This window comes from Cysteiniphilum sp., assembly GCF_057495195.1.
Genome location: NZ_JBXTEF010000088.1, coordinates 1 through 57,671, shown reverse-complemented (window position 1 = coordinate 57,671; position 57,671 = coordinate 1). Strand labels below are relative to the sequence as shown.

The following is a 57,671-nucleotide window of genomic DNA, read 5'->3' as shown; positions in this document are numbered from 1 at the left end:
AAGGCTTTGAGGTTTTATGGAAAGTTGTGCGGCAAAGGGTGTGCCATGTGATTTCTGGCAAATGCTACAATGGCAGAAAGCTGCTATTTTGCTAGCGTCACAGCTAAAACGGATTCGTTGACAAAGGCAACTACAGTTGATTTTTTGTGGCATGTTAAAATTTCGCTATAAATCCACCCCAAACTAGACCAGCACCAAAGGCTTCAGTCAGTATTGTTTGTCCTGGCTTTATTTGGTTGTTACGTACAGCATGATCAAGTGCCAAAGGAATGGAAGCGGCAGACGTATTGCCATGGTTTTCAAGAGTAAGGATCACTTGTGACATCGGCATATTAAGCTTCTTGGCAGTAGCTTCAAGAATACGGTAGTTGGCTTGGTGAGGTACTAGCCAGTCAATATCTGAATCTTGCATATTGGCTTTAGTTAATAAATCAGATACCAGATCACTAAGCTTAGAAACAGCCTTTTTAAAGACCTTATTGCCTTCCATGTGTAACATCGCATGATATTGAGCCTGGGTAAATGGTGTTTTACTTAAAAGTCCTGGGATATTTAGCATATCTTTGCCTTCACCATCACAATAAAGCGTTGAGGCAATAATGCCCGCTTCATTACTTTGGCTTAGGATAATTGCACCAGCACCATCACCAAATAGCACACAGGTTGAGCGATCTTGCCAGTCCAGTGTGCGTGACATGCGCTCAGAAGCAATGACTAAGGCATTTTTAGCACTACCATTTTCAATATATTGTTTAGCAATATCAACAGCGTAAACAAAACCACTGCATGCCGCACTAATGTCAAAGGCAGGGCAACAAGGTGCACCTATTTGTCTTTGCACAATGCTTGCAGTCGATGGCATGATGTAATCTGCGGTTCCTGTGGCAACAATAATAAGGTCGATATCTTGAGCTTGAATGTTGGCCATACTCATGGCGTTTTTGGCAGCTTCAATTGCCATGTATGCTGTGGTTTCTGATTCATTAGCAATATGGCGCTGTTTGATACCAACGCGTTGCGTGATCCATTCATCAGAGGTATCAACCATTTTGGCAATATCGGTGTTATGTAATACTTTGGCGGGTAAGTAACTGCCTGTGCCCGTGATCTTTGCAAACATTATTCTAGCCTTAAGATTGCATAATGCGCTCAATTTGCGCCTGTGTTTTTTGCGGGATATTGTATTTAATTTCTTTGATTGCTTCGTAAATGGCAGTTTCAAAAGCTTCAGCTGAAGCACTACCATGGCTTTTAATCACAATACCTCTTAAACCAAGTAAAGACGCACCATTATATTGGTTGGTGTCAAGTTTGCGTTTAAGCCCTGTCAGTACGGGCGCGCTGATCAGCATTGCAAGCTTAGAGAAAATGCTGTTGTTAAAGCTATCTTTTAACATGTCAGCAATAAGTTTAGCCGTACCTTCCATTGTTTTAAGGGCGATATTGCCGGCAAAGCCATCACAAACGATCACGTCAGCTTTGGCTGAAAAAATATCATTGCCTTCGACATAACCGATGTAGTTGATATGGTCACAGTTTTGTAGCATCTTGGCAGCTTGTTTGATGCTGTCTAAGCCTTTCATTTCTTCCTCACCAATATTAAGTAAGGCAACGCGAGGGCGCTCAGTGCCCTTAAGATTTGCTGCCAATACAGAGCCCATAATGCCAAACTGGAACAGCTGCTCAGATGAGCAGTTGACATTTGCACCCAGATCAAGCATGTAGACAGGATTCATCTTCTTGGTTTTGCGATCTAACGAAGGAATCGCATAAACGATTGCTGGGCGATCAATTTCGTTAAGTGTTTTTAATACGAACTTTGAAGTTGCCATCAAAGCCCCCGTGTTGCCTGCGCTTACACAAGCATCAACATCGCCGCTTTTAACAAGATTAATGGCAACGCGCATTGATGAGTCTTTTTTATTGCGAAGTGCTAATGCAGGAGATTCGTCCATCTCGACAATTTCATTGGCATTAACAATTGATAAACGTGCCTTATCATATGGCGTTTTGTGTGCGGTTAAAGATTGCTCGATATCTTTGGCAATGCCAACGAGACAAATATGTAGATCAGGGAAGTTTTTCAGCGCAGATAGGCAGGCCGGAACGGTGGTTTTTAATCCATGGTCACCACCCATGGCATCAATAGATATTTTATAAGATATTGAACTGGTCACAGTAATACAGAATAATTGCCTTATCGTGCAGTTATTCTATTCATCATCAGAAGCAACAGCAACTACTTTCTTGCCTTTGTAGTAACCGTTTGCAGACACGTGGTGGCGTAAATGCATTTCGCCTGTTGTTTTATCAGTTGAAAGCGCTGAAGTAGTTAACGCATCATGTGAACGACGCATGTCTCTTCTTGAACGACTCTTTTTGTTTTGCTGTACAGCCATTATTGATTCTCCTATTTCACTACTTTAATATTAATCTTTCTTTGTAAGTTTTAGCTCTTTTAAAGCAGAAAACGGGTTCGGTTTGTCCTGCTTTTCGGGGTCGCTAGTTTCAAAAACGCCATAGTATGACGTATTTTGTTCAGCTTGACAATCATTAAGTGATTTTTTTGGGATCATCGGAATTGAAAGCAAGATTTCCTCTTCTAATAGCTCAACAAGGTTGATTTGATTATCTTTATAAATGTATGGATCATAGGTGTCTGGGAAGTTTTTAAAAAAACGATCATCTGTCACAAAGCCAAGTTTAACTGGGTCATCAAAGCTAAACTCAAAAGGTTCAAGCGATCTTTGGCAAATGAGTGTTACCTTACCAGCAAGTTGCCCATCAAGTAATGGTTTATGGTTTTCAAAATGAAACTTAAGATCAAGTTGAAAATCATAAATTCCGTCAACGATGCATTCGTGTAGCGAGGCTAAGTGTGAAAAACTAAAGGTTTGATTAAGCACCATGCCTTCTTTAGCAGCTTTGATGGGATCTAAAATAAAAGGTTTTTGTTGTAACATGCTTTATCTCAAGATTATCTTTGTTAAAGTACACAGGTGTTTATGATAATGAAAGTTTAGGAGTATGCAAGATGACTTTGCAAGTGGGTGAAAAAATAAGTTTGCCGCAGGTGGCAATGACCTCAAACAAAATATTTACACTTGATGATTACCGTGGAAAGTATGTGGTGATTTACTTTTATCCAAAGGATAGCACGCCAGGATGCACGACGGAAAGTATTGGATTTACCGATCACTATAAAGATTTTGCTAAGGTTAATGCCACGATCTTTGGCGTGTCAAAAGACACCTTAAATTCACATGAGAAGTTCAAGGCAAAATATCATATGCCGTTTGAACTTATTGCTGATACTGAAAAAGCGCTTTGTGATGCATTTGCTGTGCTGAAAGAAAAGAGCATGTTTGGTAAAAAATATATGGGCATTGAGCGCAGCACGTTTGTGATTGATATGGAAGGAAAGCTTATCAAAGAATGGCGTAAAGTCAAAGTGCCAGGGCATGTTGAAGAAGTGTTAGCATTTATCAAAAATTTAAAGTAAGACACTTTTGAAATAGGATTTGTATTTATATGAAAAAAATTGATCATGCGTTAATGACTGCTATGGCGCAAAATGCCAAGGAATCACCGCGTTTACGTACACACCACAATTTTCACGCCGAGTTATCAGACTCAGTCAATCGATTAGCTATTCACCTTAAAAAGGGTACTTATATTCGCCCACATAGACATTCAGAGTCGCATAAATGGGAGTTGATCATAGCGCTTAAAGGTCAAATAGGTGTACTTATTTATGATGATATGGGTGTTGTTATTGACAAGTTTGTACTTGGTACCGATGGGGATACTTTAGGGTTTGAGATGAAACCCAATACATGGCATGCGTTGTATGCGATCAGTCAAGATGCTTTGTTTTTTGAAGTAAAGCCAGGACCTTTTACGCCAACTGCCGAAGATGATTTTGCCAAGTGGGCGCCAAAAGAGGGTGATGAAGAAGTGGTTGATTTTATGCGATGGCAGGCATCTGCACAAGTGGGTATGCATTATAAATAATGATCTCTTATAAGCGGCCTTATGCTGCATCTGGTTTAACAAACCTCTTGTCTTTGATATAAATAGTGCGTAAAACACGTGCAATAGTTTGTTTATCTTGATCATGGATCTCGATTTCTTTCTGGAAATATATTTTACCATTAGTATTGGTTTGTTGCTTGATTTGGTCGATATCTTCATCATTTAAGCGAAACTCGCAGTATACTGTTGACTTGCCAGGAGCGATGTACTTTATTGAAGACTCCTTATCCCAGATAATATAGTCATTTCCTAAGATATGACTAAGCATTAATGGATAAAAGGCATCGGTCATTGCAAACAGTGAGCCGCCAAAGTGTGTGCCAAAATAATTGCGATTATGCCATTTTAGTGGCATCGCAACCTTGATATAACGATAGTCTTTAGCAATATGTAAGGTTTTGATCCCCGCGCCGCGATAAGGGCGGTAACGATTAAGGATAAATTTAACAGCACCTACTGGCATTTGTCTTAAAAATTTACGTGCTTTATGCCGCATATAACAGTCCATTTTTTAAAGATAACGGCTATTTTATACTTATCATCACATTAAGCATAGTGTGATTGAATCAAAAAAATAAGGCGAGTCAAGAGCTCGCCTAAGATAAAGAATGATTAGAGATAATTGTTACATAGGGAGAGTGTAAGCAACACCTGCTGAAATTGTACCTAATCCGCTATTTTGACCTTTATAAGGCAGCCAGTTATATTGATATTGTGCGAAAATATTAAATTGTTGTAACTGGTAGCCAATACCGCCAGCTACGACTGGACGCCATAAAGTTTCGTGACTATCTTTGCTAGCAGCGCCAGTTGCTTCAAGCGTTTCATTAATTCTGTTGTAAGCATATCCTGCTTTGGCGAATATATTTAAGCCGCCTGTATGAGGAATATAAAATTTGCCTGTTAAGAATAATGGCACGCTAATTACACTTGCTTTAAGGGATGCGCTACCAGTTGCATCAGATGCTTTGAGTTTAGTAACTTCATAAGCATATTGTCCACCCAGCTCAACACCTACGGCCATCATCGGGCTAAGTGCATAATCATAGCCAATAAACAATCCGCCAGCAATATTACCGTTATCTTGAGTTGTTGAGCTTACGCCTTGAAATTGATTAATCCAATTATCACCTTTTAAAGCGCCTGTTGGTGTGGCAAGACCTAAATTTGCACCCATCACCATTCCGGTTTGCGCACCAGCAGCAAATGCTGATCCACTGATTAGTGCCGCAGCAGCGACAGTTGTTGCAATAATTTTCTTCATGATTTGCTCTCCTGTTTTTATTTCAAAAGTAACTTGAACACAATTACCGCCGTCAACGTTAGTCAAAGCATGCTAAAAATGCAAGTTTGATCATATGATTTTGGATAAAAAATGCAGAAAAATATCAAAAAATATCAAATTTCAGCGATATAAAAGCGATATGAAATGGGTTATGAGAATATTTGTAGTGTTTTTAATACATAGATTTATGCTGAATGTGAGATTGAAGCGAGGCTTTATGTTAACGATATTTTTCAGTATTGCAGCATTACTTTTGAATACATTATTATATGATTTGGCAATAATTAATTATTGATAAACAATAAAAAATGATTGCTTTAATACATTGCAACTTGTTATAGTGTTCGTACCTATTTGTGGTAAAAGTAATTATTCAGGAGAAAATATGTCTAAGTTTCAACAGTCAAGTTATCGTTATTATTGGTTTTTTCAAATATGTTTTTATTTGATACCTATTGTTACCTTTTTATTTTGGTTAAGTTTTAGTAAAGGCTCAGCAGGTAGTGGACAGCCAAGCTTATTTATGCAGCTTGGCATTGGTAATGATTTGATACAGTATATTCATGGTGATACGGTGCCACTTGGGACAAAGCTGTTCGCATTCTTAATATCGATGATTCCAGGTGGGATTATAATGTATGGCTTGAGTCAATTAATTATGGTATTTAAAAACTATTCACAAGGAAATGTATTTGTATATCACAATGTATTGGCTTATAAAAAGCTAGGTTATACCTTGTTTGCATGGGTGATTGGCGGGCTTATTTATGATGCGCTTATCTCGGTGGTATTAAGCTTTGCCAATCCGCCTGGGCAACGCATGCTAACACTGAGTTTGTCAGGTATTGATCTTGTAAGTTTAATCACCGGAGCGGTTGTTATCTTAATTGCCAAAGTGATGCAGCAAGCACAAAAGCTTGAAGAAGAAAGTTATTTGACGATTTAGGAGATAAGTATGGCAATTATTGTAAATTTAGATGTGATGATGGCGATGCGTAAGATGCGCTCAAAAGAGTTAGCAGAGAAAATTGGTATTACAGAGCAGAATTTATCGATTTTAAAAACAGGCAAAGCCAAGGCAATACGTTTTTCAACCTTGGCACTTATCTGTGAGGCTTTAGATTGTCAGCCAGGGGATATCCTTATGTATAGTAAGCGTAGTGAGAATTAACCCTTAGGTAGTGAAGTTAAAGTTTTCATATCCATTTAGTATAAATTTAGCTAGCTTCACAAAGGGCTTTTTGCTATTCTTTGCCAACATTAACAGCGCTTAATGTATTATCTTTTATGTCAACTCGTATTGAAAATCAACGTACCAAGTTTGTCTTTGTTACTGGAGGTGTTGTGTCATCTCTTGGCAAAGGGATCACAGCAGCTTCCTTGGCAACTTTATTAGAATGTCGCGGTTTAAATGTTACCTTAATGAAGCTTGATCCTTATATTAATATCGATCCTGGTACGATGAGCCCATTGCAGCATGGTGAGGTATTTGTTACCGAAGATGGTGCTGAAACTGACCTTGATTTAGGGCATTATGAGCGTTTTATACGTACCAAAATGACTAAGCGTAATAACTTTACCACGGGACGTGTTTATCAAGATGTGATAAAGAAAGAGCGTCGCGGTGATTATCTTGGTGGTACGATTCAGGTGATCCCACATATTACCGATGAGATTAAACTTAAAATCTTGCAAGGTGTTGATAATAAGGTTGATGTCGCGATTGTTGAAGTTGGCGGCACGGTTGGTGATATTGAGTCATTACCTTTTCTTGAAGCAATTCGCCAATTAGCGCAAGAGTTGGGTAAGTCACGCAGCTTGTTTTTACACTTGACATTATTGCCTTACATCAAAGCTGCAGGTGAGCTAAAAACCAAGCCAACGCAACACTCAGTCAAGGAGCTACGTTCTATTGGTATCCAGCCTGATATTTTAGTTTGCCGTTGTGAGAAAAGCTTTAGCGCTGATGAAAAGCGTAAAATTGCCTTATTTACCAATGTTGCTGAATCAGCTGTTTTTAGTGCGGAAGACGTATCAAGCATCTATGAGATTCCGCGTAAATACCATGATCAAGGGTTAGATATTTGTGTGGTCAGTCAACTTGGGCTTCATGTACGCTCAGCTGATCTGTCCGAATGGGATCAAGTGGTTTATGAGATTAACAATCCACAAAAAGAAATCACCATCGCCATGGTTGGTAAGTATGTTAGTTTAACGGAAGCCTATAAGTCATTAAATGAAGCATTGTTTCATGCCGGAATCCACAATCATGTTAAGGTTAATATTAAATTTATTGACTCAGAGGATATTGAAAAAGGTGATGTTAAAAAAGTTATCGGGAAAGTCGATGGCATTTTAGTCCCAGGTGGCTTTGGATCACGAGGCGTTGAAGGCAAGATCAAAGCAGTGCAATACGCGCGTGAAAACAAAATTCCATTTTTAGGGATTTGTCTAGGAATGCAGGTTGCCGTGATTGAATATGCCCGCAATGTATTGGGATTAAAACATGCCAATAGTACGGAGTTTGATCCAAAAGCCCAAGATATTGTAATTGGTTTAATCACTGAGTGGCAAACGGCAACAGGGGATAAAGAAATGCGCACATCGCAGTCTGATATGGGTGGCACGATGCGCTTAGGTGCGCAATTATGTCATTTGCAAAAGGACAGCTTAGCGCACAAGGTCTATACTGCAGATAGCATCAAAGAGCGTCATCGCCATCGTTATGAAGTTAATAATAATTATGTTGAAGCATTGGAGAATGCGGGGCTTGTTATTAGCGGCAAATCACAAGATAAGAAACTTGTTGAAATGGTCGAGATTCCGACACATCCATGGTTTATCGCTTGTCAATTTCATCCAGAGTTTACCTCAACTCCACGCGATGGACATCGCTTATTTGAAGGGTTTGTTAAGGCGTGTTTGTAATTACAACTAAAGGCACTCCTCTTTGTATTTGAAGGTTACTAGAGGAATAGATCAATACTAAGCATTACATTGACTGTTTTTATTGGGTTATAACTGGGGCCGAATGTGATATTTCTTCGTAATAGATTAACTGGTTCAGCAGAGCTTATGTTGGCGTCGACGCCTTTTTTATTGTTCACTAAGTGAACTCCTTTTAAGAAGTAATATTTTATGATTACTATGCAAATAACCATCATCAATTGCAAAAACGCACAACGCATATGATAAAAGATGCTAAAACTATAGGCTATCAATAATTTTCTATCTGTACTGGATGTTAACCTAATTTACACATCAGCACTAACTTACTCTGCAACAATATCATCTTTTGAAAATATCAACTGGAAACAGGTGTTGAGTATTAGTTTCTTTGAAAATCAAAAAAATTATTGCAACATAAAATTAGGCGAAAACGAGTTTTTGTCAATAGGCTGGAGGAGTGTTTTATGTGCTGTTTGGCATTTTCACCTCGTTCAACTGTGTAATAAGTAAACTAACTTACAGTGAAATCATATTCAAATCTAATAAAATTAATCATTAATGAGAAGGGGGAGTAATGAAAAAAATCCAAAAAACGTTATCTGGAATTATTTTATCATCATTGATATTGAGCTCTGCAAGTTATGCTGCTAGCTTAAATCAAGAGAATATATCTAATTTACAGTCACAAATTAAATCATTGCAGGCTCAGATTGAACAGATCGCACAAATGCAGAAAGATGCTCAAAAAAAAGCTGAGACTCAGGATAAAGCGGCTAAGTCTGTTACAGGATTCGATACGGGTAAATATTTCTTCTGGGACGATAATTTAATGACACCATTTGGAGCAGGATCTTCATCTAAAGTTCCGCTGACTTACTTAAAAGATCGAGCTGAAATGCCTGATCAATCACTAGCGCTTGGTGGTAAAATGGAATGGGATGCCACGCAGTGGTGGGGCAATAAAATTACTGTTGCTGGTAACTATAATGATTATAAGCCAGGGTTCACCAATGGATATCAATCAGGGAGAGGGCTATATCTAAATGAGGGGGATGTTTACTTTGTAGGTAATCTTAGCCACTACATTCAAACAGATTTAACCATTACAGGAACAAGTTATTCAACACCAACAATATTAGACGCCTTTGTCACATTTGGTAATTTAAAAGATACGCCATTTTACTTAACGGTGGGTAAGAATCGCTTAACCTTTGGTTCATTTGCAAATGGTGCGCCGTGGGCAGCAGGCTTCACACAAGGCTTCTTTAGGCCAAATCATAACGTGGTTTCTGCTAATTTAGGTTTCTATAAAGATGGTATCAACCTAAATGCTGCATACTTTCAGGCAAATAAACAAAGTGGTGACTTTATGTTAAGTGGTTTTTATGATGGTCACTATCAGAAGTTTATCTATGGCGGCACAATCGGTTATATGTATAATTGGCTAGGTGTGATGGGCGCATCAAGCAATGTTAACAAAGCAGTATACAACGCAGATGGCACACCAGGGCAGCAAGTGAATGATAACAGAAACGGTGTTGTTAACTTGGAAGGCTATTTTGGTTATGATATTTACACATTAAATGGTGGTGCTACAACCACGACAAACAAGGAAGATTATAGCAATAATTCAGTGCTTGGCGCGTGGTATTTGCAAGCAACAGCATCGCCAAATATTTTGGGTGAGTCAACTCAGTTCTCATTTGGTTATCAGCAAGCTTATAATACACAAAACATTCCATACCCAATTGCTGGAGATGCTTCCAAAGGACCAGAAATGTTTGGTGCCAAAAGTGAGTATGTGGCCTATATTACACGCCCAGTATTGTCTAAAAATAATTTAGTGAGCCTTGAGTATGCCTATATGGATACCTATGATCATAGACATACAAATGCATTGACCTTGGATATTACAACTTTCTTCTAAGCGATTAAGTTTATTTAAGTTTCCCATAGGTGATGCGTCTTTACCTTTCCTGTTTTTTCATTGCATCACTTATGGGTGATTTTTACTGTGCCGATGTCAATATTTGGCGCTTTACTACCACTTTATATCGGCCAAGGCTCTCATGCCGGTTTTGCATCATTAAATATTTATTCACAAGTAGGGCTTATTACGTTAATTGGTCTAATCAGTAAGCATGGAATTTTATTAGTAGAGTTTGCCAATCACGAGCAATTAAAAGGTAAAAATAAAATTGCTGCTATATTATCGTCTGCAACCTTAAGAGTTCGCCCCATTTTAATGACAAAGGCGGCAATGGTTGTTGGTGTTTCACCATTGGTTTTTGCTTCTGGTGCTGGAGCAATTGGTAGACAATCTATGGGGATGGTTATTTGTTTCGGTATGTTAGTAGATACTATTTTTACCTTGTTTGTTGTTCCTGTTATGTATATTTTTCTGGCGCAGAATAAGCAAAAGTTATTTTTGAAAAAGCAGCAACAAGCCATTGAAATTAAAGCGTTAGACTAGGTTACATGTGGTTGCTGACTTCAAGAAATTACTGCTCTAAAATATGTTTCTATGTAATGACGGCGCTTAAGGTAGTGCCATTAGTTTATATTCCCCCCGCATCTTCTAGCTGAGGGTTAATATTAAATGAGCATCATGCTATTGTTTAAAATATGAGGAGTGATATATTCCAAAACCTACGGGTTTGTTGAGATCTCATCAATTCTTGATACATGATCTCCTGAATGACCAATGCCACCCCACATTCCTTCGCTCATGGTGTATATGATTTTCTTAACATCATTTGGTTTTTTGAAATGGTATGTTGAGCCAATTGCACAAACATATCTTTTACTCACGAGACCAGTAACAGAACCAGATGGCTTCCCATCCAGATAGGTAGGCACAGAGTTAGGGCTTATGCCACAGTTTTGTAACCAAGTTCCTTGGAATAAAGAATGCGTCATTTTCCCTCTTGGACCATGCCTATAAAAAGTGAAATCTTTTGTGCTATGAGCATTTACTGTTACTGTTGGGCCAAGATAATTTGGCAAATGCCCATGAGCACCATAAAATTGACCAATTAAAGGATGAATTGTTCTACGTGTATTGTTAACTATTTCCACTGTCACATCATTGCCAGGTATGACATACCCTCGTTGATAAGTGACAGTACCAGCCATCTTGTCAATATAAATACCTATTGGCTTGCGAGTTATGCCTGTCCATGGCCAATAATGACTAAACTGGTGATCCACCTCAAAGGATAGGATATAAGTTCCTGAGTATTTGATAATATTATCTAAATCGACATGTGTACCAACACCAGTACTCCTATCAGATGAAGTAATTGTTAATGGAATTGTTTTAAGTGGAGGTGCTAAGTTGTATGTGTTTTGACCGTCTTTAGAGGCCTCTGGAACAACCTTAGTTAATCTTACTGTAACACTAGGATCTATTGAGTTAATATCAAAGCCTAGCTTAGAGCTTGCTATGCTATAGCTATATTGATCTTGCTCAGGTTTGTCTGGAACATTGAATTCAACATAGTACACATACTTTCCTTTGTCTGCGGTAACAATTTCACCATAAGGATATGTGGCATTTCTTGAAACCAAGCTTCTTGCATCACTTTTGTAAAAGCCTTGCCCCATGTTACCGTCTTCTAAAGGAGATATTCCATTTGCATCCATACCATATGCGCTATATCTTGCAAGAAAAGCCATGTTATTTTCTGAAGTAGAGTTAAGCCATGTGGGCTGAAAATCATTATATGGGCCTTTGTATACATGGTAGTTTCCATCAGGAAGATCTCCGGAGGACTGACCTAATTCAATTCCGGAAGAGCTATATCCCGTGTTATAGATTTTAAGCTTTTGGCTAACGTCACTTGATGCATAAGCAGTTGACAGGCTAGACAATATGGCAACTTGCATGGCAAATAGATACTTGATTTTCTTCATAATTTCCCCATTAATTTATACTTTAAAATCTTCAAAATACTTAAAGACTTTATCTTGAACTTGATATTTAAAATATCTCGCAATGTCATCTGCAAATTATTTGCAAAGGGCACCTAACGAAGATATCTAATGTTTAAGTCAAAGAGACTTAATTGTAAAGTGATATGAAATAGCAAAACTATATCATCTCCCCAGAGCTATAATTTCATATATCTGAAACCATCTCCAGCGAAAAAAAGTCAACGCTAACTCACTAATGGTCGTTTTTTTGGAGTTTAATGCGTATTGAGTGATATGGAAACAGGCGTTTCCTAATAGTTGTTTGCAATAAATGGTCATCGCTTGGATAATACTCTCATGAGATTGGTTTGAATCATAATCTTTATGTGTCTAATAATTATCCATTTTTAATGGTTTTCAAATATGACTGGGGAGTAAAATGAGGAAGTTAATTGCTGTATTATTTGTGATATCGCAGTGTGGTTATGCGCAAGAAAAGCATGCCACCACAGTGATACAGTTCTCAGCAACAATCAAACAGGCTTTTTGCCAGATTGATGTTGATTATGATCATAATAACAGTGATTCAAGCTATCTTCAGTTTGATGAATTTATGAGCTATAAGCATTATCAGTACGGTGATATTATTGATAACCAAATCAAATCCTTTGATATACGTTTGAAAAATTGTCCAGGGTATTTATCTCATGAGATATCAACGGTGTTTGATTATGGGCGATCAAGAAGTTTAGCTTATGTTGGTGATAATGCACATAAAGGTATCGCTTTAGAGATACTAGGTAAGAATAATCAAAAAGCCATAGGGGGGGAGCCGGTACAACCGTACCGTATAAAACACATAGGTGCGGCGGAAACAAGCCTCACCTATCGTGTTGCCATCGTTGCAGATAAGGATGGTTATATTATGCCCGTAAATCATTTATACGCATCGGTGCCTTTTGAAGTGAGAAGTGTTTAGATTCAAGTGATTTTAATCATATTTTATCATCAGCGAATCGATGAAAAAAATTTTAAATTTAGATTTAAAAATTATCAGCAGAGCTAAGTGATTATTTATTTTTGGGGAATCACTGTAATAATGAGGTCTTATGCTATGAAAGAGAAAATAATATCTTTTTTTATCCTTTCTGCCTGTGCAGGCGTAAGCTTGGCACAGAGCAAAAGCCCCGGTTTTGACACCAGCTTTTTCAATGATTTCTCAGCGCAAGATGCCAAGATGTTATCAGGTCAATTAGTCTCTGGTTTTCAAGTGTTGAATTTTCGGCTTAATGATAAGCCATTGGGGCAATATAGCGTTAATGTCATGCAAAATCCTAAAACAAATGAGCTATTAATTCAGTTAAATGGTGAAATGACCAATAAAATGCACGCCAAACCAATATTACTCAAAGCATTCAAACACGAAAAATATCAGCTGAGCAAAGCGGGCATTCAATATGTGAGTTATACCTATAATCACATGACGCAAACCATTGATATTTTAGTGCCGCAATCTTATGTCTATGATGTGAAATCCGGTGCAACAGCCCCACCTGCGTTATGGGAGTTTGGTATCTCAGGCGGTGTGATGAATTATGATATTGATGCTTCATTTAATCATGATTTTGATAATGATAATGCCAGTATTTTCGGCTCAGCACAGCTACACTATAATCTAGGGCGTTGGCAGTTATATTCTAATATGAGTGCAGAGACAAGTTATAATAAATCAAATACTACTTCTCAAACGCAAAATAATTCAAATATTACCTATACCTACGCAACAACCGTGATTCCTAGTTGGCGTAGTCGCTTAATGTTGGGGTATAACAATATTCAAAGTCATATTTTTAGTGGTAATAGTTTTTATGGTGCAACCCTTAATAATGACACTGCGATGCTGCCGCAAGATGAACAGCAATTTAAGCCAGTTGTATAGGGGGTTGCCAGTACGCCAATTACGATTGAGTTGTATCAAAATAATAAGTTGATTTATAAAACACATATAAATCCAGGACCTTATAAAATCAGTGACTATAACGCCGTTGCAGGCCTTGGTGATATTACTGAGATCGTCACAGATAATAGTGGGAATAAGACGCAATCAACCATTCCATTTCAATACGTTTCAAGTGCGCTTTATCCAGGCGTGGTGATGTACGACGCTAATATTGGCTTAATGCAGTATCACACTAATATGGAAGCTGAGTTTTTAGAGGCTGAAGTGCACTATGGTCTTAGCAATTATCTCTCGCCTTATGTCGGTGTGTTTGTCAATCCTGATTATGTTGCAGAAGGTGTTGGTACTTCGATTAACCTCGGTCAATATGGTGCGCTTAATCTCGTGACTTCAGGTTCGATGTTTAATGCAAAAACTACTCAGGGATCACGTAAGTTATACAGTGGTCTGCGTGCGCAAGTTAGTTATGATAAAAGCTTTGTTAATATGGGTAGTAGTTTTGATGTCGTTGGCTATTTTTATCAAACGCGTCATTATGTCGGTATAGATCAAGCCTTTTCACAAAGCGCTTTTTCAGCAGATGGCAATTCAGGGCAGAAAAATAATTTTAGTCTCAATATCTCACAAAGCCTATTTTGGAATATGTCTTTAAATGCCAATGTTTCCTACAGTCAACAGTGGTCAAATGACAATGAATTAACGGCAGATATTAGCTTAAATCAGTCCTTTCAAGTTTTTAACTATGGTATTTCTTATGATCAGTCAAAAGTGCTTAACGGAGTCAATCAAGGTCAGTTAAACCGTAGCATCAGTTTAAATATCAGTTTAAATTTTGGTGAGCATGGTGGCAGCTTAAATAACAGTACAGGCTATGATATGGCGTCCCAAGCACTCAATAATAATATCAGTTATGGTATAAGTTCAGACTCGGGTAAAACATCAGCTAATATCGGCTATAGCTACAGTAGACAATTACAGCAAGCAGGTAATCAAAAAAACAGTGTTAATTTTGGCGTATCTCAACAGACTAATGTTGCCAACATTAATGTTAATGGCAATATGCAGAGTTTGCGTAATTATTCAGCATCAGCCAGTATGTCAGGCGGTGTGGTTTACACGCGCTATACAGGATTGCAGTTTATGCAATATGCCAATGATACCTTTGCAGTGATCGATACAGATGGTGTGTCAGGTGTTAACGTTGATGGCTTAACTGAGACCAATTATAATGGCTATGGCTTATACAACAGCCTAATGCCTTACTATTATAATGATATTTTGTTAAGCGATACACAGCACCAAAATGGCGTGTTAGAAACACATGAAGCGTATGCGGTACCGGTGCAAGGAGCAATCTTATATCGCAAATTCAAAGCAAAAATAGGGCAATCACTGTTTATTAAGCTCGATCAGACTAAGCATGCCGATGTAAGTAAGCTAATTGATACACGTACCGGGGAAATTGCTGAGCATGTTTATGGCAATTTATATTATTTCAACACTGTCAAAGAGGGTGATCATATGCAACTAGACACTACAACGAATAAGCTTGTTAATACGATAACGATCAGCAATCTAGACCACAATCAAATAACTATTTAAAAATACAAAACAACACAACAGGAGAATTAAGATGAAAAAATATATAGCAATAATAACAACAGCCTTGGCAGCTTTAACAGTAGGCTTAGGATATGCAGGAGATAATGTTACGGTTAAATTCACAGCAACAGTTACTGCTTCTACATGCAAGATTGAAGAGGCGGGAGAAACGCAAACAGTAGATTTTGGCACTCTATCAATTAATGATTTAACTCAGTTTGAATCAGCAAAAAGCGATAATAAAGTCACAAGTAAAATGATGAACTATACAGCGCCTGCGCCTGTTAATATTAAGCTATTATGCGCCAGTAGTACGCCAAAACTATCGCTTCTCATGAATGCCCCAGCAACAAAAACAGCTGATTCTGGTAATATTTTACAATTACAAAATTCATCCAATGCAGATAGTGGCTTTGGTGTTGAGTTGTATTATGCTGCTGATCTCGATAACTTAAACTTTGGTGCTTCAACTGCAATTACAAAATTTCCTAATGCGAAACCAACTACAAGTGGAATGAATGAATATGATCTAGAGTTCACGCCACAATTATATTTCACAGATAACATTAAAAGCGCTATCCAGACAATAGCCAATGGTGGTGATTTATCTGCTAGCGTGACCATGACGATGCAATATAGTTAAGATATCGTCCATATAAGATAATAAACAAAATAATAAAATGGAGTTAGTATGAAGAAATGGTGTTATGGTATTATTTTATGGCTTGGCACGATAATGACTGCTTCTGCGCACGTTACCCCTGTGCCAACGCGGGTTATTTATCATGAGGGAGATAAGTTTACAGCGGTTAATGTTCAGAATAATGATCCAGATAATGCGTATGGTTTGGAAAGTTGGGTGGTCGCAAGTGATCCTAATAAGTCAGCACAAACAGTTAAGGGGGCAATTGATCATGAGTTTTTGATCTCGCCAAAATTTACAGTTGTTCCACCTAAAAATGAGCAGGTTGTTCTACATATTATAAAGCTTCCCAGTACGGACTTGCCTAAAGATCGTGAGAGTCTCTTTTATCTAGAGTTTCAAGAGGCGCCACCTAAGCTGGATCTTACGGAAAACACTTCAAAGAAAGGGCATTTACAAAGTGGACTGCAAATTGCGATTCACACACAGATCAAAATGATGTATCGCCCGAAAGATATTCCTGAGCTTAGCAACAGTGAGATTAAAGATAAGATTACATTCAAGCGCCATGGTAATGACATTGTATTGGATAATAATAGTCCATATATTATTAACTCATTAGGGCTTACAGATCAAATCCCTGATCAAACAACTGATAGCGATAGCAAGGTGACTAAAGCAAAACCAATTGTGATGCAAAAAGCCCAGATTTTATTACCGTTTAAAAAAACCACGCTAAAGCTAACACCCGTAGAAGTAGCTACACTCAAGAAAGTATTAGCTAATAAAAAGCCATTGTATTTAATTTATATTAATGATTATGGTGGTGAGCTTTATTCAAAGTTAGATAAATGAAGGGGGTGCAATAATGAAAATTCGCATAAATGTTATAATAAAATTTTTTTTCGTGTCAATTATGATTGTAAATTCATGTTATGCTGCGCTACATGACATTCAAGTCAATAAAATAGGGCATATTACAACATACAGTATTAATAACTTCGTTTGGACAATTCCAACTTCCCAATCTGATCCTGAGGGTAAGAATAATACAAAATTAATTTTAGTGACACACCTCAAGAGCAAACCAGAGGCCAATATATTTGCAAGTCTTGGTGCTATTCAAGGCACCTATGGTCGCAACTCAGTAGACCCTTCAAATATTTATGATAAAAATGTGATGATAACGCCTAATCAGATATTATTTTTTTCGGGTGGCTTGGTGTTAACTATGAAGTTAAAAGTTATTAGTTTACCTGACATACATATAGGTAGCGCAAAGCTTGTATCGGCTTATTCATATACTCTATCTAACTGTCATTTGGTGCCAAATTATCAGCCTAATGATGAAATTGGGTTTAAAAGTCAGATTAAATTGTATCACTTAGACCCTAATAGTTGCAGATGTACAGGGCATTGTGATGCGGCAAGTATAAGTCGTCTTAATCCGGATCTTGAAGATATAACAAGCACGGGTTCTAATCAAATCATCCTTAAGCCGGAGCTCACTGTCGAAGTAGATCCAAATCTTTTAGTCTCGCCTCAAATAATTAAGAGTAAATTGGCTGACTTTTCTATCTACTTGGGGTTTGCCTTTAGGGATATGAATTGGCGCATAAGGAATATTGTGCTCTCTCCAGTAACATGTAGTTTTAGCACTAATGAAACAAATATTTCAGGTAATATTTCACTTGAAAAGGCAAAAAAACTAGGAAGTAAAGGGGAGTTATTAGCAAAAATAGGTCTGCCATATAGCTGTACCAATGGCAAGTATACTGTACAACATTTGGGTGTGCAAATTCTCCCGCAACCTTCCGCAATGAGCGCTAATGGTGTTATATATGGGAAGAATAATGCGGGAGAAATAACGAAGCTAGGGTTTGCATTAAAACAATCTGGTTCAGAAGATATGATTCGCCCAAGCAATGCTATATATCAAGTGGCAAAAGTTAAAACAGGTGCTAGCGGCAGCTTCCATTTTGATGCGTATATGGTTCCTAATCCTACTGGAGATGTTGCTATAAAAGCGGGGGAGATTACAGGAGTTGTTAATTTAAACTTGAATTTACAGTAAACCGGTAGGTGTCAAACCAGTTATCACCTAACTTTTCTCACTAAGAACTAATTTTGCTTAGATTATGGTATTCAGTATGTACCCCTAAATCAATTAAGACTATGATATAAACCATAGATGACTAATAGGAATAAGATGTCAGGATGTCAATGTTAGATAAGATGATTAATAAAAGGTTAAGTTATCATCAGCTAAACAATATCAATCTTTTTATGCGCGCGGTCGAACTTAAGTCATTAACCAAGTTTGCAGAAAAGCTTGATGTATCAAAATCAACAGTTAGTAAAGCGATTAGATTATTGGAAGATGTGATTGAATTACCACTGTTTTCGCGCAGTCATAAAAACTTCAAACTAACCCCAGAGGGCGAGAATTTTTATCGTGAATGTATAAAGGTTGAACGTGAAATTTTAAATATATCTGCGCATATTAAAGATATGCAAACAGAGCCAGAGGGCGTGCTGACGATCAATATTGTTAGAAGCCTATTATGTCAGCACTTTCTAGACACGGTCACTACATTTCAAGAAACATGCTCGAAAATGCATGTTGATTTGATTATGGGAGGTAATAAGTTTACGGGTGATATTCATGGTGGCATTGATATTTATATTGCACCATATCAAGATAATCTACCGAATTATATTCAAAGAGAAGAAGTGCTAAGCACAGTCAGTATGCTGTGTGCTTCACCTGGTTATATTAAAAGCCATGGGGTGCCGCAAAGTTTAATGGATTTAGCAGATCATTATTTTATTATTCATAAGCAGAAAAACACACTCATTAAGTCAATCCCTGAGAAGCTTAAAAAAGAAAACATAGGTTTTCGCTCTCAGCTTGAGATCAATTCAACCAATGCGATTAAGGATTGTGTTATTGCGGGGCTTGGCATATCGGAGCTACCACAGTCGATTATTGAAAGCGAGTTAGAACAAGGACTTGTCGTACCAATTATGTCACAGTTAAATACGCATCATCAGTTATATGCATATTATGCGATATATAATGGCGTGACTCCGACCAAAGTAAGTCGTTTTTTAGACGTGTTACAGAAAGCAGATGCATAAATTCGTGGATTGAAACAAGCGTTTCTTAAAATTCCAATTATCAGGTTGTTTGTTGGCGGTATAATGATGAGCTGAGAGCGTTAAATTCAAATAGTTTTGATTGTCAGAGGGAGAAAGTAGGTGAGCATTGAAATTAAAAAAAGAAGTATATATAAAGATCTTTCCAATTTAGAGGCGTTTATGCAAGCCGTTGAAACGAAATCTTTTAGTCTGGCAGCTGAAGAGTTGCATTTGACTAAATCAGCCATCAGTAAATCCATTAAGCAGTTGGAAACTACCTTTGAGTTGCCTTTGTTTTTACGTAATGCGCGATATTTAGAATTAACGCCTGAAGGCAATGTGTTTTATCAACATTGCCTTAATCTCAAAGCAGCAATGCAGCGCACCCAATCGGTTATTAAGGCGATGCATAATGAACCAACAGGTAAGCTTAAATTATCGGTCAACCCATCATTAATGAAAAGCTTAGTTGTACCTATTATTGCCAAGTATCAACAGCTCTTTCCAAAAGTGGTATTAGAGGTGCTTTATCAAGAGGATGATGTTGATATGTATGCTAGCGAGATTGATATCGTCATTGGACGCAACTTGGAAGCGCCGGATGAAATCGTCTTGAAAAAAGCATTTGATTCTGATCATGTCTTGTGTGCCACACCCGAATATATCGCCAGACAAGGAGGTGCGCCACAAGTTATCGAGGATTTAAAGCGGTTTGCCTTTATTGGTCATATAAATAAACGTTCAATGCCAATACGCTTGGAATATCCAGAGTATATTAATCAATCATTGCAGATGGATTCGATACTCGCCATTAAGCAAGCTGTTTTAATGGGGATGGGCATTAGTCAAGTGCATGATTATGTTGTAAAAAAAGAGCTACAATCTGGTGAGCTTGTCCATGTTTTGCCAGAGATCAAAATGCCCAGACTATTATACGTGTATTATCAAAAACATAATTACACACAGCCTAAAGTTCAAAGAATGCTAGATTTAATTACACAAGAGTTGCAAGGAGGACAATCATAGAGTATATCTACTACTTTTGATTGATAATTACCCAGATGCCTGATGCAATAAGCACCTTTTCACCATAAACCCAATCATCCCAGTTTTAATTAGGAAAAAAATAGCTATACTATGCGCTAAGTTATTTTCCAATAACTTAGCTAGATATAAAGGAACTAAGGAAATCGATATGATCAAGTACTTGTACTTTTTTGTGTCCGCACTGAAAAGGATGGCTAAGCCATTGACTTTCTCAGATGTTGGAGGCAGGAAATCAAAGCGCAAAAAGCCTTTAGCTAAGCCATTTGTTGCATTGATGGTGTTACTGCCAGCAGTGTTACTTGGGGGGTGCTCCTCAGGTGTGTTAGATCCGCAGGGACCTATTGCACATCACGAGCTTAGACTATTGATATTTGCTGTTTTATTAATGTTAATCGTGGTGATCCCGGTGATTTTCTTGACGTTTTGGTTTGCATGGCGCTATCGCGACTCTGCAACTAAGTCAAAATATCGCCCTGAGTGGTCACACAGCACAGCACTTGAGATCGTCTGGTGGGCGATTCCATGTGTGATTATCTTGATTTTAGGGATTGTAACTTGGGTGACAACGCATTCACTTAACCCATACAAACCATTAGAGTCTGATAAGCCGCCTGTTGAGATTGAGGTGGTCGCATTAGACTGGAAATGGATGTTTATTTATCCGCAGTATGATATTGCAACAGTGAATAAGATTGTTATCCCTGTTGGTCATCCGATTAACTTTAGAATCACATCAGCAGCACCTATGAACTCGTTCTTTATTCCGCAACTAGGTGGGCAAATTTATGCAATGACTGGTATGATCACTAAGCTTCATTTATTGGCAAGTAACCCAGGTGAGTATCGTGGCTTCTCAGCTAACTACACAGGCGAAGGTTTTGCACATATGCAGTTCTACGCAGATGCTACATCTGAGGCTGACTTTAATAAATGGGTAAGTGAGGCTAAAACATCTAAGAAAGCCTTAACTTGGGACTTTTTCTGGGATCATTTGGCAAAACAATCAATTGATAACCCAGTGACATATTATGGTCAAGTCGATAAAAATTTATTTAATGACATTGTTATGTACTACATGATGCCAAACTACAAACCTGGCATGATGGGGCATATGCATCATATGTCAGAAATGAGCCATTAAGTGTGAATAAATAGGGAACGAATATGTTAGAAGCATTGATTGGAAGGTTGAGTGATCCACACACAGCTTTCCCGTATTTGTGGGAACCCGTAAGCCAACAGTTGATCATTCTTGGGATGTTTATCTTTATTGTTGTTGGTGGGTTGTTATTGGTAGGTGGTTTGACCTACTTCAAAAAATGGGGCTATTTATGGCGTGAATGGTTCACGACAGTAGACCATAAAAAAATCGGTATTATGTATATTATTGTCGCGCTGGTTATGCTGTTTCGTGGTTTTGTCGATGCGGCAATGATGCGTACACAGCAAGCCCTAGCATCAGGCGACAGTACTGGTTACTTGATTCCGCAGCATTTTGATCAGATCTTTACCGCTCACGGTGTGATTATGATTTTCTTTGTGGCAATGCCATTGATGTTTGGCTTGATGAATATTGCGATTCCATTGCAAATTGGCGCACGCGATGTCGCCTTTCCGTACCTTAATTCATTAAGCTTTTGGCTTTTTGTAGTTGGTGTGGTTTTGGTTAATATGTCGCTATTAATCGGTGATTTTGCCCATACAGGTTGGTTGGCTTATCCACCTTATTCGGAGACCGCTTTTAGCCCTGGGGTCGGGGTTGATTACTGGATATGGGCGCTGCAGATATCTGGTATAGGCTCCTTGATGACGGGTATTAACTTCTTTGTCACCATTATTAAAATGCGTTGTAAAGGCATGACATTAATGAAGATGCCGGTATTTACCTGGACGTCACTTTGTTCTGTTGTTTTGGTTATTGCTGCATTTCCAGTTTTAACGGTGACATTAGCATTGTTAACTTTAGATCGTTATATAGGTACAAATTTCTTTACTGTCAGTGGTGGCGGTGATCAAATGATGTATGTTAATTTGATCTGGATTTGGGGTCACCCTGAAGTTTATATTTTGATTCTGCCAGCCTTTGGTATTTTTTCAGAAGTTGTTTCTGTGTTCTCTAAAAAGAAGCTATTTGGTTATGCAACAATGGTTTGGGCTAGTATTGTTATTACGATTCTTGCATTCTCGGTATGGCTGCATCACTTCTTTACAATGGGCGCAGGCGCCAACGTGAATGCCTTCTTTGGTATTATGACGATGATTATCGCAATTCCAACAGGGGTGAAGATCTTCAACTGGCTGTTTACTATGTTCCGTGGACGTATTACCTTTACTACGCCAATGTATTGGTTAATGGGCTTTTTGGTCACATTCACTATCGGTGGTATGACCGGTGTATTATTGTCTGTGCCAGGCGTTGATTTCCAGATGCATAACAGTGTGTTTTTGATCGCGCATTTCCATAATGTGATCATTGGTGGTGTGGTATTTGGTTACTTTGCCGGACTGATCTATTGGTTTCCTAAGATGTTTGGCTTTAAGCTTAACGAGCGCTTAGGTAAATGGTCATTTTGGTTCTGGATTGTCGGCTTCTTTGTTGCCTTTATGCCGCTTTATTACTTAGGTGCTATTGGCATGACCCGCCGCTTATATCATTATGATGCGTCAACTGGCTTCCAACCATGGTTAATTGTGGCTTGGGTTGGTTCAATGTTGATTGCTATTGGTGTATTGTTGCAAATCATTCAAATTATTGTAAGTATCAAAGATCGTCATAAAAACCGTGATTTAACAGGCGATCCTTGGGATGGACGTACACTAGAGTGGGCAACAGCGTCGTCTCCTGCACCTTTTTATAACTTTGCGCATGATCCTGTAGTTGATTCATTGGATGGCTTTTGGGAGCACAAGAAAAAAGGGCTAAATATTGAAAATCGCCCAGTTGCGGAGAAGCGCCCATATGAAGATATTCATATGCCAAGAAACACAGGAGTTGCTTTTGTGATTGGCGCATTTGCTTTAGCCTTTGGATTTGCTGCTGTTTGGCATATCTGGTGGTTAGCAGGTGTTGGTTTGCTAGGTATTCTTGCTTCCGTGATTTCACGTTCATTCAATTACGACATTGATTATTATGTGAAAGCCAAAGAAGTTGAAGAAACTGAAGCTGAAATTGAAAAAATGAAGAAGGTGGGCGCATGAGTACTACAGCAGTAGAAAGCCATCACGGTGAACATCACCACCATTATGATGGTTCCAAAAGCGTATTTGGTTTTTGGATTTATATTATGAGTGACTGCGTATTATTTGCGACATTGTTCGCAGTATATGCAGTATTCCATACCCATACATTTGGCGGTCCTAGTGCTAAAGAATTGTTTAGCTTGCCATTTGTATTTGTTGAGACCATGTTACTTTTAATGAGTAGCTTTACCTTTGGTTTGGCAATGTTGTCGCGCAATTCAGGTAATATTAAGCTTATTACAGGTTGGTTATGGGTGACCTTTATCTTAGGATTAGGTTTCATCATCATGGAAGTCTATGAATTCCATCACCTATATATGGAAGGTCACACTTGGGCGCAAAGTGCATTTTTATCCTCGTTCTTTACCTTGGTGGGAACGCATGGATTGCATGTAAGCATTGGTTTAATCTGGATTGTGAGTATGATTTTTCAAATCCGTAAGCATGGTATCACGCCAATGAGCAAAACAAAGCTAACGTACTTAGGTTTGTTCTGGCACTTTTTGGATATCGTGTGGATTTTCGTATTCTCAGTTGTCTACTTAATGGGAGCAATCTAATATGTCAGGCGAACATTTATACGATCATGAAACAGGTGCGGCATATGGCACATACAAAACTTATATCACTGGTTTTGTATTATCGATCATTATCACCGTTATTGCTTTTAGCTTAGTTGGATTTAAAGTCTTTCCTCCAGTTGGACTGTATATCTCTGTCGCAATTTTGGCACTTATCCAGTTGTATGTGCAGTTAGTATTTTTCTTGCATTTAAGTACAGACTCAAAATCGCGCTGGAATATGATCAGCTTCATATTTGCAGTGATTGTTGTATTAATTCTAGTTATCGGTACGTTATGGATTATGTTCAATCTTTACAGCATGATGATGGTCATGTAACGTTAATGAAACTCATTAAACTTATCAAACCCGGAATTATTTTCGGTAATATCGTTACCTTGTGCGGTGGATTTTTTGTTGCGGTACAAGGTAATTTTTCTTCGATTGTTTTTTTAAGTGCGCTCATTGGTATGGCATTTGTCATCGCTTGTGGTTGTGTTTTGAATAACTATATTGATCGAGATATTGACCAGTTGATGAAGCGCACACAAAAGCGTCCGTCAGCTTGTGGATTAGTATCGCTACGTTTTGCTTTAAGTTATGCGTTTATCTTAGGCATTATTGGTTTTGTTGCCTTATATCTTGGAACAAATACTTTAACTGTCATTATTGCGGCTATTGGCTTATTTGCCTATGTTGTGGCTTATACATTATGGTTTAAGCGAAGCTCAATCTTTGGTACGGTTGTTGGCGCTATTTCTGGTGCTGTACCGCCAGTCATTGGCTATACCGCGGTGACCAATCGATTTGATGAAGTCGCATTGACGTTGTTTATTATCTTAGTCTGTTGGCAAATGCCGCATTTCTTTGCTATTGCTATTTATCGCAAAGATGATTATGCCGCAGCAAATATTCCGGTGTTGCCACTTAAACGTAGCATGCTGTACACCCAGATTAATGCACTTATTTTTGTTGTATTATATGTTATTGCTACGTTAATGTTAGCAGTGGTTGCACATGTCCATTTGTTGTATTTAGCTGTTGCCTTTATCTTAGGAATCGCATGGATTGCATTGAGTATTAAAGGATTTAATGCTGAAGATAAGGCACATTGGGCGCGCAAGATGTTTATATTCTCTATTGTCAGTATTACATTACTTAGTATATTTATGGCGGTGTAGGGCGATTCATGAATTGCCCCTACGGGTAAATTATAATACTCCCCATATTTTGGACCACAGTTGGAGACACAAAAAGAGTCTCAAAAAATGTTAAACTGTGTGCCAAGTCAGGAGGTAAAAATCCCATTTTTATTGCAAAGTGGTCTAGACAATGGGGAGTACTTTATTTTGCATCTATTAACTCTCGGATCTTTTACAGACTCAAAATGTGTGAAAATTGATGGAGTTATTGTGTTTTCTGTCATTGTCGGACTTTATTTTCAGAATCTTTCACAAAATTCACAAAAAATCAATAACTTTTAAATGCGATTGCCCTGAATAACTGAAGGATAGCTATCGACAGCGCCTATATTTTGCGCTAGAATGCGCGGTTGAAATTGCTAGGGCATTTTAATTGACCGAAATTTATTTTTGGCGTAGAATCGGCGCCTTGCATGAATGTGGCAGATTTGCAGTAAATTTTATAAATACAAATACAAACTGAGGATAGTACGATGAAAAGAACGTTTCAACCTAGTAACTTAAAAAGAAAAAGAACGCACGGTTTCCGCGCACGCATGAAGACGCTAAGTGGTCAGAAAGTGATTCGTAACAGACGTGCTAAGGGCAGACATAAGCTTGCAGCTTAATAGCTTAGCCAAAGAATTTATCTTAGATGCCAAGGGTTTTTCACTTGGCTTTTCTCGTATCTGTCAAAAGGTTCATACCAAACACTTTTCTTATTTGATTGCTAAAGGTGAAGATCTGCACTCAGGTATCGGTGTTATCACGGGCAAAAAAAAAGTTAAAATAGCCGTGCAACGTAATCTATGTCGCCGCTTAAATAAAGAGATGTTTCGCCAGCATAAGGCGTTGTTTGAAAAGACGATGTTGATCGTTGTTACAAATCACAATGCCGCACGCGCGACAAAGGAGGAATTGTGGCACTCTATCAACGAATTTCTTGCAAAATACGCGTAATTGTTGCGTTTCCTTTTATTGTTCTCATTCGCTTTTATCAAATAGCAATTAGCCCATATCTTGGGCCTCGTTGTCGTTTCTATCCGACTTGTTCACAATATGCGCTAGAAGCAATTAAATTGCATGGTTTAGTGTTTGGGCTTTGGCTAATGACAAAAAGACTGCTAAAATGCCACCCAGCTTGCAAAGGCGGTTACGATCCAGTGCCAACGAAAGAAAAGGTTAAAAAAGGGTAAAAAGGTTAAGTATAATGAAGTCAAACTACGTGAGAATATTCTTGATCGCGCTTATTGTCGTGATTTTTATGTCGTTGATGGCGCGCTGGGAGGAGATGTATGCGCCTAAGCAGCCAGCGAAAGTTGATACGCCAGCACAAACAACAGCAGTGCAAAAAGATAATAAAGATGTTAGTGCGAGTAACGCGGCTGAGCAAAGTGTCAGGACGGATGTCACTAAGCAAAACTTTACTAAGACAGACCTAAAGCCTATCACATTAAATACAGCAGTGTTTAGTGATTTGCAAATTAGCCCATTAAATGGTGCGATTATTAATGCTGCATTGAAAGATTATAACGTGAGCTTAACGGATAAAAGCCCGATGCCGATGTTAAATAATACAGCGGGTAGCAAATACATTGCGCAAAGTATTATTTACATTAACGGTCAGCCACAAAGTATTGTTTTTGGTCAAGCGCATACAGCTAAGAAAGATGATCAAACGATCGTGACTTTGAAGGCAAGTGTTCAAGGCTTAGATGTTACACGTCAGTATATTATTAACGATACCACCTATGAAATCACACTTAAGCAAAGTGTTAAAAACACGACTAAAGCACCATTAAGCGTTAGTTTTGACAATGAAATTACGCGTCAAGTGAAGCCTGAGAGTCATAGCTTTAGTATTTTAGATGCGCATTCGTACTCTTTCCAAGGTGTTGGTTTGTCTTCATCACAACGTACATTCCAAAAAGAATCATTTGCTGATTTAGCTAAATCCAGTGAAAAAGTGGATGTCTCGACCAATAAAGGTTGGGCAGCGATGATTCAGCATTATTTTGTGAGCCTTTGGGTGCCAAATAATCCAGGCACAAGCTTTAGCGTTTATGCCAATAAACTTGCCGATAATACTTATCAATCAGGGGTTAAAACACAGCCTGTTGTATTAAATGCTGATCAAAGCGTTGAAAACATCAATATCCTTTATACAGGTCCTACGATTACCAAGAATCTTGAAGCGATTGTTAAAGACTTTGGTACCAATAAGCCAGATGGTTTAGATAAGCTCGTAGATTATGGTATGTTGTCATTTATTTCAGTGATCATCTTTTGGTTGATGACGATTATTCATGGCGTTGTTGCTAACTGGGGACTATCCATTATATTGGTCACTGTGTTAATTAAATTATTGTTTTACCCATTGTCTGCCAAAAGCTATAAGTCAATGGCAAAAATGCGTATGTTGCAACCGCGCATGAAGAAGCTGCAAGAGCTTTACAAGGGTGACCGCCAGAAGCTTGGGCGTAAGATGATGGAGATGTACAAAGAAGAAAAGGTCAATCCAGCCAGTGGTTGTTTACCAATCTTGATTCAGATTCCTGTATTTATCGCGCTTTACTGGGTGTTATTGGAAAGTGTGCAATTGCGTCAAGCGCCATTTATCTTCTGGATTCATGACTTGGCATCAAAAGATCCGTATTTTATCCTACCGATCTTGATGGGTATCTCGATGTTTGTGCAGCAAAAAATTAGCCCAACATCAGCCGATCCAACACAAGCAAAAATCATGATGTTGATGCCAGTGATTTTCACAGTGTTCTTTGCATCATTCCCATCAGGCTTAGTATTGTACTGGTTGACAAATAACGTGATCAGTATTGCGCAACAGTGGTATATCACTAAGAAATATACGGCGATTTACAAAGCAAAACGCGCTTAATCAAAAAAAACTTCTAGACATTTATCTCAAAATATATAAAATGCCATTCGTCTGACGATAATAGCAAGTTGGCACCACCTGATTCCATTCCGAACTCAGAAGTGAAACAGCTTAGCGCTGATGATAGTGTGGCATTCGCCATGTGAAAGTAAGACATCGTCAGGCATCTCAAAAATTCCCCAGTTTTTATATAGTATATTATTCCATTACTATTTCCCTGCAGATTGAACCATCTGATTGGTGCTTATTATAAGCGGTGCGAATTGTATTGATTAATGTTTGCAGCTATTGATTGTTTTCTTATAACTGCAGAACCTTTCTAGAGAAGCGTTAATAAAAAAACAAAGATGAAGCTCCTATATCTTATAAATACGTTTTAATAATGGTGATAAGATCAGGACGATAATGCCGACAGCTAAAGCAACAAGTGCTAAATGATAAAATACATTGAAATAAGCAGCAGCTTGTTCGGTGCCATTGCCGCCAACATCGGTAAATGTTGCAATATAGCTAGCAAAGTAGTTACTAAAAGATGACTTAATACCCCATACACCGAATAATACCGCAACGACATCAACCGGTGAGACTTTGCTGATTGCGGCAAGTCCGGTTGGGCTGCAAGCCAACTCGCCCATGGTAATCAGTAGATAGCTACCAACAATCCATAGCAATGAAATAGGTGAGCCTTGCATTGCTTCATAAGCGCCGAGTGTTAAAACACCCATTGCCGCACTTGTTAGTAAAATTCCGCTACCCATTTTGGCAAATACGGTTGGGTTCCACTTTGACCAAAGTGCAGCAAAGAAAGGAGCAAGTACAATAATGAAAAATGGATTTAAAGACATCGTGCTCGCTGATGAGATTTCAAAGCCAAATAAATTAAGATCAACTAAGCGCTCAGTAAAGAGTAAGACGCTCGTGGCTTTTTGTTCAAAAAGAGCAAAGAAGATCATAATGATAAACGACATTTTGACAACCGCTAAAATCGCCAGAATATATTCTTTACCACCTTTGATTGCCTTGTAGAGTAAATATAAGCCAACGAAGCCTGCTACGATATACAGTAGTGTTGAAGTGTCTGTTGGGTGAGCAATAAAGTAAGTAAAGATAATTACGGACAGCAATGCGCCAACAATGGCTAAAATACGCGTTAGTTTAGAAGCGCTAAATTGATCTTTAGGTAATACACCTTTCTTTTGACCTAATAAAAAAACAACTAATCCCAATGCCATCCCAACAGCAGCAGCACCAAAGCCAACATGCCAACCAAAATATTTTGCGAGCATCGGTACTAAAAGAACAGCAAAGAATGAGCCAAAGTTTACTGCCATATAAAACAAAGTGTAGCCTGCATCGCGACGCTTATCACCTTTATCATATAATCGGCCGATGCTTGCTGCCATTGATGACTTAAAGAATCCAGTTCCAGCTACAACAAAGGCAAGACCAACAAAGAAGCTTGCTTCAACAGTCAATAGTAAGTGTCCGATTACAATTAGTACACAACCATATTTAACGCTCGTTGTATGACCAAGGTAAGCATCTGAGATATAGCCACCAATTACAGGTGCCATATAGACAAAGGCGACGTACGCACCATAAGTTAAATATGCGTCGGTATCACTCATGCCCCAATATTCACTGGTTAGATATAAAATAAGTAGTGCGCGCATTCCGTAATAGCTAAAGCGCTCCCATACCTCAACGCCAAATAGGTACCATAAGCCGTGTGGTTGATTTGCTGTTAGTGTTTTCAAGTATATCTCTCCTCTTTTAGAACCAATTCAGAGTGTAAGGAAAATTTACTGTAAAAGCATGTTTTTTGTTTTGTGTGTTTATTATTCTAGTCAAAATATTTTTCAAGTGATTAAAAAATTGACTATGACCATGTTCCTATCCACTTTTATTGTGTAAGCGTTGGTTGAGCATAAGTCAAAGCCTCTATGAAGTGTTGTTTTTCCAAGCTTACCCACCTCGACTAATGCTCAGTGGATCGCTTTGACTTAAGCTCAGGGTGCGGTGAGCACTTGTGAGTGAATATTTAGCCTTAGCCAGAAAATTTTAAACTTAAGTCTTGCAATTTAAAAAAGATTTGCTAATATGTCCCACAGTTGACGCGGGGTGGAGCAGCCTGGTAGCTCGTCGGGCTCATAACCCGAAGGTCGTTGGTTCGAATCCAGCCCCCGCTACCAACCTAAAAAGATTTTGAGAAATTTCGGGCCCTTATGGGCCTTTTTGTTTTGTAGATAAAAAGGACTCATAGTAGTCCTTTTTTTATACCCCAAGGAGTGTGTTGGAATGTTGGTTGATCAGTTAGAAGCGCTTATTGCGCCAGAAGTAGAGAGCCTTGGATTTATTTTATGGGGGATTGAAATGGATGCATATTCTGCAGATACCGGCAGCATGACCTTACGCATTTTTATCGATCATGAAGAAGGCATTTCAATTGATGACTGTCAAGAAGTCAGTCGTGCTGTGGGTGCAATTTTAGATGTTGAAGACCCAATCAGTGGCGCTTATGCATTGGAAGTATCTTCCCCAGGGGTGAATCGTCGTGTGTTTAATGCGCTACAGGCAAAAGCCTTGGAGGGTTTTGAGGTTAAAGTGCAATTGCATCAAGCAACAGAGGATAATCGTCGTCGTTTTAAAGGTGTGATTATCTCAGTAGACAATGATGAAGTAGTTGTTAAAACAGAAGAAGACGAAGAAATTCGCTTTGATTTTCACAATGTTGACAAAATGCGCGTTGTGCCAAAGTTTTAATCTTTAATAATGTGGATATAGGTGAAAGTTATGAGTAAAGAGTTACTACTGGTTATTGAAACCGTTGCCAATGAGAAGGAAGTCTCAAGAGATTTACTTTTTTCAGCCATGGAAGAAGCCTTGGCGATGGCAACTAAAAAGCGCTTTGAAGAAGAGGCTGAAATTGTCGTTAAGATTGATCGCAAAACGGGTGATTATGAAACATATCGTCAATGGCAAATCGTTGATGAAGATCATGAGATTGAGAATTACGCGGCTGAGTTATATGTTGATGTCGCTCAAGAGAAAGGGCATAACGTCGTCGTTGGTGATGTGCTGATGGAACCCGTTGAGTCAGTTGAGTTTGGACGAATTGCCGCGATGACCGCCAAGCAAATCATCATGCAAAAAGTGCGTGATGAAGAGCGTCGTTTAATGGTGGCAAAGTTCCGCGATAAAGTTGGCAAGATTGTTTATGGCGAAGTTAAGCGCACTACGCGTGATTTCCTTATTATTGATTTAGGTGAAGATGCTGAGGGTGTGTTGCCTAGAAAAGAGCTATTACCTAAAGAGAATTATCGTTTAAATGATAAATTACGCGCTTGTATCTTACGTATCGATGATGATGGTAAGGGACCGCAAATTATTTTGTCACGTGCTAACAAGAAAATGTTGCATGCCTTGTTGATTCTTGAGGTGCCTGAAGTTGCTGAAGAGTTGATGGATATCGTTAGCATTGCGCGTGATCCAGGTTCTCGCGCTAAAGTGGCTGTGAAGTCAAATGATAAGCGTATTGACCCTGTTGGCGCATGCGTTGGGATGCGTGGCTCACGTATTCAAGCGATCACTAATGAATTACAAGGTGAGCGTGTTGATATCGTATTATGGGATGATAATCCAGCGCAATTTGTAATGAATTCATTGGCGCCAGCTGAGGTGACGTCTATCGTGCAAGATGAAGACAGGCAAGCAATGCAGGTGGCTGTTAAAGAAGATCAATTATCACAAGCAATTGGTAAAAGTGGGCAAAATGTGCGTTTGGCAACTGCTTTAACTGGTTGGCATATTAATGTTATCTCAAGTACCGTTGCTGAGAAAGCGCAGCAAGAAGAGGAAGAGAAAAATATACAGCTGTTTATGGAGGCCTTGGATATTGATCAAGATATTGCTGAAGTATTGATCGAAGAAGGTTTTACCAGTCTTGAAGAAGTCGCTTACGTGGCGCGTGAAGAAATGCTTGAGATTGAAGGTTTTGACAATGAGATCTGTGAAGAGCTACAAGAGCGGGCTAAAACAGCGCTTATTTCACAAGCTCTAGCTGGAAACAAGCCGGCGGAAGACTTGCTGAATATGGAAGGAATGACGGCTGAGTGGGCTGAGACATTAGCGCAAAAAGATGTGATTACAATGGAAGATTTGGCTGAATTGGCCGTTGATGATTTACGCGAAATTATTTCGATCTCTGAAGATGAGGCGGCAGCTTTGATTATGACTGCGCGCGCGCCTTGGTTTGAAGAGGATAACGAGAAGTAGGAGAAATGTGATGGCAGAGATGACAGTGGCGCAACTAGCCAAACTAATTAAAATTAATGAAAGTGTACTACTTGAGAAGTTTGCACAATCAGGTGTGCATAAGAAAAGCATCAATGACTTAGTGACTGATGCCGAAAAAAACCAGCTTCTTAGTTTTATCCAAAGCGGCTCAACGGAGAAGAAATCATCAGTTACTTTGCAAAGAAAGACAACAAAACAGTTGAAAGTCGCTGGAAATCGCAAGGTTAATATTGAGGTGCGCAAAAAGAAGACGCTTGTTGCACCGGCGCTTGATGTTGCTGAAGAGCAGGTTAAGGATGACACACAGGTTGCCAAAGAGCATGAGCCGGTTGGTGTTGAACAGGTTAATGATGAGGTTCATAGTGAATCAGCAATTGAATCAGAGACGACACAAAACGCGGTTATAGCAAACGATGATGTGATAGAAGAAGTAATAACATCTGGGCAACCTCAAGCAGATCAAGAGGTAGAAGCAGTTACTGTTGATAATGTGTCTTCAGAAATAAAAGAAGTGAAAGAAGCTAAAACGCAAACTGGCAAGTCTATTCCTAAACCTAAAAAATTAGCGAAGCCAGCAAAAGCTGAAAAGAAGTCAACAACTGATGACGTAGTAGATCAAACAGCTGATAGTGGTTTTATGATTACTGAAAAATCTGCTGAAAAACCAAAAAATAATGGCTTTAAAATCACGTCAAGACCTGAGATTGTTGAAGATAAAGTAATAGACGATAACTCGGTTAATGAAGCAAAAACCACACATAAGAAAACGCTTGACAAAATAAAGCGTAGAACAAGTGAAGATGATAATAATGACTCACGCAAAGGTGCAAAAAAATCAAAATCAGCGTCAGCAAAGAAAGGTTCACGTGGACTGTATGATGATGAAGATGGTTATGGTTTTTCGCGTAAACCTTCTAAGCCTAAGAAATTGCAGTTAAACAAAGTCAAAACACAGCAATTTACTAAGCCAGTTGAAAAGGTCATGAAGCAAGTAGTGATCTTTGAAGGCATTACGGTCAATGAGTTAGCGCAAAAAATGGCAGTAAAAGCAGCTGAACTTATCAAGGTGCTATTTAAAATGGGTGTGATGGCAACGATTAATCAGCCATTAGATCAAGAAACAGCGATTTTGATTGTTGAAGAGTTAGGCCATGAATACACATTGCATCGTGATGAAACATTAGAGGAGACTGTGGTTGTTGATTCTTCAAGTCAAGAAGTGATGCCGCGTGCGCCAGTCGTGACAATTATGGGGCACGTTGATCATGGTAAAACCTCCCTCTTGGATTATATTCGTAAAACACGTATCGCTGTAGGTGAAGCTGGTGGTATTACACAGCATATTGGTGCTTATTCGGTAACAACACAAAAAGGTCAGATTACATTCTTGGATACGCCTGGACATGAAGCATTTACTGCAATGCGAGCTCGAGGTGCTGGAAGTACTGATATTGTGATTTTGGTGGTAGCTGCTGATGATGGTGTGATGCCGCAGACGAAAGAGGCAATTCAACACGCACGTGCTGCTGGCGTGCCGATTGTCGTTGCAGTGAATAAGATGGATAAACCTGAAGCCGATCCAGATCGTGTTAAAACTGAGCTTTCACAGCTTGATGTGATTTCTGAGGAATGGGGTGGAGATATAATGTTTGCTCACGTTTCAGCGAAATCAGGATTAGGTATTGATGCATTATTAGATGCTGTGTTATTGCAGGCTGAAGTATTAGAGCTTCAAGCGGTTAATAAAGGCTTAGCAAAAGGTGTTGTCATTGAATCACGCTTAGATAAAGGGCGTGGCGCTGTTGCATCCGTGTTGGTGCAAAGTGGTGAATTAAGCCAAGGTGATATCGTATTATGCGGTACGGAATATGGACGTGTTCGTGTGATGATGAGTGATCTTGGGCAAAAAATTAACACGGCAGGTCCATCAACACCTGTTGAGATTTTAGGTCTTTCGGGTGTGCCAAATGCCGGTGATGAGATGGTTGCGGTTAAAGATGAAAAAACAGCGCGCGAAGTCGCTGAATATAGATCGCAAAAGAAAAAAGATGAGCGTTTGAAGCAGCAACAAGCCAGTAAGCTATCAAGCTTATTTGATCGCATGGGTGAGTCCACAGGTGAGCGTCAAACTTTAAATGTCATTGTTAAAGCGGATGTTCAAGGCTCAGTTGAAGCGATTCGCGAATCACTGGTTAAGCTTAGTAATGATGAGATTAAGGTTGATGTGATTGCTTCAGGTATTGGTGGAATCACTATTTCTGATGTGTCATTGGCGGTTGCTTCTCAAGCAGTGCTTTTTGGCTTTAACGTTCGTGCGGATGCGACGGCCAGAAAACAAGCTGAAGCTGATGGTATTGAGTTGCGTTATTACAGCATTATTTATGATTTAATAGATGATGTGAAACAAGCGATGTCGGGGATGTTGTCGCCTGAGTTGAGAGAGCAAATCATTGGTGTTGCTGAAGTGCGTGATGTCTTTAGATCATCGAAGTTTGGTTCGATTGCTGGTTGTATGGTCATTGATGGTGTGATTAAACGTCACAACCCGATTCGCGTATTGCGTGATCAAGTGGTGATTTATGAAGGCTCTTTAGAGTCATTAAAGCGCTTTAAAGATGATGCCGTTGAAGTCAAAAAAGGCATAGAATGCGGTATTGGTGTTAAGAACTATAATGACGTTAAAGTTGGTGACCAGATCGAAGTCTTTGAAACGGTTGAAATCAAGAGAGAAATATAATTATGGCAAGTAATTCACGCGTTGAGCGTGTTGGTGATGAGATTCAAAAGATCATTGTTGCATTGCTAGCAACCAAAGTGCGTGACCCGCGCTTGCAATGGGTTTCCATTACCGGCGTTGAGGTCTCCAAAGATTTATCTTATGCCAAGGTGTTTTTCTCATCATTAAGCACGGAAACGCATCCATCACAGGTAGTGAAAGCTTTGGATTCAGCCAAAGGGTTTTTCCGTACAGCGCTTGCCAAAGAGCTGCGTTTACGTATCGCTCCGGCTTTGCGCTTTTTCTATGATGAGTCGCTAGCTTATGGTAATAAAATGAATTCATTAATTGAGAAAGCTCGTCAGGAAGACGAGAAGTTTATTCAACAGGAAGAAAATCAAAATGAGAATAATGATCACAAGGATGATGGTCATGATGAGCCGCGTGAAAGGTTGCGTTGATCGCGTATCAGCATTTGTTCTTTAGACCTAAATAAGCTATAGTGCCAAGCAGAAATATCAAGAGTACTTAAGTTCTAGAATTATGGTTCCTGTCATTGCTATAGTCGGTCGTCCGAATGTCGGTAAATCGACACTCTTTAATGCTTTAACACGCACGCGTGATGCGTTGGTTTATGATATGCCGGGGGTGACGCGTGATCGCCAGTATGGTCAAGCGGAATTTGAAGAGCAACCTTTTATTGTCATTGATACCGGTGGCTTATCCGATAATGATGTCGGTGTTGATGGATCAATGGCGGATCAATCTGTGCTTGCCATTGAAGAGGCAGATCTTGTTTATTTCGTTGTTGATGCACAAGCTGGGTTAACAGCGGGAGATCTGTATATTGCTGAGCTTCTGCGTACACGTGGTAAGCCTTCTGTATTAGTGATTAATAAAACCGATGGTATGCAGGAAGAGGTTGCCTCAGCTGATTTTTACTCACTGGGTTTTGACGCATTATTTCCCATTGCCGCGAGCCACCGCCGTGGTGTCAGTAACTTATTATCAGACACTTTATTACCTTTGTGTGATAAAGCAATTAAAGACTCTGAACATGCTGAAGGTGAAGCCAATAAGCGTGGTATTCGCTTTGCTTTAATAGGTCGTCCGAATGTTGGTAAATCAACACTAACCAATCGTATGTTAGGTGAAGATCGAGTGGTTGTCTATGATATGCCGGGTACCACGATTGACAGTGTTTATATTTCTTTTTCACGTAATGAGGAAGATTACACCATTATTGATACTGCCGGAATTCGCCGTAAGGGTAAGGTCAGAGAAACATTAGAGAAGTTCTCGGTGGTTAAAACGCTTCAAGCGATCAAAGATGCCAATGTCGTAATTGTGTTAATCGATGCTAAAGAAGGGTTAACTGATCAAGATATGCATTTGATGGGTTTTGCCTTAAATGCAGGGCGGGCGATGGTTATTGCGGTTAATAAATGGGATGGCATGAGTGTGTCAGATAGAGAAAATCTCAAAGAAGAGATTAATCGTCGCTTAGTATTTTTAAAAGATTATGTTGATATTCATTTTATATCGGCTTTGCATGGTACCAATGTTGGGCATTTGTTTGCATCATTGAAAAATGCCTATAGAAGTGCCACGAAAAAAATATCAACACCAGAGTTGACCCAAGTCTTAAAAATGGCGACGCAAGATCATGTGCCACCGATGTCGGGTAAATCAAGAATCAAACTAAAGTATGCGCATATGGGTGGGCATAATCCGCCAATTATCGTGATTCATGGCAATCAGGTAAATAATTTGCCTGCGTCATATAAACGCTATTTAGAGAAATTTTTCCGTGAGGTTTTTAATCTTGTGGGTACGCCGATTAGTTTTGAGTTTAAGCAGTCGGTTAATCCATATGAACCAACAAAACAAAAAAAATCAACACCATTGCAACGTTATAGGGATAAGCAGACGCAGAAGGAGAAAATGCAGAAAAAACGTGCGTTAAAGCAACACAAAGATTAGTTATTTTATGCAGTTAAAAGTCAGTAAACGTCACCATCTTCAAGATGTTAATATTAAACTATCAGGTGCTAAGAATGCTTTGTTACACTTGCTGTTTGCGAGTTTGCTAACTGAAGAAGCAACGACGTTTGATAATGTGCCATCCAGTTTGCGTGACTACCATGCTGTTTGTGATATCTTGCAGGCAATTGGTGGTAAGGTTGATAGAAAGGAGGGTGTGGCAATTATTATTGCTCCACAAAAAGTCAATAAAATAGAGCTCTCTAGTAATTACACGCGTCGCACACGAACATCATTGATGCTGCTTGGTGCTTTGGCTAAGAAAGTTAGTGTATTGAAAATTGGCTATCCTGGTGGATGCTCTTTTAGCGAGCAAAGACCCTTTGATATTCATCTATTAGGTTTTGAAGCATTGGGGGCAAAGGTTACACATGATGAATATCATATTGTGATTGAGCATCAAGCGGATAAATCAGTTGAGCACACACTGCGTTATCCATCGGTGGGCGCAAGTATCAACTTGATGCTATACGCTGCAACAGGAACTGCTCAGGTGAAGCTTAATAACATTGCTTTAGAGCCGGAAGTGATTGAAGTTGCAAGTTTTCTCAATTATGCCGGTGCTAAGATTAAAATTGATCACAGTGCGCGCATTATGCAGATTGACGGTGTGGAGAAGCTCTCTGGTGTGACTTTCCGTGTAATGTACGATCGTATTCAGACGATGACCTATGCGGCTTTAGCTTATTTGCATGGTTTAAATGTCTGTGTTGAAGGGGTTGACACCAAAGAGTATATTGCAAAACCGCTGGATGTTTTAAAACAAATGGGGGCGAAATGGCAGTTTGATGCTGAGCGTAGTCGTATTTGTTTTTATGGTAAAAAGAGCGTATTAACACCGGTGAACATCACGGCAATGCCTTATCCGGAATTTCCAACGGATCTGCAACCGATTTTCGCGGTGATGTGCGCTAAAGCTGATGGTGTATCTGAGATTACTGATACCGTTTATCCTGAGCGCATCAAGTATGTTGATGAGCTTAAAAAGCTGAATTTTCCGATAGATTACCAAGACAATATGATCAAAGTATTAGGCGGTATTATTGAGCCTTTGCATGCGACAAGTATGAAAAGCTATGATTTAAGAGCGGGAATGGCAGTCGTGATGGGTGCATCGTTATCCGACCAGGTGTGTACGATTACGTCAGCTGAGCAGATTTTTCGCGGCTATGAGAATCTACTGGAGAACCTTACCCACTTTATGCACATCAGCATTGATAAAGAAGAGTGACTATGTTTTCATTAAAGCCTTATAATACTTACCATATCGAGAGCTTTGCCAAGCATGTATATTTTCCGCAATCGATAGATGAAATCATTGAAATATACAAGCGCCATACAAGGGTGATTATCTTGGGTAATGGCAGTAATATCATTTTGACGCAAAGTGTGTATGAGGATGTCGCATTTATCGTGATTAAGGATCAGTTTAAAAAGATCTTTCATGTGAAAGAGGGTATTTATGCTGAAGCTGGCGTGTTGTTAAAAGAGCTCTCCTTATACGCTTATGAGCATGGTTTAAGTGGTGTTGAGACATTTTTTGATGTGCCAGCAAGCATTGGTGGAGCGATGATTATGAATACTGGCGCTTATGGCGATGAAATTTATGATCATGTGCGCTATGTTGATATTTTGGATCGTGAGAGCTTTACACAACAGCGGATTGATAAAGCGGATATCGATTATGGTTATCGCTATTCGATGTTTAAAACAGGCGCTGTGATTGTTCTTGGGGCATGTTTTGATTTATCGGCAAAACCGCAGATAGAAATTAAAGATAAAATGGATAATATCCTGTCGCAGCGCCAAGCAAAGCTACCCCCTGAGCCAAGTGCAGGAAGTGTGTTTAAACGCCCTAACTATCATATTACTGTTGGTGAGATGGTTGAAAAGATTGGCTTAAAAGGTTTTCAAATTGGTGGCGCGCAGATATCACCTAAGCACGGTGGCGTGATTATCAATACCGGTAATGCTACAGGGCAACAGATACTTCAATTAGTCGAGCATATTAAACAGGAAGTGTTAATGCATTATCAAGTGCAGCTGGAGTTAGAGCAGATCTTGGTTTAACGTGCTATGTAATAACCCATAATTTCGTTATACTTTACGTTAAATTTGCATTGATGAGAAAATTAGCTATGGATAATCTCCAGCATCTGCCACTGGGTTACTCCAGTTTACAGGAAATCATAAAGCACAATGCAGCTTATGTAGACAAAACACATTTGTTAACGAAGCTTGTGAATGAGGGCAAATATTATTTTCTTTCTCGACCAAGACGCTTTGGTAAAACCTTAACCGTTGATACATTAAAACAGCTTTTTTTAGGCAATCAAAAACTCTTTAAAGGAACCTATGCAGAAAAGCATTGGGATTGGGGAGCGCAATTTCCAGTCATTCACTTTAGTTTTGGTGGATCAAAAGGTTTTGAAAGTCAAAAAGCACTGCTTGATATTATTGAAAACACACTTGAAGAACATGCTAAAGCGCATGATATTACCTTGCCGCAACGTGAGTTTGGCGTGCAGTTTCATGCATTAATTCGAGCGTTGAAGTTAAAGTATAATCAACATGTTGTGGTGCTGGTTGATGAGTATGATAAACCAATTTTAGATGTGATTAATCAAACTGATGAGGCGATAGTTAATAGAGAAATTTTAAAAGGTTTATATAGTGTCATCAAAGATAATGATGCCTATTTGCAGTTTGTATTTGTCACAGGCGTGACAAAATTTTCAAAAGTCAGTTTGTTTTCAGGGCTTAATAACCTTGATGATATTGGTTTTATGCCACAATATGCAGAGATTTGTGGCTACACGCAAGCTGAGCTTGAGGTTTATTTTAAGGACTATTTGCAAGGGGTTGATAAGGTTAAATTAAAGCAGTGGTATAATGGTTTTAACTTCTCGGGGAATCCGGATCACAGTGTATATAATCCCTATGATATTTTATTGTTCTTTCGTCACAATAAAGAGTTTGATAACTATTGGTTTAGAACAGGTACGCCAAGCTTCTTAATTAAACTGTTAAAGCAAGGGCAGTATAATGTACCGAGCTTTGAGCATTGTTTGGTGAGTAAGGATATGTTGAACAATATTGATATTAATGATTTGCCATTAGAAACAGTATTGTTTCAAACAGGCTATCTTACCATTAAAGAAAAAGCATATATTGGCACACAGTTAGCTTTTGTATTAACGTATCCTAATATGGAGGTCAAAGCTGCATTAAATGCCGAAATATCGAGAATTGGTGTTGAGAGTTATCATAATAATCGCAATAAGAATAATCTTTATCAGGCATTGCTAAAGGATGATTGGGTGTTTTTTGAGTCATGCATTAAGTCGCTTTTTTCTGCTATTCCGCATGATTGGTATAGGAATAATCCAATTCAGAATTATGAGGGGCATTATTGTGCTGTGATCTATAGTTATTTCACGGCGTTAGGCATGCAAACAGCGGCAGAGAATGCAACTTCTATGGGGAAAATAGACATGTCAATTATTGTGCCTGACAATAAGGTTATTTTATTTGAGTTTAAAGTAAGTCATGGCAACAATGTCGCAAAAGCAGCGCTGCAGCAAATAATTGACAGAGATTATAAGCAGAAATTTTTAAGTCTCAATTTGCCTATCTATGAAATCGGTATTTCCTTTGATCAAGACACGCGTAGCATTAACGGATTTGAACTTAATAGATCAGAGTCATAATGATAATGATGCTTTAATAAAACAAAATGGATAATGCTTGGGGTTTCTTATTGTATCTTGAAAAAATATGATATTTTATGGCTGGGCTGGCAGGATTCGAACCTGCGCATGACGGGATCAAAACCCGTTGCCTTACCGCTTGGCGACAGCCCAATATTGATCGTGAAAACCGCTTAGTTAAGGGGTTGTCATCGCTCGACAGGTGCAAAGTTTAATGTTTTCACTATCCAACTGTCAACATCTTTTTCTAACTTTTTCTGATTTTGTAAAAGCTGATTGTAATTCGTGCTAAGGAGGTAAAAGCACGCCCCTGATCCAGTTAATCTTAGCGCTTGTGCATTGGGCAGTTTTTGTAAATTTTGCCATACCTTTGGGTAAAGCTCTTGAATGACTTCAAGAAAGACATTGTCATGCGCTAGTGGGTTAGTGATTTCTCGATGATTTAATAGCGATTTGTTCTTATTTAATAAGGGATGGTTAAATAATTCCTGAGTGCTGGCATGAAAGTCAGGCTTAATAATCAGTGCATATTGTTCGATATAAGCTTTAGGCGTTAGTATCTCACCAATCCCCTCTGCCCAAGCTGCTTGTTGCAGTAAAAATATCGGTACATCGGCACCAAGATTTCGACCAATATTGTGTAATCGCTCATTAGAAAGATGACACTGCCATAATGTGTTAAGGGTAATCAGCGTGGTTGCTGCATTGCTACTGCCGCCACCTAGACCAGCCCCCATTGGAATATTTTTATCAATATGAATATCGATGCCAGTATGCGCTTTAGCAAAAGGCTTTAAAGCAAGTGCTGCTTTGTAGATTAGGTTATCTTCCTTTTGGCTAATGTTAACGTTGCTAGATAGATTGACTTGATGGTCTTCTGTAAATGAAAAATGCAGAAAATCTTTAAGATCAATAAACTGAAACCAAGTTTGTAGATTATGATAGCCATCATCGCGCTTGCTTGTGATATGCAGAAAAAGGTTGATCTTGGCATAAGAGGGATAAGTTACGGGTTTAAAAGCCATGATTTAATCACGAGGGTAATTTTTAAATCGTCACCATAACGAAATATGATTTTCTCAGCAAGTGGATATTGCGTGTCATACAGCATATAGTCTTTATATTGGATTTGCCAACCTTGCTGCTTTAGGTTTTGCACTAGACCAAAGTTGTTAAGCGTTTTGCGATAAGGCACTTGTGGTATATATAAACCACGCGCCCAATAATATAAGCCTTCAATCGGTAAACTCCAACCAAGTTGTGATTGCATAAGCGCTTCAAGACTTTGTGATTTAATCACGTCACCATTGCTACGCTTAAGTTCTACTTGATGATCGTCACCTGAGAAAGTTGTAGCACCTATGCCTAATGGTCCATAAATCTGAATCCAGAAATCTTGTTTGTTTTGCTTCCAAATGAAATTAGCAGACTCTGCTTTGTGGTTGATGATAATGCCAATCACACCAGATGCTTGCCATTGGGTTAGTTTCTGTAGGTTTTGCTGATAACTCTGCCATTGTGTTTGTGGTGAGGTCGTTGGCATAAGAGGTGCTTTAGGTGTGCTTATTGTGGTACAACCTGTTATTAATAAAAGAAAGAAGGTAATCAAAGGATATAAAGAGATAGTAGGGGTAATATGTTTTTTAAACATGGGCTTTAGACCCCAAGCTCTTTTTTATGTATTTGCATGACGTCAGCATAGTTTTGGGCATTGGCTTTAATATAAGCTTTCTCGCTATCTTTTAATGAGCGAGACTGGGCCGCAGGTGAACCAATATATAAAAAACCTGATTGAAGACGTTTTCCTGGTGGCACCAGAGAGCCCGCGCCAACAATGACATCATCTTCGATAATCGCGCCATCCAAAATAATCGCGCCCATGCCGATAAGCACTCGATTGCCAATATGGCAGCCATGGATAACCGCACTGTGCCCAATGGTGACCTCGTCACCTATGCGTGTATCGTAACCTGTACCGGGGTTGTCAAGAAATTGTGTGGTATGCAAAATCGAGTTATCTTGAATGTTGGTTTTATAACCGACGGTGATATTTAAGAGATCACCGCGAATGCTAACATTAGGCCACACAGAGCACATCTTGCCAATAGAGACATCGCCGGTGATGGTTGCCATTGGGTCAATAAATGCCTCTTTAGCAATACTTGGTGTTTTGCCATTAAATGAACGAACGGGCATGGTAATAGTCTTTTGTTTTAATTGAATAAAAGGCAATATATACCCAACACAAACCATTTTCCAGAGTTTCTTGCTTCGCCTTTTGCGTGATTTTATCAGATTGAACTTTGGTTATAGTATTAACTATCGCCTGCAGTCCAATATGATAAAATCTTCACAAATTGCTTTGCAACCAAGCGCCATAAAATGGCTTGTGTTGGGTATTCACAAGCCAAGCTAGGATAAAAAGGATGATTATGAAGGTAAGTATTATTGGTGTTGGTGCCATTGGTGGGTTTATTGCTGTGCGCTTACAAAATGCAGGTGTTACAGTGCAATTGGTTTTAAAGCAAAAGCCAAAAAATCAACAAGCACTCGACCTTACGATCACCGGAGGCATGGAGCTTGCTGCAAGTTTTAATGATATCGTTGATTGCGTTGAAGATATTGATGGTGATCTTATTTTTATTTGCACCAAGTCAACTGCAAATAGCGTGTTATTTGAGTCGCTGAAAAATGTGCGTAACAAATGGATTGTATTGCTGCAAAATGGAATTAATGAAGAGAATAAGCTTAGGCAATACTTAGATGAGAGTAATATAATCATTGGTGCAATAAGCCATATTAAAGTGAGTAAAAAAGGTAATGAAATCACGTGGCATAACCAGTTATGTAATATCGATTATGCGTATATGCAGCCAAGAGATAATCTAAGTGTTGATCGTCTGTTGGGCAAGGCTTTTCTTGAAGCGAATAAGAAAGAAAGTGTATTGGGCTTACGCTTTCATAAGTTACTTGTAAGCGCGCCATGCAATGGTGCGTCTGTTGTGTTTCAGGCAGATATGAATACCTTGGCAAATAGTCCTCAGATTGCGCAGATGATTCGTGAGATTGCGCTTGAGGTTATTAGCGTAGCTCATGCTTATAAGGTTGCGCTTAATGTTGAAGCAGTTGATAATCTACTTACTGCTTTAGCCAAGCCTGAATATAGCGGCGCTTATTTTAGTATGTGGTATGACTACAATGAAAATAAACCGATGGAGTTTGGTAGTATTTATGAGAATGTGCTTGAAATGGCGCGCTTAAAAAATCTAGAAATGCCAACACTTGAGCGCTTATATAGGCAGTTGATACGTTTGGAAATGGAAAAGCTAAGTGTTGATCACAATGGATACGATTAAAGGAATGTTTGGATAGTTTTTTGTGTCAAAATGTGTTGAATATAAATGATTTCATTGATTTGACTTGATCATCAGTGGTTGGTAAGTTCTTAAAAAGAAACACTGTAAAATGCTTGGCAACTGGTATAAGCTGACACCATACGAAATAGCTATAACATCTTATGCATTTAGAATTTAAACATTTTGTTTTTGACTTAGACAACACGCTTTATTCAGCAAGTTCGGCATTTTTTGATTTGCAATTGCGCAATATGTCGGACTTTATTGTTGAGAAATTAAAAGTAACCCGCAAAGAAGCCGATTTTTTGCGTGAAGAATACTATCACAGCTTTGGTACCACAATGCACGGTTTAATGCATCACCATGCGATTGATCCCTATGAGTTCTTGGCAGTGATTGATAATGTGCCATTGGAGCGTTTGCGTTTGGATGATGAGCTTTTAGGCATGTTAAATGATTTGAAATCAAACGGTAAACACTTATCTATTTTCACGAATGGTTCGCTTTATCATGCGGATCGGGTGATGTCGAAATTATCCCTTAATCAAGTGATTGAAGATGTTGTCACATTAGAGTGCACGGGACTTGTGCCTAAGCCAGATCCTAAAGCCTATCAATTTTGCTTTGAGTGTTTGAATATAGACCCTAAAAAAGCAGTATTTTTTGAAGACTCATCACATAACTTAATCCCTGCCAAACAAATGGGAATGGCAACGGTGCTTGTTAATGCTGATGACATGGCGCATGCGCGTTTTATTGCGCATCCTGAGATTGATTATTTTGTGCAGGATGTACCGTCTTTCCTAAAAGGGGACTTTTTAGAAAAACGTGTTTAGGAGGTCGATGTGAAAATAAAGGACTACTTAGATAAAGTAAAACCTTATGATAATTACTATCGCGGCAAGTTGGCAATACATTTACCAATGGCATTAATTGCGCTTAATGAAATGGGCGCGAATGATTGTCAAATGCAGAAGTTCTTCGAGTATTATAAGCCTAAGTTGGAAGTAAAGCCTGCTAGAAACATGGTAATCTCTCAAGAGAGCTGGCAAGCCTACTGTTTTAAAGAAGAGCATTTTGTTGATTTGGAAGTCTTTTTTGCAAGTGAAATTGAAAAAGAGGGCGTGGATAAAGTATTAAATAAATATTTGCCAAGACTCAGTCAAAATCTAACATCAGCAGCATTTCACCCATTGATCAGATTCGCTTTTGCTATTCAGGCAGAAAGTCAAAGTGAAATTGCTGCAGCTTTGGCATATCTTGCAGATGCTTGTTCAGTGATCACGCCACAATTGATAACCAAGAATACTTCGTCCGAGAAACAAGCGATTGATACTTTTGTAATCTTAGAGGAGTTGAGAAAGAATGAAGAAGTAATTAAAGTCCATAAAACCAATGGTTTAATTGCAGATCGTATGCGCTATATTGATGGATTACCTGCGTTTAATAGTGTATTCAACACATTAACAAATGATCATTGGACGCTTACAGCAATAGCTGACTTATCCTTGAATTTATACTTGCGTACTAATAATTTCACGGCATTGCATGCTTTGACAGGAACGCAAGCCTTGAGAGTTGTTTTACCTTATATTACAGAGGATAAACAACCGATTGTGCTCCATAATTTTGCGCGCGGTATTATTGCAGCAGCAGTAACCTTGCCAGTGACGATTTCCTTCTTAGCGCAGGAAGTTGTGGAGTTTAATGATGTGCCTGATTGGTCAGAAATTTTCAAACAGGCTTTGGCTTTGGATCATGATAAAGATTGGGAACATGCGATTAAGTTGAGTTTTAGTGCTTATTTGGAGTCAATATACTATCCGGAAAATGAGCATAAATATCGATACGTTGCAGCAAGGCGTTGTGGATTTCCGTTTTAGCAGTTTATTTTTACCATTTCTACCGAGGAAAGTAGGATCATCCTAGACGCTCTTATGGGCTAGACTATTATACGCCATTGACTTACTTTTGAGTGTGCTCTAAACTGAGCGGTAAGTGAGCCATGCTGGGTGTGTAAAATTGATCTTTATTGAAACAGATATTTTTACTGAAGATGTAAAGTCATTACTTAGCGATGATGAATATGCTGAGTTTCAGGTCTATTTGGCAGAGAATCCTTTAATTGGTGATCTGATACAACAAACTGGTGGATTAAGAAAAGTTAGATGGTCAGCAAGGGGCAAAGGTAAAAGAGGTGGTGTTAGAGTTATATACTATTATGTATTGCCTGACTCACAGATCCGACTTTTATTAATTTACCAAAAAGGTAAGCAAGATGATTTGACACCAGAGCAAAAGAAAATATTAAGGCAATTAAATGAAAGGTGCAGTGATGGAAAATAAACTCTTTAATCGATTAGTTGAAAGTATGCAGCAAATGAATGAAATCATAGATGGAGAGCGTGCCCCATCGCGTGAATTCACAATTAATGCAATGCAAGTAAAGGAAATTCGCAATAAAACGGGATTATCTCAGGCAAAATTCTCCAGATTAATTAATGTAAAGTTGCCAACGCTAAGAAATTGGGAGCAAGGGCGTAGAGAACCTACGGGCCCTGCTAAAGCCTTGCTAAAAGCGATATCAAAAGATCCAAAACATGTTTTGCTTGCACTATCTCAATAACAGAAGATCTAGATAAAAGCACTTAATGCTAGCCATAAACTTGGTGTGTTGAGTCAATCGTTAAACGTGTTGCAACTTCTTTGATTTTTGAAGCAATGACGCGAGCAATTGCACTATGACTGCTTTGGATATTTTGCAGAATATTATATTCATATTGCACAGAATGATATTGTGGTAGGACTTGTACAATATTGGCATTTTGTAAGTGTGGCATATTAAAGGAGCGCTTGGGACACAAGCCAATACCATGACCTGAAATAATCATTTGTGGGATTAATGACAAAATATCAACAGTAAGCTTACCCTTTACCGATACTTTATATTCATTTTTGTATCTATCATAAAATGTCCAAATATTCTTATCCCACATGTTGGGATATAGACAGTTGTGATTAGCTAGCTCTTCTAATGTCTGAGGCATGCCATGCTCGGCAATATACTCTTCTGATGCAAACAATGCCAAATGATCATGGCATGATTGCACCAGTTGCCATGCATCTTCTTGGATCAAATGATAATACGAGGATTCCATGAGGATAATATCGTATTGATGAGACATCATCTTAATGGTGTGTGCATTGTTATCCAGTGTTGGTAAGGTATAGGTGTCAATCTCAAGTGTGTAGTTTGGAAACTTCTGACATAGCTCAGGGTAAACGTAGTTGATAAAAAACATGCTCATTCCAACAGATAGCAATGCTTTGATCGTATGACTCTTGCCATCACTTAATGTATTGGATAGTGCAATATCATCAACAACATGCGAAAGATCACTATAGAGCTTCTTGGTGCGTTGATAAAGCTCTTGTCCGGCATAAGTTAGCTCAAGCCCTTTATTGCTGCGATGAAAAAGTTTAGTTTTTGAGCTGTCTTCAAGCTTAGTCACTTGACGCAAAATCGTTGTATGTGTTGTTGAGAGTGCTTTGGCAGCCTCTAAGAATGATGTTTTCTGTACTACGACATTGAAAGTGTATAAATCATTAAAACAACGTGTCATTGCTTTTACCTTTTGCTTAAACCTTGAATTGTTAGGCATTGTAAAAAAATGCATGTAACTAATAAGATGCAATAGTGTAATAAAAATGTAAAAGAAAAAGCCTTAAGCAATAATTTGCTTAAGGCTTTTTTGTAAACTCGTTACACTCAAACATGCAAAAATCTAATCCATGGTATTTGGCGCAAAACTTTAATGGGCACTAAGTTAGCCAATTAAAGGTTATTTTATGCATTCGGCATATTGATATTAGGAATATTGCCATAGCAAATTTTAGTTTTTAAAGCAGATCAGTGCGTTGCACTGTTTGAGTGTAACGAGTTTGCAAAGCACCTGCTTTAAAAACGTTAAAAAATTTGTGAGGCTAGCGTTTTTGCTTACTTTTGGGGCAATGCCAAAAGTAAGTCACATCAGCTGCGAAACAGCGGTGAAGAAAAATGACGAAAATCAGCCCTTCCCCCATCAACTTTGAAGGAGGGACGTACGGTGTACGCCCAGAAGGTTTAGTTGTTGTTGGTAAAACCATTGATAAAGTTAGTAATCAATGAGTTTTTGGTATCAGTCACAGGAACGTCACCATCAATCGTCCACATGATCGCACCACCAATACCTTGCTCTTGTGCATAGCGACCGTAATCTTTAGCATCAGCACCGGATGTATAGAAAAAGACACTGGTATTTTTGGCAAGTTTGTTTGCGTAAATATCTTGCCAGTAGCTTGAAATCGTCGCCGGAGTGATATCAAAAAGCCCTGCTGGTTGCGGTGCTTTCAAGCCATTGATAACCGCTGTTGAACCAACATGATAGGTTTTACCATCTTTCTCAACCGTGAAGTCATAAGTTTCCTCTGGTTTTGCAAACTGTAGTAGATAGCGATTGTTGAAGCTTGATGCACATCGGTTGCCATCTTTTAAGCTTGTGCTACAGCTTGCACTGTCTAGATCTCCTGCTAAGACAAAAGAGTCGTCAGCGGTGTAGGTGTTACCAAAACCATGATTATTTGCTAAGGTGCTTGGACCATTGATTGCACGCGAGTAAGCCGCAAGCCCCATATTGATTTTGTGCTCATTGCCAGGCATAACGTCTTTGGCTTTTTGCACGGCTAAATCAATCGTAAATTCATTAGGTGCGTCTCCTTCAGGTTGGAACAAGGTTTGATTGAAGCCCGTTTTACCCCCAGATGATTGAGCAACAGTGAAGTCATAAGTCATTAAGTTAAGTGACTCTAAATGATCAATGTTTTCTTTGCTTAAGACGGAATCTTTTAAAGCATCGATAATAGCTGGATCTGCTTGAATCGTTAATGAAACTTTTAATGCAGCCCCCGATTGCGTTTTGACTTTATTGTGCAATGTATTAATTACGGTAGCTAATTCTTTCTTGAGGAAACCAAAAAAGTCAGCTGTTTTGCCATCGTTTTCGACATCTAAATCAACTTCAGTGATATTAAAGTGATCAGCTAAGGCTTGAACAGATGCTACTAGATTATTAATGTGCTCATCAGAATCAGCACCTTGATAAACACCCCAATTAATAGCATCCCAACCACCAATAGAAACGATTTTATCAAGGTCTTTATTGTATTGATCAAGATTAGCAAAGGCATCGAAGTTACCAAAGTTCATATACCACTCTAAATCAAACTTCTTGTCTTTACTCCAAATGGCTGATGGATCAGCTGTGCAAATTCTAAAGTTCATATTTGAAGCGTTACACCAATCGTTATTACCACCTTCTTCCAGTTTGTCACGTTTTAAATCACTCCAAGGGTCACTGAAATGAATAGCACCTAATGGGGCATCCTCAGGTGAACCGACACTTCCGTCATAGACAAATAAGAATGCATAAGCAACCCCTGTTAATTGTTTGACCTTATCTGCCATATCCGTGTTTTGAAGCGCGACAGTTTGTTTGCTACCATTGTCAATTTTGCTACAAGTCGTGTCACTTGTTGCTTGATAAATAGGTGCTCCAGTGGCAGGGAAAGCATCTTTACGTGGAATAGGGTATGAGGTGTAAGGAATGGCATGCCCTGGCCCCCCCCACTCCGCCAACACAGGAGTTATTGCCATAAACACCATAGTTTGTGACATAACCAATTAGTTTTGGCTTTGATTTAGGTGGGTTGGTATCAGGTATTTTAATTCCTTTGCCATTAGGGAATACTGCTGTAGGTGCTACTAATTTATCGTTATCTTGAAGATAAACTTGAATCTGACGTCCTGTTTGAGATGGGTTAAGATTGTGCACATAGAGCTCATACTGAAGCATGCCATCGAACCAGCCGCACTCTCCATCTAGTTTGTTGCCATTGTTGTCAACAACTGCACAAGTGATACCAGTTTTTAATATTGCTTGATCTTCTTGCGGCACATTCACGGCAGGGACTTTGCTAAGATCTAATGGTCCATTAAAACCCCATGTCTGGCCATTTAATTTAGTTTCATCCCAAAAATCAAAAAAGTTATCATTTCTAAATCCTTCATAATCACTGACATCAATATAAGCGTAATTAGTTGGATAAACTGTCACATGTTCGTACCAGTTAAAATCAGGGAATGCTTCACCTAGTTTAGTCACTGTGTAAACTTGATCATTAAGGGGCGCATTATCATCTTGTATTTGCCATGTAGATGAATCTTTTAATTGGGTCAACTGGATTTGTTTGCCATTGTTTTCAGCAAAGCTTTCAGCTTTTAAACCCGAAGCGCGATTAAAAACTTGGGGGAATTTTACCTGCTTAATCGATTTAGCTATATGTGGATCGTTATCGTTATCTGTTGCGATAAAATCAAGAGAAACATTACTTTCATCAATCACAGGGAAAGGAAGATGCTGATTTTTAGTGGTGAGATCATGTGCCTGAAGTTTAGGATCAGTTGTTGAGGCATCATGCGCGGTAATCTTGACACTGAAGCTTGGCATACTGATCTTGCCATCTTTATTGGTGTATTTGTACTCAGGCACCGAAGCAAGTATGTCTCTAGTGTTTACCTCAAGACGACAATCACTTCCTGTTACAACAGTATTAGTTTGATCGTCATAAACCTCACAACTGTAATCGACTTGATCCGATGTGCTGCCATCTTCATGAACAACTAAGGCTGTTGGCGAGAATACGCCTGCAACAGAGTAGTTATCTTTTTCTTGATCTTTACCTTTGGCATTGCCAAATCCAGCCGTCTGCTCTGACCATTGGATAACATTTTGCTTAGGCTCGTTGGCACCAATAATGGTTAAGTTATTATAACTACGTGTAATACTTGTCCCTTGTTGGGTGAACGTCAGGTTAATGGTATGCGTTTTAAATATACTATCACTTGTTGCTGTAAATGCTAATATGCCATTATTTAAGCTACAACTCACATTAGGATCCAACTGTCCATCAACAAACGCCTCACAGCTTGCTTTTACATCATCATCTTGTGCATTGACAAATTCATCACCTGATTTCATATGACCGAAATGGACGTTGATATCGGCAAGTTGAAATTGCCCTTTGTCGTCAAATTGAGCATCACTTGGCCAGCTGTTTGCGTTTAGCCAGTTGATATAGTCATCCGTATCTACGGTAATAATTGGTTGAGCAGTATCATATTGTGCTTGGATTGAGGTGTTCTTAGTATCATCCGCTAGATATTGATAGCTCTTAGCTTGTGCTAATGACTCTTGTCCTTTATCTACTTTGTTATTAACGGTATAAGTTTTACAAGCCGTCTGATCGTCGTCACCTGCGGCAATGGTTACACTAAATGGGTCATCATTAAGTTTTAAACCCTGACGTAAGTTCTGATTGATATCTTTTTGTGCATAAAAAACAGTGACGCCCTCATTGTAGTCTTTGGTGATTTCAGCACAAAGTTGTAGCTGTGATCCACTGGCAATCTCTTGATTGCTATCAATTGTATTGTTATTCATATCACGTAAAAAGAACTTCACGGGCACTTTGATATTAAGACCGTGTGGAATATTATCTTCAGTGACTTCAAAATCTTGTTTGCCATCGATGCTAACTACTTCAAAATGGTGGATACCTGAAATATTACCGCTTGATTGAATCTTACTCGCATCAAAAGGAATATGTACATAACCATTAGTGTCTGTCATAACATTGATCAAATACGTGTTATTACCCTGATCAACCGCACCTGCTAAAATATTGCTAGTACCCATTTGTGAGGCTGTTTCGCTATCACGTGGGTTTAAGTCTTCTTTGAGCACTAAAGCAAAACCACCATTGGCAGCACCAATGCCTGCAACGCGTTTTAGAGCCTGCTTGTTGATTACAACATCGATGCCTGTGCCTGAGATTTTACCTTCTTCAATGCTGCCACTTGTTGCATTAGGAATGCTGATTTGCACACCAAGCTTTGTTGCCGGTGTTGGTCCCGGCGTTGGCGTAGGTGTGTCACCTCCACCGCCGCCGCCACAAGCACTAAGAGTTAATAACGAACCTAATAGTAAAGAGGGTAATAGCCCTTTTTTAAACTTGCCTATGGATTTGTCTGTATTTGTATTTTTCATTGTTTCTCCGATGTGATTAATGATGTGGTTGAACACGTGTGTAGTATGTTTTGTGATCGTTAAATAAGCTGTGAAGTGAATGTAAAATATATGTAAATATCGCTAGTCATAAATATCCTCAACTTCATAAAGAAGGGCAGGGTCGCCATGCTGATTAAACTGAATTTGCTCTTTTACTGCGCACTGACTCTTATTGTACAAAGGAGACTGTTGTGCATTTGCTGTAGTGCTTAAATCACATGCAATAGAGGTTGAATGATTTGTATTTATCATGGTTGATAATAAGCATAATATGCGAAGTAATTTCATCATAACTAGGTTTGATTACAGCGTTAAAGATAAGCTTATTGTTGAGTAAACGATGCTTTATATGTACCGTTATAACTGCACATTGCTGTGCGAAAAATGATTTATGTTAAATGCAACTTTAAGCTCAAGAAGATGGTGTAATTGAAAGCAATGGACTTGCAAGTAACAGTGTATCTCCATAGGTGTTAGCATTACCAAATCCTGCATGATTGTATACCGCTACATAGTCAGAGTTAGCAAGCTTCTGCCAAGTGCTTGAGCCATTTTTTTGTATGTATAAATAATGTTTATTAGGATTCACCGTCGTATCTTTCACAAGTGCATACAAGTTATTATCATCGTCATGTGAAATTGTTGCTGTGCCGGATGGGATACTAATTGTTGACGTGGCATAATTCGATAAATTGTAGCGTCTGATTTTGTTGTCATATAGTGTATAAATCGCCTGATCAGTTAAGTCTATGGGAAAAACTTTTTCTGAAAATGTATTGCTTTGGCTGATTGGTGTTACTGTTTGATTATTGTTCGCATTCAATAAGGTTTGAACATCAAAGGTTAAAAATGCGCGACGGTATTTGCTTGTAGTAGCATATTCCCACGAATCAGCATGAAGCACTAAATATTTCCCATTTGGTGTAACTTCAAACATCTCGGACACTAACGTTTGATACATAGAATTATCTTTTACCCAAAAACCAGATGGGTAATTGAACTTTAGCTTTTTGCACGCTTGGTTGGTATTGCATACCAATATAACGCCTTGTGCATTATTGGCATTGACACCATAGTCCTTATCATCCCAGCGCGGGTAGATGAAGTAATCATTGCTATTAGGAATCGTTGCTGATTTGGTAGTACTATTAAACCAATTGGTATTAAGATTATCTTTTAATTTAAACCATGTTTTACCCAAGTCGATACTTTGCTGTACCGTACGTGAATTTAAAACAAGTCCGCTACCCATGGCGCCTGAAATTGAGCTTGTCCAATTGGAAACTAAATTGTTTACATTTGGAACCTTATAAAGGTATTTGAAGCTATTGCTATCAATACCAGAATATTGATCTTGTGGGTAGAAAGTATAAAGGGTTTGATTGTAACTATTGCTATTGTCATATCTAAGCAGTGCAACTTGACCATCACCAAAGCTGCGCATATTTAAGATTCTTCCTTCGTTGGTAAACTCAGGTGTCGAAAATAAAACACTTAGAGGCTCATTTACCGATTTATCAGAGATGTTTTTAATGGATGCTTGTGCATCATCAAAAAAGCCATATTGGAAGATATCCCAATAATGCGGGGTATATAAAAAGGTTTTTGCCATAAGCTTATAATTGGCTGTGATCGGCAGTTTCTGATCTGCAGTTGCCGTAATTGTGATATCGATTGTTTTGGGTTGTGACACATCAAAGCTCTTAGGCGTGTAGTAATAATATGAGCAAGATTGACCTGATGAAAGCGTATCTGTGCAGCTATCTGTCATTGCACGCGCTTTAATATATTTATTACCAGTAAATGAGTTCGCTAAGTTAACGTCGCTTGAGTCATCATTATGTACATTAAGCTTAATGGTATTTGGATGATTTTCGTTATATTGCGTATCTTCACTTATCGTAACACTTGATGGAGGGATAACATAAAAGCTTTTTGAAGTCACATTATCAATATTAGATGTGATATCGGGTGTAATATTAATTTTATACTCACCAGATGGAACTGCTTGAGACTTGCTGATGGTAAATACTCTATTACTGTGAGCAGGAATAATCGTATCAATGACGTTTTTAGTAGAGAAACCATTGGCGGCCTGATCAGTTGCATCACTAAAACCATACCGCGCTTTTGTAATGTCAGCATCAAAGGGACTTGTGTTTGTCACAAGGACATCGATATCTTGCAGTGTGTTCTCACGGAAGTAATCCGTTGGTGTATTTGTGCCAAGATCTTTTAAAACAAGTGATAATGAAGCATTTGGGATCGTTACCTCATGGTTGAGTGTAAACGTATTGCCATCTTCTTTATTCCCAAAGTAATAGGATAAAGATAGAGTATTTGTAGTAACTCTTGATGCTTTGGCTGATGCACTCACTTCTAAGGTGACATGACAGCTTTGATGCTGCAAAAGGGTCGATAAATGGCAGGTCTCACTCTTTAAGTTAACTCCATCAGGTAGTTGCGTTGTATCAACCTGATCGACTGTCACAGCTTGAGCGTCATTATTAGTTAATGTGTAGATGTAATCACCTGGTTTATCAATCGGTTTATCAATGATAAAACTCGCCCCTTCATTCACATTGATATAAACAGGTTTTGGAATAATATTCTCTGCGGTAATTAAAATAGCAGGCGTGTCAGTATTTTCTAAATGACGAATATCATCAGCAGTAAACAAAGCATCTGCTTTAAATGAAATGACAAATGTTTGTGTTTGCTCAGGTGATAATTTATTGATGCTTAGGGTTGATTTATCAATATCTACTAAGGGTAAAATGGTATCAGCAACGACAAGTGTCAGTTGATCAATATCTTTGACATCTCCTTGACTGCCTTTATGCATAACAGGAATGGTAATACTTTTTGCTACTGATTGATCACTTAAAACAGCAGCCGTTGAGATATCAGCATAAGGTGCATCGATAAGCTGGACATTGGTTTTAAGTGCAAGTGTGAGAGTATGTGTTACTTCAGAACTGCTATTATTGTTACGAAAGTTAAGCTTAAATTGCCCATTACCTGAAAGCAATGAGTCGGTTTCGATATCGACTTGGCAAGATTGATGAGGTGACAACATATCACAGTTATTGTTGGTAACTTTTACACCTTGAGGCAATTGATCTTCACTGATGGAGATGATTTTATAACTGTCATCTGGGTCATTATTGGTTAACGTGTATTGATAGCTTTTGCTTGGTAAAAGGGTGGTATCTCCTGATATCTCAAGACTGCTACTATAGCGAAACGCTGGGGTAATACTAATGCTATCACCTGTGTTTGTGTCATTGGCGACCACTTGGATCAGTTGAGTTTGCAAGTTGTTATTTAGCGCATCCGCAAATACTGTTAGCGCATTATCATCTTTAAAAGTTAAGGTAAGTGTTTTTGTGCTACCTAAATCAAGTGAAAAGCTTGGCGTTTCAGAGTCAATATAGGGTTTTAGGTCATCCACAATTTGAAAATGTATATTTGCCAAAGCATTGCCAATAAAGTTGCCATTGGGCAGTTTAGCAATACCAATGTTTTGAATGTCAAACTGTGTCTTATTACCCGCAAAAATGGGGTGAGGAATACTATTGTCTGTGATTAAACGGTTACCACCAAGAATATTGATAGGTGTGATGTAATCGTTTGGCTGATACGAAAATCCTTGCTGATGATAGGTGATATACCAAGGAATATTAGTACTAACCTTAATAGATGAGTCAAAAAGTAGTTGGCAGGCTGTGTTCGCATCTAGCGCTTTAATGTTATCAGTTAAATGATAAAAACAGCTATTTTCTGCCGCAGTATTAAATGCAAGCTCAGGTTTATCTGAAAATGCGCTAAAGTCAACATTAAATGCATGAGCGGAGATATTGCTAATTGTGCCCAAATTAATACTAGGTTTATAATCACTGGCGGAAGGCAAGTGTGTGATCGTGTCTTGTCGAGTGATATTAAGCGGAAGCTTAATCTCAATATTTGGCGTAATACTGTGAGAGTTGCTACCCATAATTTGCAGTGCATTTAATGATTGATTGTTGTTAAGTGCGGATATCAACAGATCAATCTGTTTACTGGATAAATTCGCTTTTGGTTTTAACCATAGCGGTGTTGATAGTGTCTCATCTGGTGCCAAGGTGGTGTAATCAATCAGCCTTGAGTTATTGATATCAATAAGATCCGCTAAGGTGATAGCAGCACCATCTATATGACCGATTGTTTTGTTGGTATCGATAATGATCTGGGGGGTATTTATATAGTTCTTACCACTGTTTTTTATATCAAGCTGAATATCCTCTGGCATAATGGCACTTGCTGGTTGGGTAAGTGTCATTGTACTCATGCTTGTTGTTGGTTTATCAACTTTTTGTCTATCAATCGTAATACTGAGCTTTTCACCTGATGCAAAATGAATATTAAGCCCCGGCACACCACTTTGTAGAGCTTGCAAAGAAGCCTTTTGTTCTACGTTCACAGATGGCAACTCATGTAAGTATACATAGCAACTTCCAGTTTTCGCTGCAAGCACTAAACCATTGCGACAGCTATTGCTTTGTGTCGTATCCAAAACATAATTGTTATCAGAGAAATCAAAGGAACTAATGACCTGATCTTCATTGCCAATATTTTTGATCTCATAGATATAACTTGCATTAAGTCCCAAGATGCTTTCTTTTGGATTTGTTTCGCTGGCACTATACGTTAGATTGGTAATAGGTATGGGCGTTGGAGTTGGAGTTGGAGTTGGAGTTGGTGTAGGTGAAGGGGTATCTGAGGAACCACTGCCTCCACCTCCACCGCAACCGGCAAGTGTTAATGATAATAACAGAATGATTTTGGGTAAGGTTTTCTTTTTCATAATTGCCGGGAGTGTTCATAAAACTGTGTCAATTTAAATTTAATATTGATGTAGTGTGTTATTGCTAGAATAAACAGAGCAACT

51 protein-coding genes, 2 tRNA genes, 1 rRNA gene and 3 pseudogenes (1 of these 57 running past the window's edge) are annotated in these 57,671 nt (G+C 38.7%); 39 read left to right on the top strand and 18 right to left on the bottom strand.

The window, feature by feature from the left end; translation table 11 throughout:
- The 5 genes in view from ACY10D_RS08250 to ACY10D_RS08230 are tightly spaced (at most 48 nt apart) and all read right to left on the bottom strand, a layout consistent with a single transcriptional unit that may run on beyond the window.
- Positions 1-153 carry the beginning of a GFA family protein gene (locus ACY10D_RS08250; protein WP_487000268.1) on the bottom strand. 267 nt of this gene lie to the left of the window's left edge, so the window shows 153 of its 420 coding nt (coding positions 1-153); it begins with the start codon at positions 151-153; the stop codon falls past the left edge of the window.
- A 1-nt stretch (position 154) separates the two neighbouring features.
- Positions 155-1,120, bottom strand: coding sequence for a beta-ketoacyl-ACP synthase III (locus ACY10D_RS08245; protein ID WP_487000267.1), 966 nt, complete (start codon positions 1,118-1,120; stop codon positions 155-157).
- Positions 1,121-1,130: 10 nt separating this feature from the next.
- Positions 1,131-2,165 (bottom strand): phosphate acyltransferase PlsX, encoded by a 1,035-nt coding sequence (gene plsX / locus ACY10D_RS08240; RefSeq protein WP_487000289.1) that lies wholly within the window; start codon positions 2,163-2,165, stop codon positions 1,131-1,133.
- A 48-nt stretch (positions 2,166-2,213) separates the two neighbouring features.
- A complete protein-coding gene (gene rpmF / locus ACY10D_RS08235) occupies positions 2,214-2,399 on the bottom strand; it encodes a 50S ribosomal protein L32 (RefSeq protein ID WP_487000266.1) in 186 nt (61 codons plus the stop codon).
- A gap of 30 nt (positions 2,400-2,429) precedes the next feature.
- Complete coding sequence (locus ACY10D_RS08230) at positions 2,430-2,963, bottom strand: YceD family protein (RefSeq protein WP_487000265.1); 534 nt, start codon at positions 2,961-2,963, stop codon at positions 2,430-2,432.
- A 71-nt stretch (positions 2,964-3,034) separates the two neighbouring features.
- On the opposite strand from ACY10D_RS08230, the gene ACY10D_RS08225 reads away from it, so the two are divergent.
- A complete protein-coding gene (locus ACY10D_RS08225; RefSeq protein ID WP_487000264.1) occupies positions 3,035-3,502 on the top strand; it encodes a peroxiredoxin in 468 nt (155 codons plus the stop codon).
- A 29-nt stretch (positions 3,503-3,531) separates the two neighbouring features.
- Complete coding sequence (locus tag ACY10D_RS08220) at positions 3,532-4,014, top strand: WbuC family cupin fold metalloprotein (RefSeq protein WP_487000263.1); 483 nt, start codon at positions 3,532-3,534, stop codon at positions 4,012-4,014.
- A 19-nt stretch (positions 4,015-4,033) separates the two neighbouring features.
- Here the strand turns inward: ACY10D_RS08220 and ACY10D_RS08215 are convergent, their stop codons facing one another.
- On the bottom strand, positions 4,034-4,531 hold the full coding sequence (locus ACY10D_RS08215) for a DUF4442 domain-containing protein (RefSeq protein WP_487000262.1): 498 nt from the start codon (positions 4,529-4,531) through the stop codon (positions 4,034-4,036).
- Between the two features lie 129 nt (positions 4,532-4,660).
- A complete protein-coding gene (locus tag ACY10D_RS08210; protein ID WP_487000261.1) occupies positions 4,661-5,299 on the bottom strand; it encodes an outer membrane protein in 639 nt (212 codons plus the stop codon).
- 406 nt (positions 5,300-5,705) lie between these two features.
- On the opposite strand from ACY10D_RS08210, the gene ACY10D_RS08205 reads away from it, so the two are divergent.
- The 5 genes from ACY10D_RS08205 (at position 5,706) to ACY10D_RS08185 (ending at position 10,742) form a co-directional block, all read left to right on the top strand.
- The gene (locus tag ACY10D_RS08205; RefSeq protein ID WP_487000260.1) at positions 5,706-6,266 is read left to right on the top strand and encodes a DUF2975 domain-containing protein; all 561 of its coding nucleotides are present in this window, start codon (positions 5,706-5,708) and stop codon (positions 6,264-6,266) included.
- Positions 6,267-6,275: 9 nt separating this feature from the next.
- Entirely contained in the window at positions 6,276-6,491 is a 216-nt protein-coding gene (locus tag ACY10D_RS08200; RefSeq protein WP_487000259.1) for a helix-turn-helix domain-containing protein, read from the top strand.
- 116 nt (positions 6,492-6,607) lie between these two features.
- Positions 6,608-8,248: a CTP synthase gene (gene pyrG, locus ACY10D_RS08195; protein WP_487000258.1), complete on the top strand. Its 1,641-nt coding sequence runs from the start codon at positions 6,608-6,610 to the stop codon at positions 8,246-8,248.
- A gap of 595 nt (positions 8,249-8,843) precedes the next feature.
- The gene (locus tag ACY10D_RS08190; protein WP_487000257.1) at positions 8,844-10,196 is read left to right on the top strand and encodes a DUF3573 domain-containing protein; all 1,353 of its coding nucleotides are present in this window, start codon (positions 8,844-8,846) and stop codon (positions 10,194-10,196) included.
- Between the two features lie 75 nt (positions 10,197-10,271).
- Positions 10,272-10,742: an efflux RND transporter permease subunit gene (locus ACY10D_RS08185; RefSeq protein WP_487000288.1), complete on the top strand. Its 471-nt coding sequence runs from the start codon at positions 10,272-10,274 to the stop codon at positions 10,740-10,742.
- 176 nt (positions 10,743-10,918) lie between these two features.
- Here ACY10D_RS08185 and ACY10D_RS08180 read toward each other — a convergent pair whose 3' ends face one another.
- Positions 10,919-12,184, bottom strand: a complete 1,266-nt coding sequence (locus ACY10D_RS08180) for a hypothetical protein (RefSeq protein WP_487000256.1) — start codon at positions 12,182-12,184, stop codon at positions 10,919-10,921.
- A gap of 439 nt (positions 12,185-12,623) precedes the next feature.
- On the opposite strand from ACY10D_RS08180, the gene ACY10D_RS08175 reads away from it, so the two are divergent.
- The 17 genes and pseudogenes from ACY10D_RS08175 (at position 12,624) to rrf (ending at position 28,620) form a co-directional block, all read left to right on the top strand.
- Positions 12,624-13,163, top strand: a complete 540-nt coding sequence (locus ACY10D_RS08175) for a fimbrial protein (protein ID WP_487000255.1) — start codon at positions 12,624-12,626, stop codon at positions 13,161-13,163.
- Between the two features lie 120 nt (positions 13,164-13,283).
- Positions 13,284-15,746, top strand: a pseudogene (locus tag ACY10D_RS08170) (fimbria/pilus outer membrane usher protein).
- Positions 15,747-15,777: 31 nt separating this feature from the next.
- On the top strand, positions 15,778-16,389 hold the full coding sequence (locus ACY10D_RS08165) for a fimbrial protein (RefSeq protein WP_487000254.1): 612 nt from the start codon (positions 15,778-15,780) through the stop codon (positions 16,387-16,389).
- Between the two features lie 48 nt (positions 16,390-16,437).
- Complete coding sequence (locus tag ACY10D_RS08160; RefSeq protein ID WP_487000253.1) at positions 16,438-17,244, top strand: fimbrial biogenesis chaperone; 807 nt, start codon at positions 16,438-16,440, stop codon at positions 17,242-17,244.
- A gap of 61 nt (positions 17,245-17,305) precedes the next feature.
- A complete protein-coding gene (locus ACY10D_RS08155; RefSeq protein ID WP_487000252.1) occupies positions 17,306-18,463 on the top strand; it encodes a fimbrial protein in 1,158 nt (385 codons plus the stop codon).
- Positions 18,464-18,612: 149 nt separating this feature from the next.
- Positions 18,613-19,530, top strand: a complete 918-nt coding sequence (locus tag ACY10D_RS08150; protein WP_487000251.1) for a LysR family transcriptional regulator — start codon at positions 18,613-18,615, stop codon at positions 19,528-19,530.
- Positions 19,531-19,650: 120 nt separating this feature from the next.
- Positions 19,651-20,556, top strand: coding sequence for a LysR family transcriptional regulator (locus ACY10D_RS08145; RefSeq protein ID WP_487000250.1), 906 nt, complete (start codon positions 19,651-19,653; stop codon positions 20,554-20,556).
- 295 nt (positions 20,557-20,851) lie between these two features.
- Positions 20,852-21,718, top strand: coding sequence for a ubiquinol oxidase subunit II (cyoA, locus tag ACY10D_RS08140; RefSeq protein WP_487000287.1), 867 nt, complete (start codon positions 20,852-20,854; stop codon positions 21,716-21,718).
- Between the two features lie 23 nt (positions 21,719-21,741).
- Complete coding sequence (gene cyoB, locus ACY10D_RS08135; protein WP_487000249.1) at positions 21,742-23,775, top strand: cytochrome o ubiquinol oxidase subunit I; 2,034 nt, start codon at positions 21,742-21,744, stop codon at positions 23,773-23,775.
- Positions 23,772-24,377 (top strand): cytochrome o ubiquinol oxidase subunit III, encoded by a 606-nt coding sequence (gene cyoC, locus ACY10D_RS08130; protein ID WP_487000248.1) that lies wholly within the window; start codon positions 23,772-23,774, stop codon positions 24,375-24,377. The genes cyoB and cyoC overlap by 4 nt, the downstream gene beginning before the upstream one ends.
- A gap of 1 nt (position 24,378) precedes the next feature.
- Positions 24,379-24,717 carry a cytochrome o ubiquinol oxidase subunit IV gene (cyoD, locus tag ACY10D_RS08125; RefSeq protein ID WP_487000247.1) on the top strand — a complete coding sequence of 113 codons (339 nt, stop codon included), beginning with the start codon at positions 24,379-24,381 and terminating at the stop codon, positions 24,715-24,717.
- Positions 24,675-25,559, top strand: a complete 885-nt coding sequence (cyoE, locus tag ACY10D_RS08120; protein WP_487000246.1) for a heme o synthase — start codon at positions 24,675-24,677, stop codon at positions 25,557-25,559. Before cyoD ends, cyoE begins: the two co-directional genes overlap by 43 nt.
- 494 nt (positions 25,560-26,053) lie before the next feature.
- Positions 26,054-26,188, top strand: a complete 135-nt coding sequence (gene rpmH / locus ACY10D_RS08115) for a 50S ribosomal protein L34 (protein WP_100550565.1) — start codon at positions 26,054-26,056, stop codon at positions 26,186-26,188.
- The gene (gene rnpA / locus ACY10D_RS08110; RefSeq protein ID WP_487000245.1) at positions 26,178-26,519 is read left to right on the top strand and encodes a ribonuclease P protein component; all 342 of its coding nucleotides are present in this window, start codon (positions 26,178-26,180) and stop codon (positions 26,517-26,519) included. Before rpmH ends, rnpA begins: the two co-directional genes overlap by 11 nt.
- The gene (yidD, locus tag ACY10D_RS08105; protein ID WP_487000244.1) at positions 26,480-26,755 is read left to right on the top strand and encodes a membrane protein insertion efficiency factor YidD; all 276 of its coding nucleotides are present in this window, start codon (positions 26,480-26,482) and stop codon (positions 26,753-26,755) included. Before rnpA ends, yidD begins: the two co-directional genes overlap by 40 nt.
- Before the next feature lie 14 nt (positions 26,756-26,769).
- Positions 26,770-28,455: a membrane protein insertase YidC gene (gene yidC, locus ACY10D_RS08100; protein ID WP_487000243.1), complete on the top strand. Its 1,686-nt coding sequence runs from the start codon at positions 26,770-26,772 to the stop codon at positions 28,453-28,455.
- 50 nt (positions 28,456-28,505) lie between these two features.
- Positions 28,506-28,620 (top strand): 5S ribosomal RNA (gene rrf, locus ACY10D_RS08095).
- Between the two features lie 191 nt (positions 28,621-28,811).
- Here rrf and ACY10D_RS08090 read toward each other — a convergent pair.
- A complete protein-coding gene (locus tag ACY10D_RS08090) occupies positions 28,812-30,212 on the bottom strand; it encodes a peptide MFS transporter (RefSeq protein WP_487000242.1) in 1,401 nt (466 codons plus the stop codon).
- A 358-nt stretch (positions 30,213-30,570) separates the two neighbouring features.
- On the opposite strand from ACY10D_RS08090, the gene ACY10D_RS08085 reads away from it, so the two are divergent.
- The 10 genes and pseudogenes from ACY10D_RS08085 (at position 30,571) to ACY10D_RS08040 (ending at position 41,220) form a co-directional block, all read left to right on the top strand.
- Positions 30,571-30,647, top strand: a tRNA-Met gene (locus tag ACY10D_RS08085).
- A 106-nt stretch (positions 30,648-30,753) separates the two neighbouring features.
- Positions 30,754-31,218: a ribosome maturation factor RimP gene (gene rimP / locus ACY10D_RS08080; protein ID WP_487000241.1), complete on the top strand. Its 465-nt coding sequence runs from the start codon at positions 30,754-30,756 to the stop codon at positions 31,216-31,218.
- A gap of 30 nt (positions 31,219-31,248) precedes the next feature.
- The gene (gene nusA / locus ACY10D_RS08075) at positions 31,249-32,730 is read left to right on the top strand and encodes a transcription termination factor NusA (protein ID WP_487000240.1); all 1,482 of its coding nucleotides are present in this window, start codon (positions 31,249-31,251) and stop codon (positions 32,728-32,730) included.
- 10 nt (positions 32,731-32,740) lie between these two features.
- Positions 32,741-32,968 (top strand): annotated as a pseudogene (locus ACY10D_RS08070) (translation initiation factor IF-2 N-terminal domain-containing protein); the annotation flags it as partial.
- Positions 32,969-33,676: 708 nt separating this feature from the next.
- Positions 33,677-35,488 (top strand): annotated as a pseudogene (gene infB, locus ACY10D_RS08065) (translation initiation factor IF-2); the annotation flags it as partial.
- Positions 35,489-35,490: 2 nt separating this feature from the next.
- Complete coding sequence (gene rbfA / locus ACY10D_RS08060; RefSeq protein WP_487000239.1) at positions 35,491-35,928, top strand: 30S ribosome-binding factor RbfA; 438 nt, start codon at positions 35,491-35,493, stop codon at positions 35,926-35,928.
- An 82-nt stretch (positions 35,929-36,010) separates the two neighbouring features.
- Entirely contained in the window at positions 36,011-37,450 is a 1,440-nt protein-coding gene (gene der / locus ACY10D_RS08055) for a ribosome biogenesis GTPase Der (protein WP_487000238.1), read from the top strand.
- Positions 37,451-37,457: 7 nt separating this feature from the next.
- Entirely contained in the window at positions 37,458-38,741 is a 1,284-nt protein-coding gene (locus ACY10D_RS08050) for a UDP-N-acetylglucosamine 1-carboxyvinyltransferase (protein ID WP_487000237.1), read from the top strand.
- 2 nt (positions 38,742-38,743) lie between these two features.
- Positions 38,744-39,580, top strand: a complete 837-nt coding sequence (murB, locus tag ACY10D_RS08045) for a UDP-N-acetylmuramate dehydrogenase (protein ID WP_487000236.1) — start codon at positions 38,744-38,746, stop codon at positions 39,578-39,580.
- A gap of 68 nt (positions 39,581-39,648) precedes the next feature.
- Complete coding sequence (locus tag ACY10D_RS08040; RefSeq protein ID WP_487000235.1) at positions 39,649-41,220, top strand: ATP-binding protein; 1,572 nt, start codon at positions 39,649-39,651, stop codon at positions 41,218-41,220.
- A 78-nt stretch (positions 41,221-41,298) separates the two neighbouring features.
- On the opposite strand, the gene ACY10D_RS08035 is transcribed toward ACY10D_RS08040, so the two are convergent.
- From ACY10D_RS08035 to ACY10D_RS08020, 4 genes are all read right to left on the bottom strand, one after another.
- Positions 41,299-41,373, bottom strand: a tRNA-Gln gene (locus ACY10D_RS08035).
- A 35-nt stretch (positions 41,374-41,408) separates the two neighbouring features.
- Complete coding sequence (ispE, locus tag ACY10D_RS08030; protein ID WP_487000286.1) at positions 41,409-42,248, bottom strand: 4-(cytidine 5'-diphospho)-2-C-methyl-D-erythritol kinase; 840 nt, start codon at positions 42,246-42,248, stop codon at positions 41,409-41,411.
- A complete protein-coding gene (lolB, locus tag ACY10D_RS08025) occupies positions 42,227-42,871 on the bottom strand; it encodes a lipoprotein insertase outer membrane protein LolB (RefSeq protein ID WP_487000234.1) in 645 nt (214 codons plus the stop codon). The genes ispE and lolB overlap by 22 nt, the downstream gene beginning before the upstream one ends.
- 5 nt (positions 42,872-42,876) lie before the next feature.
- Positions 42,877-43,416: a gamma carbonic anhydrase family protein gene (locus ACY10D_RS08020; protein WP_487000233.1), complete on the bottom strand. Its 540-nt coding sequence runs from the start codon at positions 43,414-43,416 to the stop codon at positions 42,877-42,879.
- 236 nt (positions 43,417-43,652) lie between these two features.
- Between ACY10D_RS08020 and ACY10D_RS08015 the strand changes: the two genes are divergently transcribed.
- The 5 genes from ACY10D_RS08015 (at position 43,653) to ACY10D_RS07995 (ending at position 47,202) form a co-directional block, all read left to right on the top strand.
- Positions 43,653-44,576 carry a ketopantoate reductase family protein gene (locus tag ACY10D_RS08015; RefSeq protein ID WP_487000232.1) on the top strand — a complete coding sequence of 308 codons (924 nt, stop codon included), beginning with the start codon at positions 43,653-43,655 and terminating at the stop codon, positions 44,574-44,576.
- A gap of 161 nt (positions 44,577-44,737) precedes the next feature.
- Positions 44,738-45,412, top strand: coding sequence for a pyrimidine 5'-nucleotidase (locus ACY10D_RS08010; protein WP_487000231.1), 675 nt, complete (start codon positions 44,738-44,740; stop codon positions 45,410-45,412).
- Between the two features lie 9 nt (positions 45,413-45,421).
- Complete coding sequence (locus ACY10D_RS08005) at positions 45,422-46,459, top strand: questin oxidase family protein (protein ID WP_487000230.1); 1,038 nt, start codon at positions 45,422-45,424, stop codon at positions 46,457-46,459.
- 139 nt (positions 46,460-46,598) lie between these two features.
- Positions 46,599-46,922 (top strand): hypothetical protein, encoded by a 324-nt coding sequence (locus tag ACY10D_RS08000; protein WP_487000229.1) that lies wholly within the window; start codon positions 46,599-46,601, stop codon positions 46,920-46,922.
- A complete protein-coding gene (locus tag ACY10D_RS07995) occupies positions 46,912-47,202 on the top strand; it encodes a helix-turn-helix domain-containing protein (RefSeq protein WP_192483805.1) in 291 nt (96 codons plus the stop codon). Before ACY10D_RS08000 ends, ACY10D_RS07995 begins: the two co-directional genes overlap by 11 nt.
- Positions 47,203-47,230: 28 nt before the next feature.
- Here the strand turns inward: ACY10D_RS07995 and ACY10D_RS07990 are convergent, their stop codons facing one another.
- The 5 genes from ACY10D_RS07990 to ACY10D_RS07970 form a co-directional block, all read right to left on the bottom strand.
- Entirely contained in the window at positions 47,231-48,199 is a 969-nt protein-coding gene (locus ACY10D_RS07990; protein WP_487000228.1) for a LysR family transcriptional regulator, read from the bottom strand.
- Positions 48,200-48,699: 500 nt separating this feature from the next.
- Complete coding sequence (locus ACY10D_RS07985; protein WP_487000227.1) at positions 48,700-50,268, bottom strand: glycoside hydrolase family 18 protein; 1,569 nt, start codon at positions 50,266-50,268, stop codon at positions 48,700-48,702.
- On the bottom strand, positions 50,189-52,720 hold the full coding sequence (locus ACY10D_RS07980) for a hypothetical protein (RefSeq protein WP_487000226.1): 2,532 nt from the start codon (positions 52,718-52,720) through the stop codon (positions 50,189-50,191). The genes ACY10D_RS07985 and ACY10D_RS07980 overlap by 80 nt, the downstream gene beginning before the upstream one ends.
- A gap of 102 nt (positions 52,721-52,822) precedes the next feature.
- A complete protein-coding gene (locus ACY10D_RS07975) occupies positions 52,823-52,993 on the bottom strand; it encodes a hypothetical protein (RefSeq protein WP_487000225.1) in 171 nt (56 codons plus the stop codon).
- A 160-nt stretch (positions 52,994-53,153) separates the two neighbouring features.
- A complete protein-coding gene (locus ACY10D_RS07970) occupies positions 53,154-57,587 on the bottom strand; it encodes a hypothetical protein (protein ID WP_487000224.1) in 4,434 nt (1,477 codons plus the stop codon).
- Between the last annotated feature and the right edge of the window lie 84 nt (positions 57,588-57,671).

Coding starts and splice junctions, on each gene's coding strand:
- ACY10D_RS08245 (WP_487000267.1), bottom strand. CDS start 1,120: ATGTTTGCAAAGATCACGGGCACAGGCAGTTACTTACCCGCCAAAGTA.
- rpmF (WP_487000266.1), bottom strand. CDS start 2,399: ATGGCTGTACAGCAAAACAAAAAGAGTCGTTCAAGAAGAGACATGCGT.
- ACY10D_RS08230 (WP_487000265.1), bottom strand. CDS start 2,963: ATGTTACAACAAAAACCTTTTATTTTAGATCCCATCAAAGCTGCTAAA.
- ACY10D_RS08225 (WP_487000264.1), top strand. CDS start 3,035: ATGACTTTGCAAGTGGGTGAAAAAATAAGTTTGCCGCAGGTGGCAATG.
- ACY10D_RS08220 (WP_487000263.1), top strand. CDS start 3,532: ATGAAAAAAATTGATCATGCGTTAATGACTGCTATGGCGCAAAATGCC.
- ACY10D_RS08215 (WP_487000262.1), bottom strand. CDS start 4,531: ATGCGGCATAAAGCACGTAAATTTTTAAGACAAATGCCAGTAGGTGCT.
- ACY10D_RS08210 (WP_487000261.1), bottom strand. CDS start 5,299: ATGAAGAAAATTATTGCAACAACTGTCGCTGCTGCGGCACTAATCAGT.
- ACY10D_RS08205 (WP_487000260.1), top strand. CDS start 5,706: ATGTCTAAGTTTCAACAGTCAAGTTATCGTTATTATTGGTTTTTTCAA.
- ACY10D_RS08200 (WP_487000259.1), top strand. CDS start 6,276: ATGGCAATTATTGTAAATTTAGATGTGATGATGGCGATGCGTAAGATG.
- pyrG (WP_487000258.1), top strand. CDS start 6,608: ATGTCAACTCGTATTGAAAATCAACGTACCAAGTTTGTCTTTGTTACT.
- ACY10D_RS08190 (WP_487000257.1), top strand. CDS start 8,844: ATGAAAAAAATCCAAAAAACGTTATCTGGAATTATTTTATCATCATTG.
- ACY10D_RS08180 (WP_487000256.1), bottom strand. CDS start 12,184: ATGAAGAAAATCAAGTATCTATTTGCCATGCAAGTTGCCATATTGTCT.
- ACY10D_RS08175 (WP_487000255.1), top strand. CDS start 12,624: ATGAGGAAGTTAATTGCTGTATTATTTGTGATATCGCAGTGTGGTTAT.
- ACY10D_RS08165 (WP_487000254.1), top strand. CDS start 15,778: ATGAAAAAATATATAGCAATAATAACAACAGCCTTGGCAGCTTTAACA.
- ACY10D_RS08160 (WP_487000253.1), top strand. CDS start 16,438: ATGAAGAAATGGTGTTATGGTATTATTTTATGGCTTGGCACGATAATG.
- ACY10D_RS08155 (WP_487000252.1), top strand. CDS start 17,306: ATGATTGTAAATTCATGTTATGCTGCGCTACATGACATTCAAGTCAAT.
- ACY10D_RS08150 (WP_487000251.1), top strand. CDS start 18,613: ATGTTAGATAAGATGATTAATAAAAGGTTAAGTTATCATCAGCTAAAC.
- cyoA (WP_487000287.1), top strand. CDS start 20,852: ATGGTGTTACTGCCAGCAGTGTTACTTGGGGGGTGCTCCTCAGGTGTG.
- cyoB (WP_487000249.1), top strand. CDS start 21,742: ATGTTAGAAGCATTGATTGGAAGGTTGAGTGATCCACACACAGCTTTC.
- cyoC (WP_487000248.1), top strand. CDS start 23,772: ATGAGTACTACAGCAGTAGAAAGCCATCACGGTGAACATCACCACCAT.
- cyoD (WP_487000247.1), top strand. CDS start 24,379: ATGTCAGGCGAACATTTATACGATCATGAAACAGGTGCGGCATATGGC.
- cyoE (WP_487000246.1), top strand. CDS start 24,675: ATGGATTATGTTCAATCTTTACAGCATGATGATGGTCATGTAACGTTA.
- rpmH (WP_100550565.1), top strand. CDS start 26,054: ATGAAAAGAACGTTTCAACCTAGTAACTTAAAAAGAAAAAGAACGCAC.
- yidC (WP_487000243.1), top strand. CDS start 26,770: ATGAAGTCAAACTACGTGAGAATATTCTTGATCGCGCTTATTGTCGTG.
- rimP (WP_487000241.1), top strand. CDS start 30,754: ATGTTGGTTGATCAGTTAGAAGCGCTTATTGCGCCAGAAGTAGAGAGC.
- nusA (WP_487000240.1), top strand. CDS start 31,249: ATGAGTAAAGAGTTACTACTGGTTATTGAAACCGTTGCCAATGAGAAG.
- rbfA (WP_487000239.1), top strand. CDS start 35,491: ATGGCAAGTAATTCACGCGTTGAGCGTGTTGGTGATGAGATTCAAAAG.
- der (WP_487000238.1), top strand. CDS start 36,011: ATGGTTCCTGTCATTGCTATAGTCGGTCGTCCGAATGTCGGTAAATCG.
- ACY10D_RS08050 (WP_487000237.1), top strand. CDS start 37,458: ATGCAGTTAAAAGTCAGTAAACGTCACCATCTTCAAGATGTTAATATT.
- murB (WP_487000236.1), top strand. CDS start 38,744: ATGTTTTCATTAAAGCCTTATAATACTTACCATATCGAGAGCTTTGCC.
- ACY10D_RS08040 (WP_487000235.1), top strand. CDS start 39,649: ATGGATAATCTCCAGCATCTGCCACTGGGTTACTCCAGTTTACAGGAA.
- lolB (WP_487000234.1), bottom strand. CDS start 42,871: ATGTTTAAAAAACATATTACCCCTACTATCTCTTTATATCCTTTGATT.
- ACY10D_RS08020 (WP_487000233.1), bottom strand. CDS start 43,416: ATGCCCGTTCGTTCATTTAATGGCAAAACACCAAGTATTGCTAAAGAG.
- ACY10D_RS08015 (WP_487000232.1), top strand. CDS start 43,653: ATGAAGGTAAGTATTATTGGTGTTGGTGCCATTGGTGGGTTTATTGCT.
- ACY10D_RS08010 (WP_487000231.1), top strand. CDS start 44,738: ATGCATTTAGAATTTAAACATTTTGTTTTTGACTTAGACAACACGCTT.
- ACY10D_RS07995 (WP_192483805.1), top strand. CDS start 46,912: ATGGAAAATAAACTCTTTAATCGATTAGTTGAAAGTATGCAGCAAATG.
- ACY10D_RS07990 (WP_487000228.1), bottom strand. CDS start 48,199: ATGACACGTTGTTTTAATGATTTATACACTTTCAATGTCGTAGTACAG.
- ACY10D_RS07985 (WP_487000227.1), bottom strand. CDS start 50,268: ATGGCAATAACTCCTGTGTTGGCGGAGTGGGGGGGGCCAGGGCATGCC.
- ACY10D_RS07980 (WP_487000226.1), bottom strand. CDS start 52,720: ATGAAAAATACAAATACAGACAAATCCATAGGCAAGTTTAAAAAAGGG.
- ACY10D_RS07975 (WP_487000225.1), bottom strand. CDS start 52,993: ATGATAAATACAAATCATTCAACCTCTATTGCATGTGATTTAAGCACT.
- ACY10D_RS07970 (WP_487000224.1), bottom strand. CDS start 57,587: ATGAAAAAGAAAACCTTACCCAAAATCATTCTGTTATTATCATTAACA.